Below are 57,671 nucleotides of genomic sequence, written 5' to 3' on the forward strand. Positions count from 1 at the left end.
AAGAAGAGCCTATTTTAATGCAGGAGAAAGCGCCACAGCAGATCGCACAGGATGTGTCGAAGTTTGATTTGGTGCGTATGCCAGAACCTAAGATTACCAAGGCAAATGAAGTAACTGAGGATGTTGCTACACAGGATGAACTGAATAAACCCAATACAATGACTGCACGTATCACGTTGAAAGCGAATGCCGCGGGAACGCATATCGCACGAGGTGAATTTGGCCCCTCTAAGAAGGATGGTAGTATTACAGGCAGTAAAGTAGGAGTAGTGTCAGGGGGAGGTACTGATAACAATGCAAGTACAGTGTTTGAGGCTGTTGAAGTAATGCCACGTCCAGAAGGTGGTATGCCGGCTTTCATGAAATGGGTGTCGGAAAATTATAATTTTCCACAATCAGCTTTGGATCAGGGTGTATCGGGGGTTATCGAAGTATCTTTTGTGGTGGAGCGAGATGGATCTTTGACAGATATTGCGGTAAAACGGGATATGAATTTTGGAACTGGAGAAGCCGCAATTAATTTATTAAAAAAGGCAAAAAAATGGAAAGCTGGTGTTCAGAATGGACGAACTGTGCGGGTGGCTTATACTTTACCTATCCGTTTAAGTGCGGTATCTCAATAAAGCCAATCTTAACTTTATTTAACAGATGCGAATTTAAACTTTTGATGGTCAATAATACTCTTATAGATAAATAGGTTGGAAAGTCAATCTATAAAAATTGAAAGATTGTTGATTTAAAAATAGAGAGATGAAAAAATTGATGTTAAGTTTGGCGTTATCCGGATTAATGTTGACAGGTTTCGCACAGGAGAAAAAGGATCTTAAATCAGATACCAAAGAAATGAACGCTCCATTGCACAAGCATTCAAAGGATAGAAAGCACGATGGCTTAAAAAATAAAAATCCTGAAGAATTAGCTAAGATCAAAACAGATCGTATGGACCAAAAGTTGAAGTTTACAGATCAACAACGTAAAGAGGTGTATGCATTTCATTTGAAACAAGCACAGGATCATAAAAAAATCGCGGCAGAGCGCAAATTATATCGCGAAAAAATGAGAAAACAACGGGCTACTGATCAAGAAAAAATGATGGGTTTATTGACTCCGGAGCAACAAAAGACATTGAAAGATTCTTACGCTGAGAACCATAAAATGCACAAAGAAAATTGGAGAAAACATCGACAAATGCGAAAAGGAGATTTTAAGAAAAACGAGAGTGAAAAAGCCGTTGATGCTGAAGCAAAAACAACATAAGGTTAATAAAAAGAGTAGTTTTCATATTAATAATTGGTGAGTGTTAGTTAAAAAGGGGATCATTGATCCCCTTTTTATTTTTTATTGTGTGCACATACCCGCTGTTCTGTTTCTGAGCAGTTGTTTTAGCGAATAAATCTTCGTGTAATTGAGTTTGTATCAAAAATCTTCGTAACCAAATAGCTTATACCGAAACTTAGAAGGGCAATAGACAGAATTTTTAGGGAAGCGGGCAGGTAATCAATATTCAGAAATGTATCTGTCATCGCCTGTACAATAACAAAATGGCATAAATAGATGCCAAATGTGGCGCCTGCTATATTTTTTATCCACTTTGATTCGCGGATATTTAATTTTTGCACGATAAGAAATATAGCGGCAGTCATCATTGCGACATTGATATTACAGAAATACCAGACGATCTCTAAATTAGCGTAATTTCCTGGATAATGTTTTTGGGTTAGTAGAAAGCCTGAAAAGGTGATGATAAATCCTACTGCAAAAAGTGGAACGGCAATTGAAATAGTTTTAGTTAGTGACCATTGAAAAGGGTATTTTACTAAATAGTATGCTAATATGATATAACCCAGGAAACCTGAGAAATAATAGAATGTGCCAAATTCATTCCAATTACAGACACCCCACAACCCCATCTGTCCGTAATTGCCCGTATAACCTAAAGTTGGAGCGGCCATTTTGATGTAAGGTGCTAGAAGTGTAATTCCCCAAAAGCCGAGAAAATATTGAATATCTTTTTTACTGGCTTGACTCAACCAGCTTCCGATAATTGGAATGATGAGATATAAACCGACCAGCATATACATGTACCATAGAGGCGTTGTATCATAATTGAAGTTGAAGCCTGCCGTGTAGATTTTTGTTAAGGTTGCTTGCACCGTAAAATTATTCATATCTATCAAAGCACTCGAACTACTCTTAATAAAGTTCAGATAGATAAAAAAAGTGAGCGGTAGGACGATTGACCAAAATAATAAAGGAACAAGTATTCGACCTATTCTCTTTTTGTAGAAAGTTGCCACATCGGTTTGTACGGGAAATAGTAATATACCTGAGATCATTGCAAATAATGGTACACAGGCACGAATAATGCTGCCCCAAAATACGCCTTGATGAAATGTGCTGCTATTGTCAAATGTTCCAACAAAGGCATCGCAGCTGTGCGATATTAAGACCATAAAGCAAGCCAAAATGCGGAGAAAGTCTATCCAAGGAAGATACGTTTTTATATTTTTAGAGGTCATTTGCAGCAGGTTTGGAGTGAGGCTAATAAAAAAAGTGGCATTAGTTTGATAAGCTAATGCCACTTTTTTGTTATTCTTTGTTTTTTTGCTGTTCCTTCCATTGTTTGGAAAAGGATTTTTCTGCTAGCTTGGGCAATTCCCTTTGATCTCCCCAAGTTTTCTTAAAAAACTTTCGGAGGAAGAAGTTCTTGAATTTTCCGCCAAAGAAATCAATTAATTTTCGACGTTGGATACCATATGTAAACCAGCTCCAGACTTTTTGTTCTGTTTTAGTTGATAAACCCTGCTCCACAGCGTCTTTTCTGTTGACAAGAAGCATGCGTTGAATGTCGATGCCTACGGGACAAACTTCGGTACATTTGCCACAAAGGGTAGATGCATAACTCAGATGTTTAAATTCCTTCATCCCATTTAAATGTGGAGAGATTAAAGATCCGATTGGTCCTTGATAGGTTGTTTCATACGTATGTCCGCCTATATTTTGATAAATAGGACATACATTTAAGCAGGCACCACAGCGGATACAATATAGGCCCTGACGTTGTTCTTTCTGTGCAAGGAGATTACTACGTCCATTGTCAAGTAGGATAACATACATTTCTTCGGGTCCATCAGACTCGTAAGACTGTTTGGGTCCTGTGAGTAAGGTGTTGTAAACTGTTAAGTTTTGACCTGTACCATGTGTGGATAAAAGTGGCCAAAATACTTCCAGATCTTGTAGTGTGGGAATAATCTTCTCAATGCCCACCACAGCAATATGTGTTTTTGGAAATGTGGAGGTCAGACGTGCATTTCCTTCATTTTCGGTAATCGCTATACTTCCTGTTTCAGCGACTAAGAAATTAGCCCCTGTAATACCGACTTCTGCTGCTAAGTATTTGTCTCTTAATAATTCGCGGGCTTTTAGTGTTAACTGTTCTGCAGATGCATCCAAGGGAGTGTCAAATTTTTCATGAAAAAGCTTAGCGATATCTTCCAAGCTTAAATGCATAGCAGGAGTGACAAAGTGGTAGGGTTTCTGGCCTAGCAGCTGAATAATATATTCTCCGAGATCAGTCTCGATGGCTTCTATGTTTTTGGACTCCAGAAAATGATTTAACTCAATTTCTTCTGTAGCCATAGATTTAGATTTTACAATCGACCGTGTTCTTTTTCGTTCGATGATCTTATAAATCTCCTCCCGCGCTTCATCGGCATCATTAGCCCAAATTACTTTCCCACCACGTGCGGTAAAATTTGCTTCAAATTGTAATAGATATCGATCGAGATTTTCCATTACTTTCCATTTGATCAAATTTGCTTTTATTTTGGAGTTTTCGAGATTTGCAAATTTGCTTTTCCCCTTTTCGAAAGCAATACTGTATTTGTCGATATTGTAATTTATAATATCGCGATGTTTGGTGTCAAATGCTTTCTGTGCACTTTCCTTTAAAAACGTATTTGCCGTACTCTCTGACATCTAATCTGCTGATTTTTCACAAAAAAAGTTGGTCGTTTCCTACCAACTTTTAAATATAGTGTTAATAAATTGTTTCTCGAAAATCGAGCTTGAAATTTATCCTTTTATATTAATATTTAAGCTTAATTCATCCAATTGTTCCTGGTGAATAGTTGATGGAGCATCAATCATGATATCTCTTCCCGAATTGTTTTTTGGAAAGGCAATCACATCACGGATGGAATCTAGACCAGCTAATAGCGATACGAGTCTGTCAAAACCAAACGCTAAACCACCATGTGGAGGAGCTCCATAGGTGAACGCTTCCATCAAGAAACCAAATTGTTTCTGTGCTTCTTCGGGACTAAATCCGAGGTGTTTAAACATGAGTGACTGGAGGTCTCTGTCATGAATACGGATAGATCCACCGCCCACTTCGACACCGTTTAATACAAAGTCATAAGCATTTGCTCTTACTTCACCAGGCTTTGTGTCCAGTAACGGAATATCTTCCGGTTTTGGAGAGGTGAAAGGATGGTGCATTGCATGGTAGCGAGCGTTGTCCTCATCCCATTCCAATAAAGGGAAATCAATAACCCATAACGGAGCAAAGGTGTTTTTGTCGCGAAGACCGAGCTGTGAGGCAACTTCTAGACGCAATTCGTTTAATTGTTTACGAACTTTATCCTTGCCACCCGCCATAATTAATAAGAGGTCCCCGGGTTTCGCGTGGAACTTAGCAGCAATGGCCGTTAGTTGTTCCGGAGTAAAAAATTTATCAACAGAAGATTTTACTGAGCCATCTTCATTCACACGGGCATAAACTAAACCTGTAGCGCCGATTTGAGGACGTTTAATAAAATCTGTTAAGGCATCCAGTTGTTTTCTGGTATAATCCGCGCAATTCTCGGCATTGATACCGACAACCAGCTCCGCAGCATCAAATACAGGGAATCCCTTTTCTTTGGCTACATCATTTAATTCAACAAACTGCATTCCGAAACGGATATCAGGTTTGTCGGATCCATAGAGACGCATGGCATCAGCATAAGTCATACGTGGCACCGCTCCAAGGTCTATGCCTTTGATCGTTTTGAAGATGTGTTTTGCCAATCCTTCAAAAATATTCAGCACATCTTCCTGTTCTACGAAGGACATTTCACAATCGATTTGTGTGAACTCTGGCTGACGGTCAGCACGCAAGTCCTCATCGCGGAAACATTTGACAATTTGAAAATAGCGATCAAATCCTGATACCATCAATAGTTGTTTGAATGTCTGTGGTGACTGAGGCAATGCATAAAATTCACCTGGATTCATGCGGGAAGGAACCACAAAATCTCGTGCTCCCTCCGGAGTAGATTTGATAAGATAAGGTGTTTCCACTTCTAGGAAATTCTGAGAGTCAAGATAACGACGTACTTCCTGCGAAGTTTTATGTCGTAAAATAAGATTCTCACGTACCGGATTACGACGTAAATCCAAATATCTGAATTTCATTCTGATATCATCGCCACCATCCGTTTCATCTTCTATTGTAAAAGGAGGTAATTTCGCTGCATTTAATATTTCAAGATTTGAAACCTTGATTTCGATATCTCCAGTAGAGATTTTAGCATTCTTATTGGAACGTTCAATAACCTCTCCGGTTACCTTTATGACATATTCTCTTCCCAGTTCACGGGCACTAGCACGTAAAGACGCGTCATCATCTGCATTGAACGTTAATTGTGTGATACCATATCGGTCTCTAACATCGATGAAAGTCATACCGCCCAAATCGCGGGATTTTTGAACCCATCCACTTAGGGTAACCGTTTTCCCTAAGTCAGCTAATGTTAATTCTCCACAAGTGTGTGTTCTGTGCATATCTTAATAAAAATAAAATTTATGCAAAATTATTGGTTTTACTCGACAATAACGAATTCTACTGTTCTTATTTGAATGCTGTTCTCCCACTTTCGACCACACTAGAGATTATCTGTTTTTCAGTTCTCCACTTTCTCCCATTTTTCCGGAAAAAGGGAGCAAAATTAAATTTCTAAAGAGGAAATTTTTACAATTCATTTCGGTTTTTTTGAAAAAAAACCGAAAAATATCTGACCGTGTTTTGAAGGTATATTTGATTGAAATACGTCTTTAACTGTTTGTAAATAAGGTTTTATGCTTTATGGTGAAAATGGATGTTATTTTTTCTTGTAGCTATTTTTCGATGTGGAAAACTTTTTTATGTTGTAAAGTGGGGGAAAGTGGGAGAAAGTGTATACTTTTACATTTAAATTAGAATAGGATAATTGACGATATGACTCAGTTGATCGGAGAATTCGAATGCAAGCTAGACGCCAAAGGAAGAATGGTGTTGCCAGCGGCGCTCAAGAGGCAGATGCCTCATGTTGAGCGCGATGGGCTTGTTGTGAATCGCGGTTTTGAGAAGCATTTGGTTTTTTATCCACGTGAGGAGTGGGATTTGATGACAGCTAAACTGGCTAAGTTAAATCAATTTGATCCGAAAGTGCGTGCTTTTGTGCGTGCTTTTACTCGTGGAGCTACAGAGCTGACTTTGGACGCGGCTGGTCGTGTTTTGTTGCCAAAAAGCTTGCTTGAATTTGCAGGAATAACAACAGAATTGGTTTTGGCTTGTCAGTTTAACAAGATAGAAGTTTGGTCTAAAGAGGGATATGATGATTTGATGGGTGACGGAGGTGTGGAAGATATATCGTCTTTAGCGGCAGAGATAATGGGGGATATTAATTTTGGAATATAGTAATATGGAGAATGTGTATCATGTTCCGGTAATGTTGCAAGAATGCATGGATGCTTTGGCGATCAAGCCGAATGGTGTGTATGTGGATGTAACTTTTGGTGGAGGTGGTCACTCTCGTGAAATACTGAAGAGGCTGGGGCCAGAGGGAAAGCTATTTGCTTTTGATCAGGATCCGGATGCTTTGGGAAATGTGATTGATGATCCTCGTTTTACATTGATTCATCAAAATTTCAGGTTTTTAAAGAATAGTCTTCGTCTGCATGGTGTACGTACAGTGGATGGCATTTTAGCTGATTTGGGCGTTTCATCGCATCAGTTTGATGCAGCAGATCGTGGCTTTTCAATCCGATTTGATGCTGATTTGGATATGCGTATGGATCAAGTGGGAGATTTGGATGCAAAAGCCGTGTTGGCAACTTATGCGGAAGAAGATCTTCATCGGATTTTTGGTATGTATGGCGAGATTATGAATGCAAAGTCCTTGGCGAAAACAATTGTAACAGCTCGTTTGGCACAGCCGATACATACGGTTGCTGAATTGAAAGAAGTTATTCAGCGAATGGTTCCAAAGGGAAAAGAACATAAATATCATGCGCAAGTTTTTCAGGCTTTGCGTATTGAGGTTAACCGTGAATTGGAGGCTTTGCAAGAGTTTTTGTTGCAAACTGTTGATGTATTGAAAAGTGAGGGGAGATTGGTGGTGATGTCTTATCATTCCTTAGAAGATCGTTTGGTGAAAAATTTTATGGCCAAAGGGAAATTTAAAGGGGATGTTGAGAAAGATTTTTTTGGAAATGAAATCAAGCCGTTCCATGTGTTGAGCCGTAAAGCGATTACAGCATCGCCGCAGGAATTGGCTGTAAATAATAGATCGCGCAGTGCGAAACTGCGTATTGCTGAAAGGTTGGATTTGTCTTAAAAATGGAGCGAAAAGATGAGCAGGAATACAATAAGACAGAAAGAATTGAGTGAAGAAGTTCAGGAAGAACTACAAGAAACTGTCGAGGAAAAGGCGGAAGAAACAGAAGCGTTTATTAAAACGCTTTTTACCGTTGGAGACCTTTCCTTAAACAAAATATTGGAGTATCTCCCTTTTGGGGCTTTCATCGCCTTTTTGATGCTGTTGTATATCTCTAACCGTCACTTCGCTGAGCGAACTATTCGAGGTATCGATAAAGTAAGCAAAGAAGTAAAAGAATTGGGCTGGGATCATAAGTCGCTATCTGCTGAACTTATGAAAATGTCCACGCAAACGGAGATCGCAAAGCGCGTGGACTCATTGGGTTTGAAAGAACGGGTGGAGCCGCCGATCAAGATTGAAGTTGTAGAGAAAAAAGAAGATAAATAGAGAGAGTTATGAGTATCAGAAACACGATTCTTGTTCGCGTCTATTTTGCCTTTGGACTTATTGTGCTTCTTGCATTTATGGTATTTGGGAAAATGCTGAAGTTGCAATATGTGGATGGGCAACATTGGAAGGCTTTGGCGGATAGTCTTTCTATTCAAGAGCGTGAGGTTGAAGCTGCACGGGGGAATATCTATTCCAACGACGGGAGCTTATTGGCGACTTCTGTTCCTGAGTATGAACTTCGTTTTGATGCTATGGCCATTCCCGAAGAAGAAAATGAATATTTCAATCTCAAAGTTGATTCTCTCGCGATTAAATTGGCTGATTTTTTTAAGGATAAATCATCCCGGCAATATTTGACATTACTAAAACAGGCGCGGAATAAAAAGCAGCGCTATCTACTGATCAAACGAAATGTGTCGCATCAGGATTTAAAGAAAGTGAAGCAATTTCCTTTATTTAAATCTGCTCGTGTTGAAAAGGAACGTTTTCCTAGTGGTTTGATTACCGATAGACAGAATAAGCGGATTTTGCCATTCGTTAATCTGGCGGCAAGAACTATTGGCTATAAAAACGTAAAAGAAAATATCCACGTCGGATTAGAGGGCGCATACGGTGAGTATATCGATGGGAAAAGTGGTAAGAGATTGATGCAACGTATTGCAGGAGGGGTTTGGATCCCTGTCAATAGAGATATTGAGGTTGCACCAGTTGATGGTTCGGACATCATATCTACAATTGATGTGAATATGCAGGATATGGCTCAAAGAGCGCTGGAGAAACAAATGATTGTGAGTAATGCTGATGAAGGATGTGTTGTGATGATGGAAGTGAAAACAGGTGAAGTGCGGGCTGTTGCAAACTTCATGCGGGATAAAGATGGTGTTTATCGTGAGAAGTTCAATCTTGCAATTGCGCAAAGTGCCGATCCGGGTTCAACTTTTAAACTTGCCTCTTATCTAGCATTGATCGATGATAAGAAAATCGATTCAAGTACGACCATTAATATCGGAAATGGTAACTGGCCGATTTACAAGCATACAATCCGCGATTCGCATGCGCCAAAAAAATCTATAGTCTCGGCTAAAAGAGCTTTTGAAGAGTCGTCGAATGTTGGGGTTACAAAATTTGTCTATCAAGCTTATAAAGATAACCCAGATCAGTTTACGTCGAAACTGCATTCTTTTGGATTCGGTAAGACGTTAGATCTACAGATTCCAGGAGAGGGAGTTCCATTGGTGAAAACATCGAAAAGTAAATCTTGGAGTGGATTGTCTCTGGTTCAGATGGCTTATGGTTATGAGATGAAGATTACACCATTACAGACCTTGACATTTTATAACGCTGTTGCAAATAACGGTAAATTGATTGCCCCATTATTTGTCAAAGAGATTAGGCATCTGGGTAATACGATTCAAACCTTTCAAGCAAAGGTAATCAATGAAAAGATCGCTTCGGATCATGCATTGGCAGAGGTAAGGGGAATGATGGAGGGTGTCATGACAGAGGGTACAGGAAGAAGTGTTGCTAGCCCATTGTATACATCGGGAGGTAAGACGGGAACAGCGCAGATGGCTGATGGCTCGAGAGGTTATGGAGCTAGGAGATACCAGTCATCTTTTGCAGGCTATTTCCCAGCTGAAGATCCGAAATATTCGATTATTGTGGTGATCCGAAATCCGAGAAATGGTTATTATGGTGGATCGGTGGCCGGACCTGTTTTTAAAGAGCTTGCGGATATGGTTTATGCTAATGATATGGAGATGCAGGGAAAAAAATCATTTAAGGCAGTTAACGTTGGCGGAAGAATGCCATTGACCTTGCAAGGGTCAAGAGAAGCGAGTAAGAAAGTATATGATAAGTTGGGAATTAATACAGTGAATTGGGATATGGTGGCGAGAGGTGAAGTAGATACATCGAATAGAGGTGTGCCATTTGTGGATTTGAAATATAAAGAAGGAATTGTTCCAAATGTAGTGGGAATGGGATTGATGGATGCTTTGTATGTGATGGAGAATGCGGGATTTAAAACGCATGTATTTGGAAAGGGAAGAGTGGGAGCACAATCTCTGACTGCAGGTCAAAAACTCCCATTTGGAACAGCGATAAATTTAGAACTTAAGTAATGATGGATTTAAAAAAAGTATTGCATGCTATCCCTGTTCAACAGGTGGTGGGAAACCTCGAAGAGGTCGATGTGCACTCTTTGTGCTTTGATTCCAGAAAGGTGGAGCTGGGAAGTTTGTTTATCGCTGTGCGTGGTGTTCAGACAGACGGACATTTATTTATCGATAAAGCAATCACTTCTGGAGCAAGAGCAGTTATTGTTGAAGAACTTCCTGTGGAAACATTAGACTCTGTGGCTTACATTTTAGTGGCAGACTCGGCATATGCCTTAGGAGTCGCTTCTGCCAATTTCTATGGTAATCCATCCGAGCAACTCAAGTTGGTTGGAGTGACAGGAACCAATGGAAAAACAACTGTAGCGACGTTGTTATTCCAGTTGTTTACAGAGCTGGGATATCATGTTGGTTTGCTGTCAACAGTACAGAATCAAATTGGTCCAAAGATAATTCCTGCAACGCACACTACTCCAGATCCAATCCAGTTGAACCAGCTGTTGAGGGATATGGTAGATGATGGCTGTGATTATGCTTTTATGGAAGTCAGTTCACATGCGGTGGTACAAGAGCGTATAGCAGGGCTGGTTTTTGCTGGTGCTATATTTACGAATATTACACACGACCATCTGGATTTTCATAAAACTTTTGATAACTATATTAAAGCAAAGAAGAAGTTCTTTGATGATCTAGATGTACATGCGTTTGCTTTAACAAATGCGGATGATCGAAATGGTCAGATCATGTTGCAAAATACAGTTGCCCATAAAAAAAGCTATGGCTTGCGTTCGGGCGCTGATTTTAAAGCTAAAGTTATCGAAAGCCATTTTGATGGGATGTTGATGAGTATTGATGGGCAGGAAGTATGGGTCAAATTGATAGGTGATTTTAATGCTTATAATCTTTTAGCGGTGTATACGGCAGCAATCCTATTGGAGCAAGAAACAGTAAAGGTATTGACGGCCTTAAGTACATTGAAAGGGGCAGAAGGGCGCTTTGAAACGATGAAATCCACTTCAGGTGTCTTTGGTATTGTGGATTATGCACATACACCTGATGCTGTTGAAAATGTCTTAAAAACCATTAGTTCTTTGAGACGTCCAGAGCAAAAGATCATTACTGTTTTAGGTTGTGGTGGTGACCGTGACAAAACCAAAAGACCTGAGATGGCAGAAGCCGCATTACGCTATAGCGATCGTTTCTTGATTACATCTGATAATCCACGCACAGAGGATCCATATCAGATTATTAAAGATATTGAAGCTGGTGTAGGAGCTGAACAAAAGGCGAAAACACTTTCTATTGCAGATCGTAAAGAAGCGATACGTACAGCGTATCAATTGGCAAACCCTGGAGATATTATCCTGGTCGCCGGAAAAGGACATGAAAAATATCAAGATGTGAATGGTGTAAAGCATCATTTTGATGATAAAGAAATTTTAGAGAATACATTTAACGAAAAATAGAATATGTTGTACCATCTATTTACGTGGCTTAGCGAATATATCCATATACCAGGAGGAGGTTTGTTTCAATACATCTCCTTTAGAACATCTATGGCTGTTATCGCTTCATTAATTATTACCACGGTTTTTGGGGGGAAATTGATCCAGTTCTTGCATAATAAACAAGTTGGGGAGACAATTCGTGATTTAGGGCTAGAAGGTGAAAAAAAGAAAGCTGGTACGCCGACAATGGGGGGGATAATTATCATCGCCGGGATTTTGATTCCTACGTTATTATTTGCCAAGTTGACAAATATCTATGTGATCATTATGATTGTAACGACACTTTGGATGGGGGCAATAGGTTTTCTGGATGATTATATTAAAGTTTTTAGACATAATAAAGAAGGGTTAGCTGGGAAATTTAAGGTGGTTGGCCAAGTCGGATTGGGGGCTATTATTGCCTGCACGATGTATTTTCACCCAGATATTGTGGTACGTAAAGGTGTGGATAAGCCAACTTCAACTAAACCGGTGGAAGTGGTTATTAACGAAGGGACAGGAGAAAAAACATATGCTGAAAATGTAAAATCTTCTAAAACAAATATACCGTTTTATAAGAATAATGAATTTGACTACGCCAAGGTGTTCAAGATGTTTGGCTTGCAAAGTGACTATTTGACTTTTGTAGTCTTTTTAATTGTTGTCATTTTTATCGTTACTGCAGTATCCAACGGTGCTAATATTACCGATGGTATCGATGGTCTGGCCACTAGTACGTCCGCAATAATTGGGGTTACCTTGGCAATTTTGGCTTATGTGTCTGGTAACGTGATTTTTTCAGACTATCTCAATATTATGTATATCCCCAACTCTGGTGAGCTTGTGATTTTTGCAGGAGCATTTGTGGGAGCTTGTGTCGGTTTTCTATGGTATAATACCTATCCTGCACAGGTTTTTATGGGTGATACAGGTAGCTTGGCAATTGGTGGTATCATTGCAGCATTTGCCATTTTGATCCGTAAAGAATTGTTGATTCCAATTTTATGCGGTGTGTTTTTGTTGGAAAATCTCTCCGTGATCCTACAGGTTTCCTATTTCAAATATACCAAAAAGAAATACGGTGAAGGAAGAAGGATATTTTTAATGTCCCCTTTGCATCACCACTTCCAAAAGAAGGGGTACCATGAAGCAAAAATTGTAACACGTTTTGTCATTGTGGGAATAATTTTAGCCATTCTGACAATTGTAACATTAAAAATTAGATAACGATGTCAAATATATCAACAGCATATTACCCTCAATCAGGAAGCTTGGTCGTTTTAGGCGCAGGTGAAAGCGGTGTGGGTACAGCAATCCTGGGAAAGGAAAAGGGCTATGATGTTTTTGTATCGGATAAAGGACTGATAGCAGATCATTATAAGGAGCAATTGAAAACGGAAGGCATTGCTTTCGAAGAGGGGAATCATGATGAATCTCGCATATTGAATGCTGCTCTTGTTGTCAAGAGCCCCGGAATTCCGGAGACAGTGCCCTTGGTGGTCGCCTTAAAGGAAAAAAATATTCCGGTAATTGCCGAAATAGAATTTGCAGCCCAATATACTGCTGCTAAATTAATTTGTATCACAGGATCAAATGGGAAGTCTACGACAACCATGTTGACATACGAAATGCTAAAGCATGGTGGTCTTAATGTTGGTTTGGCTGGTAATATTGGAAAAAGTTTTGCACTTCAGGTCGCGCGTGAAAATTTTGATTGTTACGTATTGGAAATTTCAAGCTTTATGTTGGATGATATGTACCATTTTAGAGCAGATATTGCTGTAATTCTAAATATCACGCCAGATCATTTGGATCGTTACGACCATAAAATGGAGAATTATGTGGATTCCAAATTCAGAATGATTCAAAATCAGACGGAGAAAGATTATTTTATATACTGTTTAGACGATCCTGAGACGATCAAAGGATTGGAGAGACATCATAGTAAGGGGACTTATTTACCTTTTACACAAGAACAGCTTGTTGAATTGGGAGCCTATTTAACTGCCAATAAAACAATGATTATTAATACACCAAATAACGATACATTCACTATGAGAACTGAGGAATTGTCATTGCAGGGGAAGCATAATATTTATAATAGTATGGCTTCTGGATTGATTGCAAAAGTGCAGGAATTGAGAAATCAAGCGATGAAAGAAAGTATGGGATCGTATGTGAATATTCCACATCGTCTTGAACACGTTGCCTGTATTGGTGGTGTAAACTACATCAATGATTCAAAGGCGACGAATGTTAATTCGGTATGGTACGCTTTGGAGAGCTTTTCCACACCGATCGTGTTGTTATTGGGGGGTGTAGATAAAGGAAATGACTATACGATGCTTGCTGATTTGGTGAAAGACAAAGTGCATGCTATAGTTTGTTTAGGAAAAGATACTGCGGCAATTCATAAGGCCTTTGAGCAGGATGTTGAAATTATTGTTAACAGTACATCCATGCAGGATGCTGTTATATTGTCTTCACATTTAGCAAAAAAGGGTGATACGGTGTTATTGTCGCCAGCCTGTGCGAGCTTTGATTGGTTTAAAAACTACGAAGATCGGGGTGATAAATTTAAAGCAGCTGTAATGGAATTATAAATAAATGGTACAACCATAAAGGGAGAAGGATATGCTACAGAACATAATGTCTAAATTAAAAGGTGATCGATGGATATGGATCATTGTGATGATCTTATCGGGATGGTCACTTTTGGCTGTATACAGTTCGGTCGGAACCCTGGCCTATAAAGAAGGAAGGGGGACAGAAATGTATCTGTTGAAACATTTTTCTATCATCGCAGTGGGATTTATTTTGATGTACCTTTCTCACAAATTGGATTATCGCTATTACGCTGGTATATCCAAGATCATGATGGGAATTACAATTCCTCTATTGTTGTTTACCTTGTTGTTTGGAAGTAAGGTCAATGAAGCTAGTCGTTGGTTGACTATTCCGGGTATAGGCTTGACCTTTCAAACTTCGGATTTAGCCAAGCTTTCATTGATTGTTTTTCTTGCACGGATGTTATCGCGTAAACAGGAAGAAATTAAGGATGTTAAAAAGTCCTTTTTGCCAATAATGGGTTCAGTTTGTGGGGTGTTTATTCTCATCGCCTTGGCGAATTTGTCTACAGCACTCATGTTATTTGGTGTTAGTGTGTTGCTGCTGCTAATTGGTCGGATATCGTTTAAACAGATCGCTATTGTTTGCTGTGGCGGAGGAGTGCTATTGATGTTAGTCATCTTTTTTGGTCCACGTAAAACAACATACATTAGTCGGGTGAAATCGTTCTTTAATACCGAAAAAGTTGATAAAACAGTTTCATTCCAGGATGATAAGAACTATCAGGCAAATAACGCAAAGATCGCAATTGCTACTGGTGGACTTTTTGGTAAAGGTCCGGGAAATAGCGTTCAGCGGAATGTATTGCCGCACCCATATTCCGATTTTATTTATGCAATTATTATTGAGGAGTATGGTACAGTTGGTGGGGTGATCCTGCTATTTCTATACTTGGCTTTTATGTATCGATGTATACGTATTGTCACGATGAGTCCCAAAGCATTTGGGACGTTCTTGGCTGCTGGTTTAGGTTTCAGTCTTACCATACAGGCGCTAGCAAACATGGCGGTAGCAGTAGGGCTTGGGCCAGTAACTGGGGTGCCATTACCATTAGTGAGTATGGGAGGAACTTCGATTTTGTTTACAAGTGTAGCCTTAGGAATTATCCTGAGCGTGAGTAGAAATATTGAGGAATTAAAAGGAAAAGAACAGTTGGATGAAAAACCGAAACCCAAAAAAGTGGTTATCGGCTCCATTCCAGCTTAAACAATATATTGAGCATGGCAATTCGAATAATAATAAGTGGGGGTGGTACCGGAGGACATATTTTTCCGGCGATTTCAATTGCTAATGCATTGAAGACGATGGATCCTGCAAATGAAATTTTATTTGTAGGTGCTAATGGTCGGATGGAAATGGATAAGGTACCCGCTGCAGGTTACACTATTGTTGGGCTTGATATTCAGGGAATCAATAGAAAACAGCTTTGGAAGAATATCTTATTACCGTTTAAATTAATGAAGAGTCTTCGTAAGGCAAAAAAGATAATCCGGGACTTTAAACCCGATGTTGCAGTAGGTGTTGGTGGTTTTGCTTCGGGCCCTTTATTGATGATGGCGAATAAATTGGGAATTCCTACAGTTGTTCAGGAGCAGAATTCTTACGCTGGCGTAACAAATAAAAAGGTTGGTGCTAAAGCAGCAAAGATTTGTGTGGCCTATGAGGGAATGGAACAATTTTTTCCAGCTGATAAGGTATTGTTGACAGGGAATCCGATACGAAGAGAGTCTGTTGCGATCGAGGGAAAAAAGGCTGAGGCTTTGGAGTTCTTTGGATTGGATCAACATAAGAAGACAATCTTGGTACTAGGAGGAAGTTTGGGTGCTAGAACATTGAATGAAAGCGTCGTTGCCTATTTGGATGCTCTGCGTAATGAAGAGGTACAGGTGATTTGGCAATGTGGTAGCTTTTATATCGATACCCTTCGGACGGACTTGGAAGGAAAACTTCCAGCGAATGTGAAGATGATGGCATTTCTTCAAAAAATGGATTATGCCTATGCCGCGGCTGATTTGATTATTAGCCGAGCAGGAGCAGGAACGATCTCAGAACTGTGTGTTGTTGGGAAACCCGTTATTCTGGTTCCTTCGCCAAATGTTGCGGAAGATCATCAGACTAAAAATGCAATGGCATTGGTCAATAAGCATGCAGCACTGTTGGTGAAAGATGTAGATGCCGCAAAGACTTTGATTCCAACAGCCTTGGATTTATTCGGGAATCCGGATCAAGTGGCGCAGTTGAGTGAAAATATAAAAATACTTGGTAAGCTGGATGCTGATATTCAGATTGCAGAGCAAGTGTATAAATTGGCAAATAAGAAATAGATAATGCGTATGAATCTAGATGCGATAAAACAAGTTTACTTGATCGGGATTGGCGGAATTGGCATGAGTGGCCTTGCACGCTATTTTAAGCATTTGGGCTGTGAGGTGAATGGATATGACCGTACGGAAACCGAATTGACCAAAACATTGGTCAAAGAGGGTATTTCGGTCACATATCAGGATGATGTGAATTCTATTGATTCTATTTTCCATCAGCCTATAACTGCTACATTGGTGATATTTACACCCGCGATTCCTAAGGATTCTAAGATTAAAGCGTTTTTTGAATCTCAGGGTCATGTATTGTATAAAAGATCACAAGTACTCGGTATCATTAGTGAAAGCAGGTTTACAATTGCGGTAGCTGGAACACATGGTAAAACGACTACCTCAACGATGGTAGCACATTTGTTAAAAGATTCGGGATACGATTGTTCTGCTTTTTTAGGCGGTATCAGCTCTAATTACGATACCAATGTGCTTTATGGAAACAATAATACCGTAGTTGTTGAAGCGGATGAATTTGATCGTTCATTTTTGACACTTCATCCGAATATCGCGATCGTAACTTCTTCGGATGCAGATCATTTGGATATCTATGGTGATAAGAGCCATTTGCTTGAATCTTTCCAGTTGTTTTTGGACAAGGTTGTTGATGGTGGCACACGTATAATAAGGAAAGGACTGGAATTCAAGGGTCAGATTAGTTATTCTGGTCAGGAAGTGGCGGATGCTTATGCGTCTAATGTTCACGTAAGAGAAGGCGAGTTCTTTTTCGACTATCAGGATGCCAATGGAAAAATTGAAGATATTCATTTGGGTATTCCTGGGATTCACAATGTTGAAAATGCTGTTGCAGCAATTACGGTAGCACGTCTGTTGGGAATTTCGACCAAGGCAATTAAGACTGCTTTGACAACATTTAAGGGTGTCAAAAGGCGATTTGAATATATTGTCCGCACACCGGAGGTGGTTTACATTGACGATTATGCACACCATCCTGAAGAGTTACGGGCATTTTTGACTTCAATGCGGAAATTGTATCCAACAAAGAAACTAAATGTTGTATTTCAACCACATTTGTTTACGCGTACCAGAGATTTTGTGGATGGGTTTGCTGAGGTGTTATCTACTGCGGATAATCTACTCTTAATGGAAATATATCCAGCACGGGAACTTCCGATAGAAGGCGTTAACTCAAGTTGGTTGTTGGATAAAATTACAGCGCAGCATAAACAGATTGTTACAGCCGAAGAGGTATTAGATTTTGCACGGAATGAAAAACCGGATTTAATCGTGACAGTAGGAGCAGGGGATATAGATAAATTGGTAAAACCATTACAAGCGATTTTAGAACATGCTTAAAAAATTACGTGACATACAATGGAATCGTGTACTCTACTTTACCTTATTTTTTATTGGGGTTATTGTAGTTGTTGTGATCATGAACATTGTGGGCAAACGTGATGAACAACAGCTTTGTAAGGACGTGAAAATAGTCATCGAAGGTACAGAGGCTTTTATTGATCAAGCAGATATTTCAAAATTGATTGAGCAAAACTATGGAAGTTTTGTAGGGAAGAAGGTCAATGGTATTCCTTTTCAGCGCGTGGAGAAGACACTGAAAAAATTGCCCTATGTATCGAATGCAAGCATTCATGCCGATATGAACGGTACAGTAAAGATTAATATAGATCAGCGCGAAGCGGTCATGCGGATTATCAATAAAAATGGACGTGAGTTCTATGTTGATCCCAAAGGTTTAAAGATACCGACTACATTAAAGTATATCCCGCACATCATGGTTGCAACTGGCAATATAGCTGAAGGATACAACGAGGCATTGGATACAATCTCAACTTCGTTGGTGAAAGATTTGGTGAAGGTGGCAGAGTTTATTGGAAAGGATGAATTGTGGAGTAACCAGGTTGTACAGATTTATGTGAATGCCGACCATGACATAGAACTTGTGCCCCGTGTCGGAACACAACAATTGATTGTTGGATCTGCCGATTCGTTGGAACAAAAGTTTGAATTATTAAAAACATTTTATACGCAGATCATGCCAAAAGTAGGTATCAATGCCTATGGTGTGGTGAATGTAAAATACGGAGGACAGATCATTTGTGAAAAGCGAGGAAATTGGAGCTTTTCAGATGATCAAACGAAAAAAATAGCAAATAATACATTATAGTAATACAGCAACAATACAGGAAATTATGAACTCAAAGGCAGCAGAAATTGAAAGAGAGAACCCAATTATCGTGGGACTCGATATTGGTACTACCAAAATTTGTGTTACGGTTGGGAGACGTAGCTCAGGGAACAAAATCGAATTATTAGGTGTGGGCAAAGCCGACTCTGCTGGTGTGAGCAGGGGAGTGGTTGCCAATATCCAAAAGACTGTGGGAAGTATTTTGGAGGCGGTAGAAATTGCCGAAGCACAATCTAATGTTGATATTAAGGTTGTCAATGTGGGGATCGCTGGTCAGCACATTAAGAGCATCCAACACCGTGGAATATTTACCAAAACAGATGGTGATGATGAAATCATTCGAAGAGATATCGAACGGTTGATTTCGGATATGTATAAACTGGTACTGCCTCCAGGAGAAGAAATTATACATGTTTTACCTCAAGAGTTTACGGTAGATAATGAACCGGGTATCCGCGAACCTATCGGCATGGCTGGACGTCGTATAGAAGCAAATTTCCATATTATTTCGGGAAGAGTTACCGATATCAAAAATATTAAAAAATGTATTGATAATTCCAACCTGGAAGTTGCTGAACTGATCCTTGAGCCTTTGGCATCTTCAGAAGCTGTATTGGATGAAGATGAAAAAAATGCTGGTGTTGTATTAGTTGATATTGGTGGTGGAACGACAGATGTTGCAATCTTCCATGAAGGAATTATTCGTCATACCGCTGTAATCCCATTGGGCGGTAATATTGTGACTGAAGATATTCGCCAAGGTTGTTCTGTATTGCGTTCGCAGGCGGAATTGCTGAAAACTCGATTTGGATCTGCTCTTGCAGATGAAAATAAAGAAAATGAGGTAATTTGTGTGCCGGGATTGAAAGGTCGTGAACCGAAAGAAATTTCGGTGAAAAACTTAGCTTATATTATTCAAGCTAGAATGGAAGAGATTATCGAGCACGTGTATTACGAGATCAAATCTTCTGGTTATGAAAATAAACTGATAGGTGGTATCGTTATCACAGGAGGTGGAGCTCAATTGAAGCATTTGGTACAACTCGTTGAGTACATTACCGGAATAGATTGTCGTGTCGGTTTTCCCAACGAGTATCTTTCGAAGAATGAGGTATTACCGAAACCACTATTTGAAGAATTGAAAAGCCCATTATACGCAACAAGTATTGGCTTGTTGATCAAAGGGATTCAATCGCATGAAGAAGAGGAGGATAGTCGTAGAGAAGTGCATGCTCCTGCTAAAAAAGTGCAGGCGACCACAACCACGAAAGAAGTTTCGGAACAACAGCAAAAAGAGCAAGGATTGTTGTCATGGTTCAAACGATTTATTAAGGATGGTAACGAAATTGATGACGCAAGTTTTTTAGATAAAAAGTAAGTTTTCCACAATGGTTGAAGTTTTCCACAATTTCACAAATGTGGAAAACTTTTGTTGAAATTATATTATTATTACATTACATATAGTGGGTTTGGTTCATTTTGATATCGTGTTCATTATAAGTTAAATAGGGATAAGTTATGTCAATACAGTTTGAAATGTTAAAAGAGCAATCTTCAATAATCAAGGTTATTGGGGTTGGTGGTGGTGGCGGCAATGCCGTAAACCACATGTATAAACAAGGAATTAGTGGGGTAGATTTTATCGTGTGTAATACTGATGCGCAGGCATTGGAGTTAAGCCCGATCCCAAATAAAGTTCAATTGGGAATAAGTCTAACCGAAGGTATGGGTGCTGGAGCAGATCCTGATGTAGGTGAAAATTCCGCTATCGAAAGTATTGAAGATATCAAACGCATGTTGGGCACCAATACCAAAATGTTGTTTATTACTGCTGGTATGGGTGGTGGTACAGGTACTGGAGCAAGCCCCGTTTTGGCTAAGGCCGCTAAGGAATTGGGGATTCTTACTGTTGCAATCATTACCACACCATTTACGTTCGAAGGTAAACGTCGTCGCTCACAAGCGGAAGAGGGACTTTCGGAATTACGTAAATATGTAGACTCTTATCTTGTTATCTCCAATGATCGCTTGCGCGAAATCTTTGGAAATCTAACGATGACAGCAGCTTTCGCAAAAGCTGATGATATATTGACGACGGCAGCAAAAGGTATCGCCGAAATTATCACTATCCCTGGTTATGTAAACGTCGATTTTAAAGATGTTCGTACGGTTATGAACGATAGTGGTGTAGCGATTATGGGTAATGCGATTGCCGAAGGCGAAGATCGTGCATTACGTGCAGTCGAAGGTGCTTTGGCTTCTCCATTGTTGAAAGACAATGAGATCGAAGGGGCTCGTTATATTTTATTGAATATTACTTCTGGAACAAAAGAGGTAACTATGGATGAAGTTGCAATCATCACAGATTATATTCAAGAAAAAGCAGGCTTGTCTGCCGATTTGATCTGGGGTAATTGTATTGACGAAAACTTTGAAGATGAATTGTCAGTAACAATTATCGCAACAGGTTTTCAGACTTCGGAAGAACGTGATAAAGAGCGCGAAAATACAAAAGTATCTATGCCCTTGACACCTGAACCGGTAAATTCTTTTGTTAAACCTGTTTCTCAGGTGGCTCCAAAGGAAGCGCCAGTTGCCAATAGTTTTGTCACTCCGGTTCAACGTGTGGATACACCAGCTCCTTCAACAAATACACCAACGCCGAATAATCTGCAGTCTGACTTATTTACTTCTCCTAAAAATGTTGTGCAACAACAGCAAGTAGTGATTGAAGAACCACAGGTAATACGTCATGATTTGGGGTTTGATGGCGCTTATGAAGAGGAAACTCCATTTGCTGAAAGTGATTTTCAATTGAAAACTTCACCTTCTGTTTTTCAGTTTCAAATGCCGACAGTATTTGATTCATATGCTGCTCCATCATCATCAGACTATGATGAAAGACCTACGTTTTCTTCTAGCACAACCAATGAGCAGATCGAAGTGCCTCAGGTCGAAGAAGAGCAGGTTTCGTTTGAGGATCAATTGGTACGTACAAAAGAGCGTATCCTGCGCTTGAAAGAACTAAGCATGAAATTGAAATCTTCGAATGGTCTTCATGAGTTGGAAAATGAGCCAGCTTACAAAAGAAAGCAAATGTCATTGGAGGATACACCACATTCTTCGCAGTCACAAGTCTCTCGCTTTACATTGTCATTTGAGGATGGAAATACCGAGATTCGACCAAATAATTCATTTTTACACGACAATGTAGATTAATCGAATTGACATAAAATACTAAAAAAGCCATCCAATCGGATGGCTTTTTTAGTATCTTTAAATACCGATATAATACAATTATACAAGCTATGACTAAAAAATTAAATAACCCTGTATGGGTGATGAGTTCTGCCTTTGATAAATTGTCACTACCAGAATTGATTCAAACAACAAAAAGAATTGGCGCCGGTGGAATTGACCTTTGTGTTTTTAGAAAAGATGGCACGCGTGAGGACCATACAGCTACACATTTGGACTATGAGGGATTTACACCAGTAAAAGCTAAAGAGACGCTAGAATTGTTTAATCAGGCCGATTTAAAGCTTTCGCTTGGAGCCTTTGAGAATATGATTGGAGGAGATCCCGAACAGCGTGTGAAAAACCAGAATCACCTATTAAAATTGATCCGGATTGCCCATTTGCTGGGTGGTGATGAGAATAATGTCAAAGTTGGTACTTTCGTCGGTTATAATCACGAATTGGGAAATCAGCTAGATGGATTTCAGAAAAACCTGGATGAATATAAACGCGTATTTGCACCAATTGTTAATTACGCTGAGAGTCTTGGGGTAACAATACTATATGAAAACTGTCCTATGGAGGGCTGGCGTTCTTCAAGGTATAGTTCTACCTACAACAACTTGCCTGCCGTCTTGGCAGCACGTAAATTGATGTATGCAATGGTGCCTAGTAAAGCACATGGTGAAATTTACGATCCTTCACATGATGTTTGGCAAAATACAAACCCAATTGACGTCATTCGTAATACTGATATCAGTAGATTGCAGCGTATACATGTGAAAACTACGCGAAATCTGCAAACAACTGCTCGTGTAGACTGGGGTGGAATGTATCCCATGCAACATGTCGATGCTGAACTAGCAAAAAAAGCAAATGTGAGTATTCCGGGGCATGACTGGGATAGACATCACTATGAAGCGATGCTTCCGGGATTTGGTGGATCAGATAGCATGGATTGGCGTGGTTTTGTTGATCTACTTCAGGAACGTGGATTCAAAGGGCCATTTGAAATTGAAAATGAGGCAAAAAATTCAAAAGATACGGGTGATTTCTCAGCAACAGTACAGGGATTTACGACTTGTCTTAATTTCTTAGCTCCTATGTTATGGGATTTGGAAGCTGAGGTTGGTTACGCTTATAAAAAATCTGAACCTTTAAAAGATATCAATGCAAAAGATATTCCGGTTATTACGATGGATGATCTAATCTAAAAAAAATACACTCCAACAACATTCTAATTGTTGGAGTGTATTCTGAAAAGTTCAATTAGCTCAGGAATATTGGAAACATTTAATTTCTCAAATATTCTGCTTTTATAGGTGCTTACAGTTGATGGGCTCAGCTCAAGTAGACCCGATACCTCAATGATTCCTAGACCTTTGATCAGTTGTTTTGCCACATCTACCTCTCTGTTTGACAAGCGTGCCAATGGATTTAATTTCGTGAGTTCGGATTTACTCTGAGTCAATTTTTGGACATATAAATCCTGTACATTGCTCGACATATACTTACCTCTTTCTTGGATAGCTAATATAGCGTGACTCAATTCTGCCATCGCGGTAGTTTTATTGAGATAGCCTACTGCTCCAGCTTCAATATAGCGTAAAGCATATAATGATTCATCATAAGATGAGAAAATTAGAATTTTTATAGTAGGTTGAATCTGTAGGATTTCTTCAACAACTCTAATATTATTTCCTCCTGGCATATTGATGTCCAGTAATAATAGATCGAAATCTTCCAGTTTTATCTTTTCTAGTACCTCGTCGAAATTTTCGGCTTGAAATATTTCCGCTTTTTTAAGGGTCTCCTTAATAATAACGGAAGCTCCGAGTCGTACAATACCGTGGTCGTCTGCAATAAGAATCTTCTTCATAGATACTTTATATTATTCTGGGCTTTAATTACCGTACGAAATTTAAAGTACTATCAATATACAATATATCTTGATATTTTGCCCTAGTTAACGAGCAAATATAGCAAATTAAGTTAATAAAAAACTTGAGCATATCGTTTTAGGTCATAATTTTAAAAATAGGATTTAAGATAGAAAAATATACGACAATAAAGACTCGCGATAAAAAAGTGGTTTATTTTAATTAGATTTATGTGACAATTACTAGTTTTGGTAAAATTTTAAAAGATTAAATGGTTTTAATATGGGATTTTTAAAAGAATTTAAAGAGTTCGCAATGCGCGGAAGCGTTGTTGATTTGGCTGTCGGTGTTGTTATCGGTGGGGCATTTGGTAAAATTGTTACCTCATTGGTTGACGATATTATCATGCCGCCCATAGGTTATTTAACAGGTGGCGTAGATTTTTCATCCAAGAAAATTATACTTAAAGTTGCGGACGAGGCCACAAAGCAAGCTGAAGTTTCTATTAACTATGGGAATTTTATCAATGTGATCATCCAGTTTATAATTGTTGCATTATGTATTTTTACTGTTATTAAAGCATTAAATTCGTTAAAACGCAAAGAGGAGGCTGCTCCTGCCGCTCCAGCTGCACCAACAAAAGAAGAAACATTGTTGACAGAGATCAGAGATATTCTGAAAACTAAATAATTTCAAATTTTATTTGATTTCGAATAAAACAGAGGAGTACCACTTCTCTGTTTTTTATTCTTGTGCAATTTGTAAATTGGTTTTTTAGGCTGTCAATGAATAAATTAGAGATGACTTTTTACTTAAAGTCTAAATGTTCTCAATATTGTTTGTTTTTGTCTAAAATAAACTTTACTTTTGCATTCCTCTTGGGGAGTTTTGTATTAATTGAAGTAAGAACAAATTAGCATAATAGCGTCATGAAAAGAACATTTCAGCCATCGCAAAGAAAAAGAAGAAACAAACACGGTTTTAGAGAGCGCATGAGCTCTGCAAACGGTAGAAGAGTATTAGCTTCACGTAGAGCTAAAGGTAGAAAACGTCTTACAGTGTCTGACGAATACCGTCACAAAGGTTAATCTTTGACAAGGATCGGTGGCCGCTTATAAGAGCTTTTTCTGATAAGATTAAGTCATCGTATGAGAAATACATTTACAAAAGAAGAACGGTTATGTGCGAAAAGGCGTATTGATACGCTTTTTAAAAGCGGTTCTTCTTTTGTTTTGTACCCTTTTAGAATTGTTTTTGTATTCGAAAAAAACAGTGAGACTGAAAATTCACCCCCCTGTCAGTCTATTATATCCGTTTCCAAACGTAGGTTCAAAAGAGCAGTAGATCGCAATACGATAAAGCGTATGATGCGTGAAGGCTATCGTCTCCAGAAATCGAATGATTTGATTCCTTTTTTGTTGAAACATAATGTAACTTTGTATTTAGCTATTCAGTACGTGGGCAAACAAATCTTAGCATATGATGTGTTCCATACCGCGATGAATAAAATGCTGAAAAAATTACAGGATGAATGTGCTGATGCTTATTTGGAAAAAGGGAATTAAACCTTTCTTTAGTTTTATTTTCTTAACTATTATTCGTTTCTATCAATTGTTTATTTCACCATTTTTGGGCGCCAATTGTCGGTATACACCTACTTGTTCTCAATATGGCAAGGAGGCTATTCTAAAATATGGGCCTTTTAAAGGTGGGTGGATGGCTTTGAAGCGAATTGGACGTTGTAATCCTTGGGGCGGCCATGGCCATGATCCTGTACCTTGATCTCAATATAAACGATGAATAATTTAATTTTACAAATTGATACCTCAACCACCGTTTGTTCGGTTGCCTTAAGTGAAAATGGACAGACATTGGCTGTGATAGATCTTGATGAACCTAATGCGCATGCTGCTAAACTGACTGTTTTGATTGAGCAAATTTTGTCTGAAACAGAGCATTCTATGAAAGAACTGGCCGCGATAGCGGTGAGCATGGGACCGGGATCTTATACAGGGCTGCGTATTGGGGTGTCCACAGCAAAAGGTCTTTGTTATGGTTTAGATATACCTATGATTGCGATCAATACGCTTGAAGCATTGTTTTTTGGATATCAAGAGCAATTTGGACTGCAAGAAAACGAAGCTTTTATACCAATGTTGGATGCACGTCGCATGGAAGTATATTCTGCAATTTATGACCATAAGCGTGACCTTGTAAAACCTACTTCGGCAGAAATAATTGACGCTGATTATTATGAAGAACTGTTGACTACATACAATCGTGTTAATCTATTTGGCTCAGGTGCTGATAAATTTGATATATTGTTTGATACTAACGAACGGGTGAATGTGCAGTTGGGGTTTAAAGATTCGGCTGCATTTTTATCACAATTGGCGTTTGATAAATTTCAAAATAAAGAATTCGAGGATGTAGCCTATTTTGAGCCTTTCTATCTGAAAGACTTTGTGGTAATGACAAAGAAAAAGGTTGGCTTATAGCCAACCTTTTCTTTTGAACCATAAGTAAATGGCCATCGAAATAGCAACCATGATTGCCATAGCAATGGGGTAACCATAATACCATTCCAGTTCTGGCATATTTTTAAAATTCATTCCATATACTCCAGCCACAAATGTAATCGGCATAAAAAAGACTGAGAAAATCGTCAAAATACGCATGATTTCGTTCGTGTGATTTGATGATATATTAAAGAATACATTCAATAATTGCGCAACATTCTCAGATAAGTTTTCATACAATGTCGAGGTGCGTATCTGAAGATCTTTTAAGTCTCGCGTGTATACGTCTTTTTTGGAGGACGAATGAAAATGTTCGATGACCTCCTTATACAAGAAAATAACCTTTCTGGCGACATCTATTTGCCGTTTGATGAAATATAGATTTTTCAGTACAGGCTGTTGCTTCATGCGTTTCAGAAAGATCAGTTCTTCGTAAGAATCAATGCGTGTGGATAATTGTTCCAATGTCTTGCTAAAAGTGAAAACCGCAGCTGTAGTAATAAATACAGCCAGTTTTCGGCTATTTTTTGTCTTTACGCTCGTAAATTCAATGTTTTTGAGCTTCTCTAAAAATTCAATACGACGTTTGTGTACAGTGATTACAAAATCACTTCCATAGAAGATTGTTAGGCGATCTGTTACTTCACCGATACTGTCCGAATTCTCTTTGAAATTATCAGACATGACCCGGAGAATAACAAACGTGTAGTTTTCAAATTCTTCAATTTTAGGGAGATGATCCGGTTCCTTGGAATCCTTAATGGAGGCATCATTTAGATTATATCTTTCCTTGATGAACGCAAAATCTTCTGAGGTAGGCTCGGAGATATCAATCCATTCGTAATTTGCGATTTCTTTTTCAACAATCGTTTTGATCATAAATCTAATTTATACAAAGACAAGATACTAAACAATTTTGTTTGTTGCCAATACTTGCAGAAAGGGGGGCTTTTTAATCAGTAGGCTCGGAAGCTTAATAAATCAAAAAAGCCATCAAATGTTATGATGGCTTTCCTGATATTTATCTTAGTCTTCTTATTTGTTGGAAGATTTGTATTCGTCATTTAACTGTTTGATTACTTCATTGGTGATTTCCAGAGAAGGATCAGCATATAATACAGTAGGATTAGATTTAGAATAAGTCAGTACAAGTTTATAACCGTTATCTGAAGCATGTTTTTTCAAAAACTCAGTGATTTTATTGTACACGTTGTTGAATTCTTCTGACTCATCTTTGGCGAGGGATGAAGAAGCCGTCTGATCTAATCTTGCCAACTCATCTTGTTTACGCGCTAATTTTTGTTCGGTAGCTTGTCTATCTGCAGCAGACATTGTAGCGGCATTTTTTTGATAGTCAGCAACCTCACGTTGAAACGCAGCACTTTTAGCTTGAAGATCAGCTTGCGCTTTTTTTACTTTGTTTTCAAGCTTTGATTTGATGTCTTTAAAATATTGATATTTTTCCGAAAGTGAATCAGAATTTAAATAAACGATTTTATCCTTGTTGCTGCCTTGACTCTCTTTGCTTACAGCGTTTGAATCATTTTTGGAGGGTTCATTTTGCGTTTTCGCACCTTGATTACATGATACGATTGTTCCAGCCAATAAAAGACCAAAGGAAACTTTCGATACAATTGAAAATATAGTGTTCATTTTTTTATTATTTGCGAATTAATACTGAAACAAACCTAACATAAAAAAATCGAAATTCTAATTTTTAACCATAAAAAAGTAAAATTATCGACCATTTGATTGTTTGGGATTATCCGTTTAATACTTCACCGCAGACTTGATAAATCGGTCAAAATTTCGTATTTTTGAATATTACATTTAACAGTTTTTCAATGAGCGAAGAAAAGAAAAATGCATCCACCTACTCGGCCGATAATATTCAGGTATTAGAGGGTTTAGAGGCGGTTCGTAAGCGTCCATCCATGTATATTGGTGATACCGGTGTAAAAGGATTACACCACTTGGTATACGAGGTTGTAGACAATTCAATCGACGAAGCTGTAGCAGGGTACTGTACAGATATCTTTGTTACTATCCATAAAGACAATTCAATTTCTGTTCGGGATAACGGTCGTGGTATCCCTACCGGAATCAACAAAAAAGAGAATAAATCAGCGTTGGAACTCGTTATGACGGTATTACATGCTGGTGGTAAGTTTGACAAAGATACATACAAAGTATCTGGGGGTCTACATGGTGTGGGGGTATCTTGTGTGAACGCATTGTCTACACTTTTGAAAGCTGAGGTACACCGCGATGGAAAAGTATACCAACAAGAGTATCAAATCGGTAAACCTTTATACGATGTAAAAGAAGTTGGTGTCTCTGATAAGACAGGTACAATTGTAACATTCCATCCGGATGCAACAATATTCACACAGACCACAGTATATAATTACGATACTTTGGCCAATCGACTTCGTGAGCTTGCATTCTTGAATAAAGGAGTAAGCCTGACTTTGGATGACGAGCGTGAAACTAACGAAGACGGTTCAGAAAAGAAAGAAACTTTCCATTCTGAAGGTGGTTTGAAAGAATTTGTCAAATTCTTGGACGGTACACGTCAAGCATTGATTCCTGAGCCAATCTATGTAGAGGGAATTAAACAAGGTATTCCTGTGGAGTTGGCTTTACAATATAACGATACTTATTCTGAGAATGTCCATTCTTATGTAAATAATATCAACACGATCGAGGGTGGTTCACACGTAGCGGGTTTCCGCAGAGGTTTGACACGTACCTTGAAAGCATATGCTGATAAATCAGGTTTGCTTAAAAACTTAAAAGTCGAAATTACTGGTGATGATTTCCGTGAGGGATTGACTGCTGTCATTTCGGTGAAGGTTGCTGAGCCTCAATTTGAAGGACAAACAAAAACCAAGTTAGGTAACTCCGAGGTAATGGGAGCTGTAGATGTGGCTGTTGGTGAGATTTTAGGTGTTTACCTTGAAGAAAACCCACGTGAAGCGAAATCTATTGTTCAAAAGGTTGTTATCGCAGCCCAAGCGCGTGCAGCAGCACGTAAAGCTCGTGACTTGGTACAACGCAAAACTGTAATGGGCGGTTCCGGGCTTCCAGGTAAATTGGCCGATTGTCAAGATAATGACCCTACCAAATGTGAGATTTATTTTGTCGAGGGGGATTCTGCGGGCGGTACAGCTAAGTCTGGCCGTGACCGGAAGCACCAAGCCATTATGCCATTACGAGGTAAGATCCTGAACGTTGAAAAAGCAATGGAACATAAGATCTATGAAAATGAAGAGATCAAAAATATGTTTACTGCTTTAGGTGTAAGCGTTGGTACCGCTGAAGATGCCAAAGCGTTGAATATTGATAAATTACGCTACCACCGTATCATTATCATGACCGATGCCGATGTGGATGGTTCCCACATTACGACTTTGATTCTGACATTCTATTTTAGATATATGAAAGAATTGATCGAAAGAGGATATGTGTACATTGCTACTCCTCCTTTGTACCTTGTGAAAAAGGGTAAAGAACATGAGTATGCATGGAATGAGGACCAACGTATTAATGCTATTCAACGCCTAAAAGGAACAGGTAAAGAAGATAGTGTACATGTACAGCGTTATAAAGGTCTAGGTGAGATGAATGCGGAGCAATTATGGGATACAACAATGAACCCTGAAACACGTACATTGCGTCAAGTAACTATTGAAAACGCAGCCGAATGTGACCGTATTTTCTCGATGTTAATGGGAGATGAAGTTGCACCTCGTCGTGAATTTATTGAGAAAAATGCACGCTACGCAAAAATTGATATCTAATAACAATTTTATAGCTAAAAAAGAAGGTCTGATGAAAAATTTCATCAGACCTTTTTTTATTCTATTTTATTTTCTAACTTAATACAGAGGAATCATTTTTCTGCCGGGGATAAGTGCTTCTTCAACCAACGGATAGCCAATATTTAATAGAACCTATTATGAAATATTGTAGCAAAATTTTGCTCTTTATAGGTTATTTTATTGGGATAACCTGTATGGCGCAAACAAATGAAAAAATCAACCTTGAAGAGCTATTTGAAAGTTTATCGGAGGAACTACCCGAAGACATCGATTTAAGTGAACTAAGTGAAAAATGGACCTACTATTTAAAAAATCAGATTGATCTGAATAAGACTGATGGGACAGAACTAATCGAATTACAATTTATAGATCCTTTATTGTTGCAGCGGTTGATTGAGCATCGTCAGGTTTCTGGCAACTTTATCAATGTCCTGGAGATCCAGTCCATTGAGGGATTTAATACACGGATTGTGAGCTTATTGTTGCCTTTCGTTAAAGTCGGAGAGGCTAGTCCATTTGCGGGAAGCAAATTCAATGATGTATCACACGAATTTATGTTGCGATACGGACGGACCTTAGAGAAAACAAAAGGATACCAAATTATAGATACCACAAGATCTCGGTATCTGGGAGACCCCAACCGATATGCCATCCGATATCGGGCAAATCTAAAAGATAAAATTCGCTTAGCGATAAATATGGAAAAGGATGCTGGCGAGCCATTTTTTAAGGATAAGCAAAAACTGGGATTTGATTTTTATGGAGTAAGTCTATTCGTTAAGTCTATTGGTCCAGTTCGCAACCTTGTCTTTGGAGATTATGCATTGCAATTTGGTCAGGGACTTAGCATGTGGAATGGTTTGAGCTTTGGTAAGGGGGGGCTCGTACAAAATACCGCCAGACAGGGAATCGGGGTGAAGCAATATACGTCATTAAATGAGGTTAATTTTATGCGTGGAATTACTGGAACCTTACAGCTGCAGCGATTTGAGATCACACCATATTTTTCATATCAGAACATCGACGCCAATGTAGCCGATGATATAGAATCTAGGGTAATTAAGACGATTGCGAAATCAGGATTACACCGAACAGCAACTGAGCAACGCTATAGAAATGCTGCACATCAAATGACCTATGGAATGAATGTTTTATGGCGATACAATCGTTTCAAAATAGGAGTTAATTTCAATCAATCTCAATTGGATGCGATTAAGCTCAAAGGGACGGGCAAAAGACAGCAGTATGATTTCGAAGGCGATGTGCTGCAAAATATAAGTCTGTATACCAATTATACGTTCCGAAATGCTCATCTATTTGGAGAATACGCCAGTAGCCTAGATGGTGGCTCGGCTATGCTATTGGGGTCAATCGTCAGCTTACACCCACGACTATCTACTGTTGTTCTTGCTCGGAATTATAGGAAAAATTACCATACTCTTTATGGGCAGGGTTTTGGTGAATCGAGTAACACCTCAAATGAAGAGGGAATTTATGCAGGACTAACCTATCAATTGGCAAGAAAGTTAGTTTGGTCCAGTTATATTGATTTATTTAGCTTCCCAGAAGCTAAATTTCAAGCTGATACCGGATCTGTAGGTGCGGACTTTTTTAGTCAGCTCAGTTATATATGGTACAAGAAAGGACAACTTGCTTTAAGGTATAGAAATCGATTAAAACAGACAAACTATATAGGAGAGGGGCAAACTGAATCAGGACTGATAAATAGCTCAAAGCAACAGGTACGTATAGAGTTTCAATATAAATTGAATCGTATCTGGACTATTCGTTCCCGAGCTGAGGCTAATCTGTTCCAGAAAGAATATGAGGATAATAGTCTTGGCTATCTATTTTATCAGGATGTTTTCTGGAAGCCTGATGTCGGAAAGATTCAATTAAATACACGGATAGCCTATTTTCAAGCCGATACTTATGACAATCGGATCTATGCTTATGAGAACGATGTCTTATATGCTTCAGGATTTGGAATGTATAATATGAAAGGTTGGCGAGCATATTTGAACTTAAGATATAGAATAAACCATAATCTCGATATATGGACAAAGTATGGTATTTACTATTACCCCGATAAAGACACAATAGGTGCAGGATTGGATGAGATCAGCGGTAACAGAAAGTCCGAGATCAAGGTACAATTGAGATGGCAATTATGATGCAACTGAGTTTTTATCAAAAGCTGGAACGAATTCCTATACTAAAGATTGCTTTGGTTTACACTATTGGTCTCTTTGTCGCTCCAATGCTGAAGCTCTCGTTGACATGGTTTCAATACCTGCAACATAGCTTGGTTTTGTTAACAGGAATAACGCTTTGTTGCTATATACTCAAAGGAAGATTGTCTAAACATAGCTATCTTATCGGATATTATATGCTAGTCCTGTTATTTAGCGTATGGCAATTTTGGCGTAACGACCCGCTTTATACTGAAAATCATTTTTCGCATTTTCATCTGGATAGCTATGTTTTAGATATTATCGAGGAACCTAAAGCTAAGTCCGGTGTCATTCGGTTTTCAGCTGAGGTAGTGGGTGGTTATAGCCAAGGAAGTTTTATAGCAACTACAGGCAAAATCATGGTCGCCTTAAAATCTATCGCGAAAAGCCGGTTTCAATACGCCGATCGGATTTGGTTAAAGGGTCAAATGGTGAGTGTGCCACCGCCATTGAATCCACTCGAGTTTGACTATAAAGAACACTTGGAAAGAGCTGATATCTATCATCAAATTTTCTTACGAACGGATAGCCATACCATAATCGAAAAAGGAGCTTCCCAATCCGCTGATATTACTGGTATAGCTCTAGAAATACGGGGATATTTTTTAAAAAAACTGCGGAATTATTTTGAGAAAGAGGAACACTTCTCTATTGTAGCTGCTTTGATATATGGTTTTCGTAATAATCTTGATGAAGATACCATAAGGACATTTACAAATACGGGAACGATACATGTATTGAGCGTTTCTGGAATGCATGTGGCAGTGCTTTTCGGTTTTTTATCACTCGTGTTTAGATATATTCCCTGGCCGTTAATGTTGAACTGGGTGCCTGTTGTAATAACATTTTCCATTATTTGGTTATATGCTTTTATTACGGGCTTAGATCCACCTATTGTTCGTGCTGCGATTATGATAAGCTTTGTTTTATCCGCACAGTATTTTAAACGAAATAGTTCGACTTTAAATGCGTTGGTGGCTGCCGCAACAGTTATTTTGCTCTTGTCTCCTAGAGCGATTACGAATGTGGGCTTTCAGCTCTCATTTTTGGCGGTTTTAGGCATGATATTATTTTTGCCAATTTTTGAAAAAATGATTGCTGCAAAAAATCCGGTACTGCGTTTTTTTAGGGATACTATTGGCATCTCTATTGCCGCACAAATTTTGACAACACCACTTACGCTCTATTATTTCGGACAATTTCCTACTTATTTTTTACTGGCTAATCTACTAGTTGACTTCCCTTCAACATTAGTAATGTATCTGGGTTTTGTGATGACGATCAATCCTATTGATTGGTTAAATGAGATCTTGGGAAATCTCTTGGAAAATTTAATCAGATTTATGCTTTATTGTCTGAATTCCATTGATCGTTTGGCCTTTTCAACTATCAATATCAATATCATTGATAACGTTCTTCTTTTCCTTTCGTATGCCGCTATTTTTTCGTTTTTATATGCCTATCAATGGAAAGACAAAAAATATCATTATTTGGGACTCCTTTGTGTTATAGGGATGCTCATCATAGACATCCACAATCAGGTTATAAATAAAAATACAGAGCGATTTCGGGTTTATAACACAAGAAATGAGCTGACCATAGCTTATTTTAGGAATAGACATGCTGTTATTTACAGCACTTTTGATTCGTTAAATAATAAAGCCCTGCAATATGCTTGTGGTCGGGAAATCCGGGTATTGGCCACCAAAGATAATGTTCAATTTATTCCATTAAATAGTAAAGCTACAAGGAATAATTATTTAATAGAGTTACCAATAGGAAAAGTAGTCGTTATGGAGCATTTTAAAGATACGCTACCACAAGCAGATCTATTGGTTATTAGGAAGAATGCTGTTCATAAACTATCTACTGTAGTGCGTATAATTTCACCCAAGCAGGTTATCCTTGATGGCTCCAATTCCCTTAAGAAATCGTTCCAAGCCCAGGTCATACTGGACAGTTTAAGGATAAAGAGTTATATCATAAAAGATAATTTTGCGTATGTTTGGGATAAGGAGAGCTTATGATTTTAGATAGCATATCAATCTTAAGACAATATTGGGGTTTTGAATCATTTCGACCATTGCAGGAAGAAATTATTCAGTCAGTTATTTCTGGTAAAGATACACTAGCTTTATTACCTACAGGAGGGGGGAAATCCATTTGTTTTCAGGTGCCCGCATTGATGATGGAGGGAATCTGCATCGTGGTAACACCGTTGATTGCGCTGATGAAAGATCAGGTAGAACACTTGAGGAAAAACGGTATCCAGGCAGTCGCTATTTATTCAGGAATGAAAAAGAGGGAAGTGGATATTACCTTGGATAATTGTGTCTATGGAAAAATAAAGTTTCTTTACTTATCTCCTGAGCGATTGTATAATGATCTTGTCAGGGAGCGGATCAGATTTATGAACGTCAATCTGTTCGCTATCGATGAGGCGCATTGTATTTCTCAATGGGGCTATGATTTTAGACCGCCATATCTGGAGTTATCGAAACTGAAGGAGCTTCATCCTAAAGTACCATTTTTAGCACTGACCGCAACCGCGACTGAACGGGTGATTGTCGATATACAGAAGAAACTCAATTTTCCGCAGGAGAATGTATTTGTCAAAAGTTTTCTTCGAGATAACTTAGCTTATATGGCTATTGAGGAAGAAGACAAAATGGGGCGGATGGTACGTATTATTCATAAACTGGGTGGATCAGGTATCGTGTATGTTCGAAATCGGAGAGAGACGCAGGAAATAGCACGTATTTTAATCAACAATGGGATATCATCAGACTACTATCATGCAGGACTGCCTGGACAAGAGCGTGATCAGAAGCAGAATGGCTGGATGACTAATGCTGTTCGTGTTATCGTTGCCACAAATGCTTTTGGTATGGGAATCGATAAACCTGATGTTCGTTTTGTAATTCACCTTGATCTGCCTGATTCGCTGGAAGCTTATTACCAGGAAGCTGGTAGGGCTGGACGTGATGGTAAAAAAGCTTATCCAGTTATCCTTTATCAAAAGAATGATGAAAAAAAACTCGTTGATACATTGGAGGCCAGTTTTCCGGATGTCCCTTTCATTCAACAGACTTATCATTATTTGTGTAATCATTTCCAGATTCCCTATGGAGCGGGCGAAGGTCTTACGATAGATTTTGATGTGGTTACGTTTGCCAAAAAATATCAATTGCCTTTGGTACCGGTCATGAATGCACTGAAATTTTTGGAACGCGATGGTTGGTTGACATTGTCAGAAGCGGTAACGATACCCTCACGTTTCAAATTTGAAATTGATAGCACAGAATTATATAAGGTTCAAGTGCAATATGTGAAATATGATAAATTGATTAAGGCAATTTTACGTACCTATGGTGGAGTTTTTGAGAATTATATACTAATTAATGAATATGAATTTGCAAACAAGCTTGGAGTTCAATACGGTCGGGTGGTGGAGCTTTTAAAATCACTGGAAGCATTGGAAATTGCAAGTTATCTCCCTTCTACGGATGCACCACAGTTGACATTTTTGCAAAATCGTGTGGACTACAAACACCTGTACATCGATCATATCTTTATTCGCGACCGCCATCAGGTCAAAGGGGAACAGGTCAATGGAATGATAGATTATATCGAAAAATCCCATTGCCGCAGCCAGTCCTTACTGCTTTATTTTGGCGAAAAGAATGCGGGTTTTTGTCAGGTATGTGATCTATGTTTAATGCGTATACACAAAGAAAGCCAGCGAACTAAAATTAAGGAAGAGATAAAAAACAGCTTGTTGTTGGCACCTAAAAGTCTTCATGATCTGATTGACAGTTTGACCCTCGGAACTGAAAAAAGAAGAATAGAGATTGTCCGTGACCTACTGGATGCCGAAGTAATTCGTTTGGAGGACAAGCTCTATTCCTGGAATACTTTATTTTGATTATTTTTCTATTGGGAGGTTAAGTTCTTCTCTGCCCCATTCAGACCAGGAACCATCGTATACACGTATGTTTGTATGCCCTGAAATATACGATGCAAAGGCAAGGATAGAAGCTGTTACCCCCGAACCACAGGAAAATATGTATTCATTTTCTGTTGTTTTAAATTGATCGAATTGCTGCCTAAGGTCGTCAACTTGTTTATAATAAATACCATCAAGCAATTCTTCGAAAGGTAGGTTTTTCGAATGGGGAATATGTCCGCCATTAAGGCCTTTACGGGGTTCCGCAACTAAGCCGGTAAATCTTCCTTTACTTCTAGCATCGAAAATACTTACTTCTGGCGCCTTATAATGTGCTAAGATATACTCTTTGTCAGCGTAAAGGTTTTTTTGAAAATGTGCCTTATGATTTCCCGTTTTGTGCTGCTGCTTATAATTGTCTGTTAGTTCAAATTTGTTTTTTTTCCAGGCAGGAACTCCTCCATTTAAAATATAGACCTGATCAAATCCCATTACCTTAAACATCCACCAAGCACGTGGACTGGAATAAACCCCCCATCTATCATATAAAACAATGATGCTATTCTGATCAATTCCCAATGCTTGCGCTTCTGTCTCAAACAGCTGTTCAGAGACCAAGGTATGGGGCAATTTAGCAGCATGGTCTGAAAATTTCCCCTCGATATCAAAAAATAGTGAATTTGGCAGTAATTCTAATTTTGAATCTTTTAAGGATTGACCGACCTTATCGATGGTACAGTCTAGTAGGATCACATTTTCATCTCTTGTCAATGTATCCTGAAGTTCGGATGGACTAATTAAGGCTGATTTGAATGACATAACAATTGTTCTTATGTATACAAAATTACAAAGCAGACCGTTAAAAACAAAGAGGCTGTTCTTTTGGAACAGCCTCTTTTTATGGATTGAAAATGCTAATTACTTAGCGTTTTTGTCATTTTCCATTTGCTCTTTCAATTGAGCTAACACGTCTAAGTCGCCTAAAGTAGATTTTTCAACAGAATCTTTTACTTTTTTAACAGCTGAAGATTCAGCTTTAGCGTCTTTTTTACGGTTGCTAGACTCTTCTTTGCGAGCTTCTTCTTTCTCTTCTTCCCAGATACGAGAGTGAGAAATTACCAAACGTTTGTTCTCTTTGTTGAACTCGATGATTTTGAATGAAGTTACTTCATCAACTTTCAATGAAGAACCGTCTTCTTTAACAGAGTGTTTAGAAGGACAGAAACCTTCAACACCGTATTGTAGAGCGACGATATCACCTTTGTCACCAACTTTGATCACAGTACCTTCGTGGATAGAACCTTCAGTGAAGATTGTCTCGAAAGTATCCCAAGGATTTTCTTCCAATTGTTTGTGACCTAAAGATAACTTACGGTTTTCTTCATCTAATTCTAATACAACTACGTCTAATGTTTCACCAACTTTAGTGAATTCGTTAGGGTGGTTGATTTTTTTAGACCAAGATAAATCAGAGATGTGGATCAAACCGTCGATACCTTCTTCTAGCTCAACAAACACACCGAAGTTAGTCATGTTTTTAACAACAGCTGTTTGTTTAGAACCTACTGGATAACGCTCAGTGATGTTTTTCCAAGGATCTGGAGTCAATTGTTTGATACCTAAACTCATTTTACGCTCATCACGATCTAAAGTTAAGATTTGAGCTTCGATCTCGTCACCAACTTTTAAGAACTCTTGTGGAGAACGTAAGTTTTGAGACCAAGACATTTCAGAAACGTGGATCAAACCTTCAACACCTGGGATGATTTCTAAGAAAGCACCGTAATCAGCAACTGTTACGATTTTACCTTTAACTTTAGAACCAACTTCTAATGCTGTATTTAAAGATTCCCAAGGGTGCTCAGATAATTGTTTCAAGCCTAAAGCGATACGTTTTTTCTCATCATCAAAGTCTAATACAACAACGTTGATTGTTTGATCTAAAGATAAAACTTCTTTTGGATGCTCGATACGACCCCAAGAGATATCTGTGATATGCAACAAACCGTCAACACCACCTAAGTCGATGAATACACCGAAGTCAGTGATATTTTTAACAGTTCCTTCTAATACTTGACCTTTTTCTAATTTAGCAACGATCTCAGATTTTTGGTTTTCTAAGTCGTTCTCAATTAATACTTTGTGTGATACGACAACGTTTTTGAATTCGTGGTTGATTTTAACAACTTTGAATTCCATTGTTTTACCTACGTATATATCGTAGTCACGGATAGGTTTGATATCAATTTGAGATCCAGGTAAGAAAGCTTCAACACCTTTGATGTCAACGATAAGACCACCTTTAGTACGGCTCTTAACGAAACCAGTAATGATTGCATCATTTTCCAATGCCTCATTGATAGCTTCCCAAGATTTTTGAGTTTTAGCACGTTTGCGAGAAAGTACTAATTGACCGTTAGCATCTTCTTGAGATTCAACGAATACGTCAACTTTGTCACCAATTTTTAACTCTGGTAAGTCACGGAATTCGGATAAAGAAACTAAACCGTCAGATTTGAAACCAACATTTAAGACAACGTCTTTATTGTTGATAGAAACGACAGTACCTTCAATAATTTCACCTTGGTTAACTTGGTTGAAAGTATCTGCGTATTGTGCTTCAAGTTTAGCGCGTTCAGCTTCGCTATAATTTCCGAAACCTTTATCATTTGCATCCCAGTCAAATTCACCTTCTGGTGTGATCCAAGTGTTTGATTTGATTTCGTCGATTAAGTTTGAATCAGCTTCTGATTCAATTTTTTCAGTGTCTTTCACTACTTTAGTGTCAGCACCTTGTAGCTCTGCGTTTTTCGCTGCTAATTCTTTTTCTGCTTCTTGTTTTTTTGCCATTAATTAATTTTCTCCTTTTTCCTACGTTGTAGGAGTTGCAAAGGTACAAAAAAACTTTTAATGCAAAATTTTATTTTTCTTATTTTATTGAAAGACTTTCAGTTATCCCTTAGTTATAGGTTTCTGTCGAACAACTGGGTCTGAAGGGGCTCAGGACATGATCTTTCATTGGGCAGAATAGGAGGGGGTTAGGCCTTACAGTATTCTTTTTGACTGTTCGTTGTGTCTTGTAGTGCTATTCGTTATCTTTTTTAAATGAGTTGAAGATCCGCGGCTTGGCAATCACAATAGTTTGCTTGGACAATGCTATTGCGGCATTTAACTCATAGCCCAATAATAATATCAGGGTATTGAGGTAGATCCAGAGCATAATGACGATTAACGTTCCGATCGAACCATATAATTTATTATATGCACCAAAATGATTAATATAGAATGTGAAAATCGAGAAAGTCAAAATCGCTAATATAGTGGCCATGGAGGCCCCAGGGCTAAACAGCTTCCACTTGTTCGATGTAGATGGGCCAAACTTATAGATACAGCTCACCGTAAAGAAATAAATCGCGAAAATAATAATCCATCGTGCGAGTTTTAACAAAGTCGCCCACATACTGGATTTAATACCTGTAGTTTCTTTTAGATAATCAATCGTAACACCAGCAATGGTAAATACAGTCATCCCGACGGTGAGAGCAAAAATAATCAGAAAGGCTAATGTTAGCGCAATGAGCCTTTTTCTTATCCAAGGTCTTTTCTCGGTCATTAAGGAAGCTTTATTGAAAGCATTCATTAATGAGGCCATGCCATTGGTCGCAAAATATGCTGCGAAAAGAAAACCGAAGGAAAGGAGACCACCATTCTGGTTTTTAATAATATCCTCGAGGGTGGTTTCAACTACAAGGAATGCATTTTTAGGAATGACAACCGCTAAAAAATCCAGTAATTGTTCCTGAAAGTTGTTGATTGGGATATACGGAATTAATGTAAATAGAAAGATGATGCCAGGAAATATGGCCAACAAAAAACTATATGATAATGAAGAGGCCTTACTGACGATTGAATCTCTGGCGAGCTCCTGGAAGAAAAACACCGCTACAGTATAAAGGGGAAGTGAACCAAATCCTGGTAACACAACCCGTTTGCTCCATTCGATTAATCTAAAATAAGGTTCAAAATTTAATAGCCATTGGTGGAATTTCCCCATATCAATTAAAATATTTACTCATCTTATCCTGAAAGATCTGTGGAGGCATACAAGGTTTGTTCTTTTCCATATTGACAAATACCAATGTTGTCTCACCTTGATTGAGTAACTCGCCACTTTCGTTAAAAAGCTCATATTCAAAAATAATACGGACCGCAGGTTTCTTACGAATAGTTACCCGGATCGTTATCAGATCATCATACTTACCCGGTTTGAGATATTTTGTTTTCAACTCCGTGACAGGGAGCATAACGCCCATTTCTTCCAGCTCTTTATAAGATATCCCTGTACTTCTCAGCATTTCAGTTCTCGCTATTTCGTAAAAAGCAGCGTAATTACCATAATAGACATAACCCATTTGGTCTGTTTCTGCGTAGCGGACACGAATCTGATGGTCAAATACAAACATTATTTCTTGATATTTCTGGCATCTAACGCTTGTTGGAATTTTCGCGCATTTACCAGGTGTTCTACTTCTGTTTTTGCAAAATTATGGTAACCTGAGAAATCATCCTTTGCACACATATAGATATAATCATGTTGCTTAAAATTCAGAACCGCATCAATAGCAGCGATACTCGGGATAGAAATAGGCCCCGGAGGCAAGCCTCTATAGATGTAGGTATTGTAAGGGTTGTCCATTCTTAAATGTTTATTTAAGACCCTTCTGATCGTAAAATCATTGTTAGCAAAGATTACTGTTGGATCGGCTTGTAAGAGCATGCCTTTTTTTAGACGATTTAAATATAAGCCAGCGATCATGGGCATTTCGTCTTGGTGCAAAGCCTCTCCTTTAACGATAGACGCCAATGTACTAACTTGTTGTGGAGTTAGGTTAAGTGCTTTTGCCTTAGCAATGCGATCTGTATTCCAGAATTTTTTCCACTCATCATCAAAACGAGCAATAACCTTTTCTGGACTCGTATTCCAGTAAATTTCGTACGTATTTGGAATGAAAATTGAAATCAGGTTCTCTTTGGTAAATCCAAACTTTTGCGCTGTAGTTTCATCATTCAATACTGCAATAAATTGTGCTGAATCAGCCTCAAAGCTTTTGCCCAATAATGCAGCCATATTTTCTTTTAGCCTTACATTGGCAAATCTAAATTTCACAGGTTCCTGATAACCGCCCATCAAATTGCCTATCAATCGTCGATTGTTCATTCCGGGAGTTAATAAATAACGACCTGGTTTTACACTTTGTTCGTATTTTTTATACTGAGCAGCACGCTCGAATGAAGCGATATCATCTAAAAGACTAGAGTCTTGAATCGATTTGAGGACATCTTCATACTTTGCACCCTCATGGATGTAAAGGTATTTTTTCTCTCCAGAAACGTTTGAGGCAAAGAAAGCCTTATAAAATGTCCATGCAAAATACCCCCCGACAAGGATGACGATTAATGCAATAATTTTTAACCAACTTGGTATTCCTTTTTTATTTTCCATCAGAATTACTTTTTTATATCTGTGATAAAACCTTCACGGACATAGAACACAGATGATTCATGGCTTATGAAGGTTTCATGATCGCTTTAGAAGCCTAGACTATTTGCTTTATTTTCCTTTTTTTGTCCCGCTGTAGGCGCTGTATTTGAAGACTTGGCGGGAGGGGTATTTGTTGTCGTTTTTGTCGTAGTAGTGGGCTTCGTTGCAACGGGCTTCGCGGCAGGTGGGTTCGACTGAGTCGGAGTTACCTGTGGTTTGGGTACAGTTGTAGACCCCGGTGTACCTGTTGTCGGTGAAGGCGCTGTCAACGAAAGTGTCACGTCTATTTTGGCGCCTAAGCTCGTTAATCCCTTTTCTACCCCTGGAGATTGCACACTGATCACCGCTGTTGTTGTGTCGGTTACGTTGGGGTCGTAGGTTACTGTCCCCAAGCCAAGTCCGGCACCAGAAAGGGCAAATTTAGCTTCGTTCAAAGGCAGCCCGATCAGATTGGGAATTTCAACTTCATTCGCCCCAAGACCATTGCCGAGGACAAGATCTATCCGTGAACCTTTTGGAATCATTCGGCCATTTCGAATGGACTGACCCGCAAATTGGGCATCCAGAACAATATCTCTAGCAATATCAGCAACATAAGAAGTGTCACCTATTTTAAGATTATGATTTTTCAAGATAGCTGTTGCTTCAATCAAAGTCTTATCTTTAATATTTGGAAAGGAGACTTCTGGAGCCACTTGGGTGATAATGGTCAGATAAATTGTTCGACCAGATTTCACGTGAAATCCTTGCTCGGGATCCTGTTCGATCACCAAGCCCGGTTTGGCATCCATCTGATAAACAGAGTCAATTTGATATTCTAATCCAGCATCTTCCAGGGCTTGGATGGCTGCGTTGATATGGAGTCCCTTTATTTTCGGAACTGCGATAGATTCATCATGTTTAGTATATATTTTCAGCCCCACATATACCGCAAGAAATAGGCAGACTATCGCAATGAATGCGGCAATGAGATTTTTTCTGAACGTGGGTGTCTGAAGATATTGTACGACTTTGGACATTACTGTATTTGATAAAAATGAATTCTGCATAGAACCGCAATATTGAAGCCAATTTTGCAGAATGGTTAAATAAAATTATTCCTCACAAAATTATTCGTTTTTCCGTGTATAGCAAATTATATTTGCTATTCGAATCGCTAAAATTTATGAAAGCAAAAATAGCATTAATAACTGGAGGTTATACAGGGGAGGCCGAAGTTTCTTTTAAAAGTTCTGCCTTTGTCAATTCTCAACTCGATCATGACAAATACGATGTGTACCTGATTACCATATCAAAAGACGCATGGTTTTATACAGATAAAGATGGTCGGCAGTATCCGGTTCTGCGCGAAAGCTTTACCTTACCATTAAATGGAGAGACAATAAGTTTTGACTTAGCCTTTATTATGGTTCATGGTGTGCCTGGGGAGGATGGAAGGCTACAGAGCTACTTTGATTTGCTGGATATTCCTTATACTTCATGCGATGCATTGACGTCAGCTTTGACGATGAACAAGGGTTACACAAAGGCAATATTAAGTGATATTCCTGAATTGCATCTGGCCAAATCTGTTTTATTGTTTGAATCGCAACGAGCGGAAGCAATAAGCACTGTAGAAAGTAACCTTTCCCTTCCATATTTTGTGAAGCCTAACGCTGGCGGAAGTAGTATCGGAATGACAAAGGTGAAAGAATCAGCTCAACTGCAGGAAGCTATTGACAAAGCATTCGATGCCGAGAATACGGGGAAGCAAGTGATCGTTGAGGAATTTGTGACTGGACGTGAGTTTTCCGAAGGAATTTTCCGTAATGCGAAAGGCGAATTGGTGGTGTTGCCTGCAACAGAGGTTCGTACGACACGTGAATTTTTTGATTTTGAAGCGAAATATATCCCTGGCTTGACCGAAGAAATTACACCGGCAGACCTGACGACAGAGCAGCAAGAACGTGCTGCCCGTATTCTGAGGGAAATTTATGTTAGGTTAAATTGTAAAGGCATGGTGCGTGTGGACTTCTTCCTGGAAAACGGTACAGATAAGTTTTACTTTATCGAGATCAATACAATTCCTGGGCAGACAGCACAGAGTTTTATCCCGCAGCAGGTGCGCGCCTTTGGCATGAAAGAAGGTGAGTTCTATGGTGAATTGATCGAAAGCGCTTTATTATCCGCTAAATAAAATAGATCAATTCTCACACAAAGGGGGCTTCCAATTTTTTGAAAGCCCCCTTTGTTATTTTCTGAAATCAAACTTGGATAAATCGGGTTTGATTTTTTTTGTTCTCTTTAATTCCTCCTGATAGATAAGCTGTCCGATGTTTTTCAGAAATGGATAGGTGACCGTCTCGTATTCATAAATACCGTCATTGTAAATGCCGTTTTCATTAGACTGGACAACGACGGCAAGAAGAAACTCTACTCCATGTTCAAAATCTACAATATAGGCATTATCAATATTATATCCATAGGAGTCACCATACTTATTGAAAATACGGATATTAGGGTTTAGCTTTGCATTTTTTTCGCGTCCATAGAAAAGTAATTTGCTATATGTTGGCCAAAATTCTGTCGTATCATATTTTGGGAAATCCGATTCAAATGGATAACGTGACATATAATCATAGAGTAGTGTATAATCCTCTTTTTGTAAATTAAACCTGTCTTTGCTTTTGAATGCTTCTGGAAAAAGTAATTTCTTCAAGATCAGCTGTTGATCCGCTAGCGCATAAACGTTTAGTCCTTCAAAACTCCATGGTTCGTGGATGAGTTCATCTTTATCATTCATGTAACCCTTTCCTTGAAGCGTATTGGCTAACTTGATATCATAGTCTTTGGGGTCAAATTGTGCTTGTTGCTGATAGATAATATGGTCACCATTATAGAAGGTGAAAGGATTAGTATGCTTCGCCCAGATTCCTTTGTCACCTATAGCAAGGCGGTTGACAATTCGGCTGTATTTGGTGCCACATTTTTTGAGTTTTGCATTTAGCTCAGCACGGCCAATAAATTCGAACAGCCTGTTTTGGGCATCATTGTCACTGGTCAATAATATTTTTTTTACATACTGAGCAATTGACGGAAGACCATTAACCGCAGATTCATCCACGGATACTTTAGTTTGTTTTTCAAAAGCAGAGTCAATGCGTAGGGGTGTATCTTTTGTAAGGCCTTTAATATGTAGTTCATTGATTTTTTCCAGAGCCAAAATCGCAGTCGGCAGTTTTACGGTGCTTGCTGGATAGAAATACCAATTGGGATTCAGTCGATAACTATAAGACCTGAAGTGTGGGATATTGGATTTATCACGATCAATTTGGGTGTACAAAATCTGCACTTCATTCCTCATCGGATGATTTAATATTTGTTGGAATAGATCAGGGCGACTCTGAAGTAATTTTTCCAAGTATACGGTATCTATCTTTTGAGCATAAGTCTTGGACATCAGCATAATGAAAACAAGAGATAAATATTTTAACATTCCAATAGTTATTTTCTTGTATACACTTCAAAGGTGTAGTCGAATGCATGCTTATCATCTGCCTGATGTGATTCTGAAGAAATCAGTTCCCATTCTTCCGATGATAGTTCAGGAAAAAACGCATCTCCCTGAATCGTTGTGTGTACACGTGTCAAAAGGATCTTGTTTGCCAATAGTAAAGCCTGTTGATAGATGTTTGCTCCACCGATGATAAATACCTCACGTTCGTCACGGCAATATAAAAGAGCCTCTTGGATACTGTTGGCAACATCAATATCCTCTCCTTGAAAATTAGCATTACGCGTGATGACGATATTTCTTCGATCCGGCAATGCCTTGCCTATGGCCTCAAAGGTTTTTCTACCCATCAGGACAGAGTGCTCAATGGTACTTCTTTTAAAATATTTAAAATCATTTGGTAAATGCCAAGGCATCTGGTTATTGATGCCGATCGCATTGTTTTCCGAGGCAGCTACGATTAATGTGATCGTTGGGTTACTCATTTTTGTGTCGTGTAGATTAGTCGTGTTGTGTAAAGTGATGTTGTGTAAAAGAGGGCTTCTTAACGGTTTTCCTAAACTGCAACTGGCGCCTTGATATGAGCATGTGATTCATAATTCAGCAATTCGAAATCTTCGAATTTGAAATCAAAAATATCTTTCACCTCTGGGTTTATCTTCATTTGTGGCAATGGCTTTGGATCACGGCTCAACTGTAGTTCCGTTTGTTCAAAGTGATTGCTATAGATATGTGCATCGCCCAATGTATGGATAAATTCAGCAGCTTCCATATCACAGACTTGTGCCACCATCATCGTCAAAAGGGCATAAGAGGCAATATTGAAAGGCACACCTAAAAATATGTCGGCGCTACGTTGATAAAGCTGACAGGACAATTGAGGCTTCATAATTCCCTTCTCAGGCTGTGCTGGTGCTACATAAAATTGAAAGAAAGCATGACAAGGAGGTAAGGCCATGTTTTCGATTTCAGCAACATTCCATGCCGATACAATAATGCGACGGGAATCCGGTGAATTTTTCAGCTGGTTGATAACCTGTGTGATCTGATCGATATGACGACCATCGGGTGTCGGCCAAGAGCGCCATTGTGAACCATAGACTGGACCTAGGTTCCCTTGTTCGTCAGCCCATTCGTCCCAGATACTGACCCCATTCTCTTTTAAATACTGAATATTGGTTTCACCTTTCAAAAACCAGATCAATTCATGAAGAATCGATCGCAAGTGCAATTTCTTTGTTGTTACTAGCGGGAATCCTTCCTGAAGGTTGAAACGCATCTGATATCCAAAGACACTTTTGGTACCTGTCCCGGTACGATCCGTTTTTACAACACCATTCGTATATACGTGTCTGAGTAAATCTAAATATTGTTTCATCTGTAAGTTTTATTTATTAAATGCTTAATATCCGAGGTCTGTATCTGTATGTTCTACTGCTTACTATTATAGGTGTGTGATTTTAACTGGAGCCGCCGGATTTATGCTGTTCAGCTACAATTTCGCTTGCTAGAAGCATCTAGCTTAGATTAAAATTTACACGCCCTTCTATATCCAAATTGCATTAAAACCATAACCAGTGGATGCTGTATCTGTCTTTAGCTATAAAATTTAAATCTTCTAGCGCATCCAACCTTTCAAGATAGTCAAAACTAAGGAAAATCCTTATAACGAGAAAGTCAAAACTTAAAATGATAAGAGGGGTTACTGAAAAAAAATGTAATTTTGCAAAATATTATGGAGAATAAAAAAGTAGCTTTTTATACACTTGGATGTAAACTGAACTATTCGGAGACATCATCCATAGGACGTTTATTTAAGGATGCGGGCTATGATACCACAGCGTTCAATAGCCGTGCGGACGTCTATGTAATCAATACATGTTCTGTAACGGACAATGCTGACAAGAAGTGTAGAAAAGTGGTCAAAGAAGCTTTAAAGCACTCTCCGAATGCCTATATTACCATTGTTGGTTGTTATGCCCAACTAAAACCTAGGGAAATCGCCGAGATTCCTGGTGTAGATATGGTATTGGGAGCTGCTGAGAAATTTAATATCATTGAACATATCAATGACTTGACCAAACAAGAAAAAACGATTGTTTATAATGGCCCGATTGATGAAACCAATCAATTTGTGTCCGCTTATTCCATCGGCGACCGTACGCGTACCTTTTTAAAAGTACAGGATGGATGTGACTATTCATGTACTTTCTGTACAATCCCTTTGGCACGTGGTGGAAGCCGCTCAGGAAAGATTGAAGAGATTGTCAAGCAAGCGGAAGAAATCGCTGCTTCAGGTGTAAAAGAAATTGTACTGACAGGGGTTAATATTGGTGATTTTGGTATTCGGGACGGGAAACGGGAAGATCGCTTCCTGGATTTGGTAAAAGCACTGGATGAGGTTGATGGTATTGATAGAATACGTATATCTTCAATTGAACCTAACTTATTATCCAATGACATCATCGAATTTGTTGCACAATCTAAACGATTTGTTCCACATTTTCACATGCCATTACAGTCAGGAAGCAACAAGATTTTGGGGCTGATGCGCCGAAGATATAAACGGGAGTTGTATACAGAACGTGTGGAATTTATCAAGTCATTAATGCCGAACTGTTGTATAGGTGTTGACGTGATTGTTGGATTTCCTGGAGAAACACGTGAGGACTTTATAGATACCTATAATTTTCTGAACGATATGGATATTTCCTATTTGCACGTTTTTACTTATTCGGAACGTGAAAATACGATTGCAGCCCAAATGGAAGGAGCTGTACCGGGGGCACAACGTAGTGATAGAAGTAAGATGTTACATATTCTTTCAGAGAAGAAACGTCGCGCTTTTTATGAATCACAACTTGGAGCTCAGGGAGATGTCCTTTTCGAAGCAGATGAAAAAGATGGTTATATGCATGGTTTCTCCAAAAATTATGTTAAGGTGAGGACTTTGTATGATCCGTTATTGGTGAACGAGGTTGTACCTGTCAAATTTATGGAAGTAACAGATACTTGTGAAGTAGAAGTCGAGGAGGTTCCTGAAACATTAGCACATTAATTTTTTAAGACTATACATTAACAAAAAGGGCAATCTTCTAGAAGATTGCCCTTTTTGTTAAGGAAAAGTTCCATTCCAAGATCTTTCGATCATGGGTGATTTTCTATTCAATATGATGGTATAGCATATCAGAGATCATGTTTTGAAATGTACGTTTTTGATTAGTGCGTACTGCTTTTTGCTGCATTTAACAAGATCACTGTCCCTAAAATCAAAAGAACACCGATCCATTGTACAAACGAAACAGATTCATGTAATATAAAATAAGACATACAGGTAGCTACAGGTAATTCTGCAGAACTTAATATTCCACCTAAAGAGAAGCCTGTTTTTGGTAAACCATAAGCGAATAGCAATGGTGGAATGACGGTGCCAAATAAAGATAGGATCAGTCCAAAATGCATAAAATTAGCATCAAATTGACCATTAAATAAATAGTTCGGTGGAAATAACGTGAAAATCAAAATACAGGAACCAGTTACCATGATTGCACTTTTTTGTATTGGATGGTAATCATTGCCCACACGGCCATTCACGATCATAAAAACCGAATAAGCGGTAGCGGCCAAGAACCCAAAAAATAGACCAGTTAAGTTGAGATCCTCTAATCCTTTCTCAATGAGCCCTGTTGCCAATAATGTTGCAATCAATACGATACCAATACCAATCAAGTTGTTTTTTGATGGTTTTGTTTTGAAAAAGATAAATTCAATGACCACGCCGATCCATATATACTGCATCAGTAGGACAATAGCAAGAGATGCCGGCACCAGCTGTACACATTTATAGTATAAGACACTCACGAGCCCTGTTGATGTACCACTGATCAATATTTTGACCCAAGATGATTTTTTAGTTGAAGATTGAAAGGATTTTCCAGAAAATAGTTTGATCACGATAAAGATAAGCCAAAGCATAAGCATGCCAAATAATACCTGAATCCCTGTTACCTCTCCTAAAGTAAGCCCCTGACCATATGCTTTTTTTACAAACGTTGATAGTATCCCAAAACTACTCGCACCTAAAAAGACGGCTAATGCACCTTTTAATTTTTCCATTCTCAAATAAACTAGGCGGCAAAGTTACGATTTCTGGACAATTCTTTTTCCGATCCTACGTTCTTGGTAGGGAAAAAGAATAAATCCGCAGCTATTCAGGATAGTTGAACTAAAAGCTTCAATGAAGATCAATCAATCCTAATTACTCAGTGCATGGAAATAATCCTTTATGAGGAATAGCTTATAAATAAAATAAGAAGAATGAATAAATTGTTTGTTATGAAGGGGGTAAATAGGTTGTATATCAGGGGCAATTTATTTAAGTTTGTCTTACAGGAAAGTAAATCGAACATAATGATTGCTAAATCTTATTTTATCTTCTTTTTAAGCGCACTACTATTCTTGAGCAGTTGTTCAACGAAAAAAAAAGTACTTACCTCTGGTTCCCGTTCCTCTAGTGGTTCGGTGTTGACAGATGCAAGTTCAGCGCGAGGAAAAACATTTTCTGGATCTCGTCTTGATAATTATGCCTCATTACTGAATGTAAATACGAAGAAGCTAAACCCACAGCTCTATTCATTTATCGACGACTGGATGGGAATACCGCATCGAATGGGGGGACAGACCAAAAAGGGAGTGGATTGTTCGGGTTTTGTTAATCTGTTATATATCGAAGTCTACAAAGGTAATCTTCCGCGGACATCACGAGATATGGAAGGAGTTGTGAAAAGAAAGAAGCCTGAGAAATTGGAAGAAGGTGATTTGGTGTTTTTTTCTTTCGGTAAAAATGGAATTGACCATGTGGGTGTATACTTACACAACAATAAATTTGTTCATGTCTCAACACGCAAAGGGGTTATTATATCAGATCTGACGGATAGCTGGTACGCCAAAACTTTCGTTGATGCAGGTTCTCCAAAGATCTAACAAGGTGAAATCCATGTAGGTTTTATGTCATATCTTGATATAAACTTTTATACCCTATATAAATCCTTATTTTTGTCAAAATTTTATAGAAATGACAATAAAGAGTAAGAAGATTTTTTTAGGCCTTTGTATTATTGTGCCATTTTTAATGTATTGTGTTTATTATTATAGCAATATGATTAAAAACGCACCATTCCGTTTTGCTGATTTTGAATCAATTGAATTCAAATATGGCGAACCGAATCATATGGTCAATGAATATAATTCAAAAACGCGTATCTATAAATATTTGGACAAACAAGATTCTTTAATTACGGATACTGTAAAGTTCACAAAAGATGATCTATTATATTTGCATCGCAAAGCAATGGAATTAGGGTTTTGGAATTTGGATACAGATATGACAGGTCCAGAATGGAAAAAGGACTCCATAAATTCTAAAGTACCTCGTTTTTATCTGGAATATAATTACAAAGATAAATCGAAACGTGTGACTTTGGATGCAGACTTTGCGGGTAACCCGCGGATGCATGATGCCGCCAAATCGATGATAGACGAAGTAAATCGTATGTTGGCGACTGCCCAAGCAAGATAATAACAATATGTATATTTGTTGAGAGAAGGAGAGATCAAGCATTTGGTTTCTCCTTCTTTTTTTAGCTCTTTTTCCGTTTTAATGGGGAGCTTATTCGATTCCGCTTTGTCTTGATTGAGTTAACCCATTAACCTACCGCCACTAATTGAAAGATCAGATTGATGAACGAATTCGGAGGTACAACAAAAACGGTGTTTTTAGAGGAAATGGACTTGGAGATTCTTATAATAATTAAATGAGATCCTTTATCGATAAACCAAATTGTTCAAATAATTTCGTGCCATTATAATCCTAAAATTTGAATGCAATGATGTTGGAAAACCTTATATCAAGTGGAGGGCAAATTCATAATAAACAGTAAACTAACAGGGATTTGATACGGACCTTATTCGGACTTCATTCGGATAAACACGTATAAAGCCCGATTTAAATCCCTACTATATAATAACTAATTAAGTATTATTTGTTAAGTTGCTCATTCTTTGATAGGGGTTTATATTTACGAATCCTTTATATTCAATTGATATTGTCTTAATGCTAATAAAGTACTTTAGCGGCAAAAATAACGTTCGATATGAAAACATTTATGGCATTGGCGATTTCTTTAGCGCTGACCCAGACAGTACAAGCACAAGAATTTGCAAAGGGAAAAGTTTTTCTAGATGTAAACAGAAACGGAAAATTAGATAAGAATGAGAAAGGGATAGCATCGGTTTCGGTCAGCAACGGTCGCGAAGTTGTTGCTACAGATAAAGATGGTAACTATCAATTACCAGTTGGAAATGATAATATCATTTTTGTCGTCAAACCTTCAGGATATGCAGTACCCGTAGATGAAAATAACCATCCAAAATTCTATTATATACACAAAGTCAATGGTAGCCCAACATCAAAATATCCGGGTGTTACTGCAACGGGTAAAATCCCCACCAACGTGAACTTCGCTTTATATCAACAAGAAGAGCAAGCTAATTTTTCCGCCTTTGTCTTTGGTGACCCACAAGCATATACTGAGGAAGAATTGGGATTTTTTAAGGATGGCATCATTAATGAAATCGCAGACAAATCTGTCGCGAAATTCGGAATCAGCCTAGGAGATTTGGTGGGTGATGATTTGTGTCTTCAGCCAAAATACAAGTCGGTAATTTCTACGATGGGACTACCTTGGTATAATGTCATGGGGAATCACGATATGAATTATGATGCCAAAATCGACAGCCTTTCTGATGAGTCTTTTGAGCGTACTTTTGGCCCTAATAATTACTCTTTTAACTATGGGAATGCACACTTTATTGTATTGGACAATATTATCTATCCCAATCCACGTACCGGAAAAGGTTATTTAGGTGGTTTTCGGAAAGATCAATTGGATTTTGTTGAGAATGACCTAAAGCAAGTAGCTAAAGACAAATTGATTGTCCTTTCGTTCCATATCCCATTATATCATGAAAACTCTAATGTGTTTCGCAATGAAGACAGACAGCGTCTTTTTGATATTTTAGCTCCCTTTAAGCACACCCTCTCGCTGTCGGCACATACACATTTTCAACGTCAATATTTTTATGGACAGAAAGATGGCTGGAAACAGGAACATGCGCACCACGAATATAATGTCGGAACCACATCAGGGGATTGGTATTCGGGTGAGCTAAATGACAAAGGAATTCCGGTCTCTACCATGCGGGACGGTACGCCAAAGGGTTATGCCGTTTTGAAAATTGAAGGTAATCAATACAGTTTCGATTACAAAGTGGTAGGCAAGCCAGCAAGCTATCAGATCGATATTTATGGCGCTGCTGTAGTACCAGAAAAGTATACGAAAAGATACCCGATTTATGCAAACTTCTTCATTGGTAGGGAAGGTGATAAAGTGGCTTATAGAATTAACCAAGGAGATTGGAAAGAGATGGAATATGTTAATGAGAGTGATCCCGCTTTCTTAAAGTCGCTAGCGAAATACGATACCGCCGAAAAACTGATGACAACTCGCCGCCCATCCAATCCAGAAAAATCCAGCCATCTGTGGGTAACGAATTTGCCGAAACTTAAAACAGGAAAATATCAGATCGAAATTAGGGCAATAGATATGTTCAACAGAGAACATTTCGCGACGAAAAGTATTGAGGTAGAATAATTGAGTATTTACTATTTCAGGAAAAGGCAATCTTCGGATTGCCTTTTCTTTTGAAACACAGCAGTATTCCTATTGCGATAGGGGTAAGAAATTAATCGGAGAACAATGCTAACAGGTTTGATTCACAATCTTATGGGATTGGTTCAGTTGACGAGCCAACATTTATTTTAAGCTCATTGAAGTATAATTTATTGATAAAAGACGCGAATTAAATGATTTAAATAACTATTTGTCGAATTGTTTTAAGTTTAAAGTTAGCTTAAGATGGACTTAACATAGCAGTCCTATATTTGTGTAGAGTAATTTTTGATTCATAAAGAGTTAGGGTTAATGTGTAGATCTGTTGTGAAACACGTCTAAAAATTTAGTTTGTTTTTAAAGTGAAAAGGTAATCTCCCCGGATTACCTTTCACTGTTTTTATGGATTACACTTGTTATTGGCACTAATTCAATATACTGATTTTTTGTGCTCTTATAAATTGTCTAAAATCATCCGAAGCAGGATTTTCAAATATTTCGAGGTCAAAATATTTTGTGGCGGCAAACAGATGGTCAAAAACATCGGATACAATGCCTTCATAATATTCCCAGCGTATATCATTGACAAAAAAGTAAAGTTCGATTGGTACCCCATGTTCGGTCGACGCCAACTGCCGTACCATTAAGGGCATGGTTTTATGGATATGGGGATTCTGACGGAGGTAAGTAAGTGCATAGGCACGAAACATACCCAGATTGGTCATTTTCCTACCGTTAATTGGATTGGAAGGATCAATCTGATGAATGCTGTTAAATTCATCTATTGTTCTTGCACGGTCTTCGATATAGGGGCGGAGAATCTGTATATTCTTTAGTCCTTCGATCTCTTCATTATCTAAAAACCGGATCGTGGAAATTTTAATATTTATAGCTCTTTTTAGGCGCCTTCCTCCAGATTGCTGCATGCCCCTATAATTCTTAAAGGAATCCGATAATAAGGTATGTGTTGGGATTGTTGTGATGGTCTTGTCGAAGTTTTGCACTTTAACATTATTGAGATTGATTTCCTTTACGGTTCCGTCGGCTCCGTATTTAGGCATTTCTATCCAGTCGCCTACACGTATTGAATCATTGGCTGAGACCTGTATACTGGCGACAAAACCTAGGATGGTATCTTTGAAGACCAGCATCAGGATCGCTGAGGCAGCACCTAGTGATAAAAGAAATGACCATGGAGAACTGCCTGTTAAGATCGAAAAACAGATGGTACCACCAATAAAGAGCATGATGATCTGGCAGACTTGTAAATAGCTTTCTAATGGTTTGTCCGCAAAGGATTTTTTTGTTCTTAATATATCCCGAATACTTTTTAATAAGGAATGTACGATAAGCAAACTGACAACCGTAGTGGCAATCGCCAACAATTTGTTGATGTTTTCTTTCCAGTTTGGGAAACCCATGAAAATAACGGGTATGATATATTGTGCGACCAATATGGGGACAAAATGGGCAACCAGTTTTAACGTTTTATTCCGAATCAATAAGTCATCAAATCTGTTGGTGCTTTTTCGGATCGCTTTGATCGTTAATAATAAGAGTGTTTTTTTGCTGAAATAATCAACAATGATCAAAAATAAGACAACCAACAACAATAAAATAATTGAGTTGATAAAATGGTTGGTTTGGTTATCCAAACCAAGATTTTTAATCCATTGAAAAGTCCAGTTATAAATTTGGGATTGAGAATCCTTCAACAATTCTGTTGCTGTGTTTTGCATCCTGCAAATATACAAAAAGCCGCATTTGCGGCTTTTTGTTATTTTTAATTTTGCGATTCACGCTCATGTTTATGTCTAAAGAATACTGCGAAGAGAACTGCTATAATCAGCGTGTAGATGGCAAAGGCAAGCCAGATATCATGCCAATCCTTGAGCATGAGACTATTGTTCAGCGTCCCGTCAGGTAATAAAGAGATACTTTTTTCCTTCAGAAAATTAAGGAAATGCGTATCATTGATATTGGTATCCAGATATTGGGCAAGATCTTGTCCATTTTGAAAGCTTTTGGTGAAATAATGGTCGATAATCCACCCTGAAGCGAAACTGCCAAATACAGCACCAAACCCATTTGTCATCATCATAAATAAACCTTGGGCAGAACTACGAATTCTAGAAGTCGTAGATGTTTCTACAAATAAAGAACCCGAAATATTGAAGAAGTCAAATGCCATTCCATAGACGATACAAGAAAGTACAATCATCCATAAGCCACCTGCCGGATCCCCGAACGAGAATAGTCCAAAACGTAATACCCAAGCAAACATAGATATCAACATGACTTTCTTAATACCAAATCTTTTTAGGAAAAATGGGATTGCCAGAATAAAAAGTGTCTCTGATATCTGCGAAATCGACATGATGATCGTTGAGTATTTCACAACAAAAGATTCCGCAAACTTCGGGTAGAATTTAAATTCGTCCAGAAATACATCTCCATAGGCATTAGTTAATTGCAATGCAGCGCCTAAGAACATGGAAAATATAAAGAAGAGAGCCATCTTATAGTTTCCAAATAATTTAAAAGCTTCTAATCCTAATAGTTGTGTCCAAGACGCATTTTCCTGTTGTAATTTTTTGGGAGGACATTTTGGTAATGTAAAGGCATATAAGCTCAAGGCTAGGGCCGCTGTTCCGGCAATATAAAATTGATATGCTGTAGCTTTATTGCCTGTTAGATTTGTAATCCACATCGCTACAATAAATCCGATGGTACCGAAAACTCGGATAGGGGGAAATGCTTTGACCAGATCGTAGTTGTTTTCATTCAACGCCGTGTAAGCAATAGAGTTGGACAGTGCCAATGTAGGCATGTAGAAACACATCGCCGCGAGCATCGCATAAAAAAAGGTGTTGGGATCATTTACCTGCGGTAGATAAAAAAGAACAGCAGCATAACATAAATGAAGAATAAAATATAGTCTTTCAGCATTTATCCAGCGGTCTGCAATGATCCCCATTAGTGTTGGCATAAATAGCGAAGCTATTCCCATTGTCGCGAAGATAGCGCCGAACTGTGTGCCATCCCATTGCTTTGTGCCAAACCAATAGTTCGCTATTGTAATCAACCATGCTCCCCAGACAAAAAACTGAAAGAAGCTCATAATGGTCAATCTTAATTTAATAGACATAAAACGATATTATTTAGAGTTTTTGTTTCGCTTTAGAGAGAGGAGTTATTTTCTTTTGGAAATTTCATCCCTAATCAACGCTGCTTGCTCGTAATTCTCTTCCGTTAATGCTTGGTTGAGTGCTTGCTCCAATTGTTCGTCTGTCAACGAAGAAAAAGGGTTGTTAGGGGATTTGGAAGGAGTCTTTTCTTCGACCTCAACCATATTGGGATCCTGTACTTTGTTGGCTTTGTCCAGGTTTTCCAAAAATGCGAATTCATGTCCCTCAATAATGATTCCCGCAGATGACATGATAAATTCGTAGGCGTAAATAGGTGCTTCAAATCGTACAGCTAGCGCAACGGCATCGGAGGTTCGTGCATCAATTTCAACCATTTTGTTGCCGTCAGAACAAATAATCTTCGCATAAAAAATACCCTCAATCAGGTTATAGATGAGTACCTCAACGAGTTTAATACCAAAAGATTCCGCGAAAGATTGAAATAGGTCATGTGTAAGGGGGCGGCTTGGAATCATTTTTTCTATCCGAATAGCAATAGCTTGAGCTTCATGGCTACCAATAATGATGGGCAATCTTCTGTTGCCCTCCACTTCTCCCAATACTAGGGCATAAGCCCCAGACTGTGTTTGACTATAGGATAAACCAACGATATCTAATCTGATTTTCTTCATTTTAATTCCAAAGCGGTCTACAAACTTAGATAAATTTGCTTTTATATGCAATTATAATTACGTTCTGTATGAAACAAATTTATCGATTTCTCCTTAGCAATTAAGACCTTTTTGAATGAGGAGGATGCAATTATTTAAAGGCAAAACGAAAACTCCCCATTCACTTTTTTATGAATGGGGAGGAAATATGGTATAAAAAGCTTAGCTACCTTTGTAAGCTTTTAATGCTTGTGTCAATTTGGGTACAATATCAAAGGCATCACCAACGATACCATAATCCGCAACTTTGAAGAACGGTGCTTCAGGATCCTTGTTGATGACAACAATAGTTTTCGATGAGCTGACTCCAGCCAAGTGTTGAATGGCCCCTGAGATACCAATTGCGATATAGAGATTAGGACTCACAACAATACCCGTTTGGCCAACGTGTTCCGAATGGGGACGCCATCCTGCATCAGAAACAGGTTTTGAACATGCTGTAGCGGCACCAAGGACATCTGCTAACTCTTCGATCATTCCCCAGTTTTCAGGGCCCTTTAGTCCACGGCCTGCGGAGACAACGATTTCTGCCTCAGGCAATGAAACTTTATCTGTCGCGCGTAC

At 38.5% G+C, this 57,671-nt stretch carries 50 protein-coding genes (2 of these 50 only partly in view); 30 read left to right on the forward strand and 20 right to left on the reverse strand.

What is annotated here, in order from left to right:
• Both OGI71_RS25010 and OGI71_RS25015 read left to right on the forward strand, forming a co-directional pair.
• Positions 1–623, forward strand: partial view of an energy transducer TonB gene (locus tag OGI71_RS25010; RefSeq protein WP_282252822.1) — the 3' portion only. It extends 286 nt beyond the left edge of the window; 623 of the gene's 909 nt are visible here — the last part of the coding sequence; its start codon lies beyond the left edge, outside the window; the stop codon is at positions 621–623.
• Between the two features lie 127 nt (positions 624–750).
• Complete coding sequence (locus OGI71_RS25015) at positions 751–1,257, forward strand: hypothetical protein (RefSeq protein WP_282252824.1); 507 nt, start codon at positions 751–753, stop codon at positions 1,255–1,257.
• Positions 1,258–1,382: 125 nt separating this feature from the next.
• Here the strand turns inward: OGI71_RS25015 and OGI71_RS25020 are convergent, their stop codons facing one another.
• The 3 genes from OGI71_RS25020 to aspS all read right to left on the reverse strand — a co-directional run bounded on the left by OGI71_RS25020 (position 1,383) and on the right by aspS (position 5,826).
• Positions 1,383–2,519 carry an acyltransferase family protein gene (locus OGI71_RS25020; protein WP_282252826.1) on the reverse strand — a complete coding sequence of 379 codons (1,137 nt, stop codon included), beginning with the start codon at positions 2,517–2,519 and terminating at the stop codon, positions 1,383–1,385.
• Positions 2,520–2,589: 70 nt separating this feature from the next.
• Positions 2,590–3,978, reverse strand: coding sequence for a LutB/LldF family L-lactate oxidation iron-sulfur protein (locus OGI71_RS25025; RefSeq protein ID WP_282252828.1), 1,389 nt, complete (start codon positions 3,976–3,978; stop codon positions 2,590–2,592).
• A gap of 96 nt (positions 3,979–4,074) precedes the next feature.
• Entirely contained in the window at positions 4,075–5,826 is a 1,752-nt protein-coding gene (gene aspS / locus OGI71_RS25030) for an aspartate--tRNA ligase (protein ID WP_282252830.1), read from the reverse strand.
• A 433-nt stretch (positions 5,827–6,259) separates the two neighbouring features.
• Between aspS and mraZ the strand changes: the two genes are divergently transcribed.
• The 14 genes from mraZ (at position 6,260) to OGI71_RS25100 (ending at position 23,294) form a co-directional block, all read left to right on the forward strand.
• Positions 6,260–6,721 carry a division/cell wall cluster transcriptional repressor MraZ gene (gene mraZ / locus OGI71_RS25035; RefSeq protein ID WP_282252832.1) on the forward strand — a complete coding sequence of 154 codons (462 nt, stop codon included), beginning with the start codon at positions 6,260–6,262 and terminating at the stop codon, positions 6,719–6,721.
• A 4-nt stretch (positions 6,722–6,725) separates the two neighbouring features.
• Complete coding sequence (rsmH, locus tag OGI71_RS25040) at positions 6,726–7,640, forward strand: 16S rRNA (cytosine(1402)-N(4))-methyltransferase RsmH (RefSeq protein ID WP_282252834.1); 915 nt, start codon at positions 6,726–6,728, stop codon at positions 7,638–7,640.
• A 15-nt stretch (positions 7,641–7,655) separates the two neighbouring features.
• Positions 7,656–8,069, forward strand: coding sequence for an FtsL-like putative cell division protein (locus OGI71_RS25045; protein WP_120259578.1), 414 nt, complete (start codon positions 7,656–7,658; stop codon positions 8,067–8,069).
• 8 nt (positions 8,070–8,077) lie between these two features.
• Entirely contained in the window at positions 8,078–10,195 is a 2,118-nt protein-coding gene (locus OGI71_RS25050; protein ID WP_282252835.1) for a penicillin-binding protein, read from the forward strand.
• Positions 10,195–11,655, forward strand: coding sequence for a UDP-N-acetylmuramoyl-L-alanyl-D-glutamate--2,6-diaminopimelate ligase (locus tag OGI71_RS25055; RefSeq protein ID WP_282252836.1), 1,461 nt, complete (start codon positions 10,195–10,197; stop codon positions 11,653–11,655). The genes OGI71_RS25050 and OGI71_RS25055 overlap by 1 nt, the downstream gene beginning before the upstream one ends.
• Before the next feature lie 3 nt (positions 11,656–11,658).
• Positions 11,659–12,903 (forward strand): phospho-N-acetylmuramoyl-pentapeptide-transferase, encoded by a 1,245-nt coding sequence (gene mraY, locus OGI71_RS25060; RefSeq protein WP_259187015.1) that lies wholly within the window; start codon positions 11,659–11,661, stop codon positions 12,901–12,903.
• 2 nt (positions 12,904–12,905) lie between these two features.
• On the forward strand, positions 12,906–14,279 hold the full coding sequence (gene murD, locus OGI71_RS25065; protein ID WP_282252838.1) for a UDP-N-acetylmuramoyl-L-alanine--D-glutamate ligase: 1,374 nt from the start codon (positions 12,906–12,908) through the stop codon (positions 14,277–14,279).
• A 31-nt stretch (positions 14,280–14,310) separates the two neighbouring features.
• On the forward strand, positions 14,311–15,510 hold the full coding sequence (locus tag OGI71_RS25070) for an FtsW/RodA/SpoVE family cell cycle protein (RefSeq protein ID WP_223580602.1): 1,200 nt from the start codon (positions 14,311–14,313) through the stop codon (positions 15,508–15,510).
• Positions 15,511–15,524: 14 nt separating this feature from the next.
• Positions 15,525–16,628, forward strand: coding sequence for an undecaprenyldiphospho-muramoylpentapeptide beta-N-acetylglucosaminyltransferase (gene murG, locus OGI71_RS25075; RefSeq protein WP_282252839.1), 1,104 nt, complete (start codon positions 15,525–15,527; stop codon positions 16,626–16,628).
• 9 nt (positions 16,629–16,637) lie between these two features.
• Complete coding sequence (murC, locus tag OGI71_RS25080) at positions 16,638–17,993, forward strand: UDP-N-acetylmuramate--L-alanine ligase (protein ID WP_282256165.1); 1,356 nt, start codon at positions 16,638–16,640, stop codon at positions 17,991–17,993.
• Positions 17,986–18,822, forward strand: coding sequence for an FtsQ-type POTRA domain-containing protein (locus OGI71_RS25085; protein ID WP_223580599.1), 837 nt, complete (start codon positions 17,986–17,988; stop codon positions 18,820–18,822). The genes murC and OGI71_RS25085 overlap by 8 nt, the downstream gene beginning before the upstream one ends.
• 25 nt (positions 18,823–18,847) lie before the next feature.
• Positions 18,848–20,221, forward strand: a complete 1,374-nt coding sequence (gene ftsA / locus OGI71_RS25090; RefSeq protein ID WP_223580597.1) for a cell division protein FtsA — start codon at positions 18,848–18,850, stop codon at positions 20,219–20,221.
• 140 nt (positions 20,222–20,361) lie between these two features.
• On the forward strand, positions 20,362–22,062 hold the full coding sequence (gene ftsZ / locus OGI71_RS25095; RefSeq protein WP_282252842.1) for a cell division protein FtsZ: 1,701 nt from the start codon (positions 20,362–20,364) through the stop codon (positions 22,060–22,062).
• An 89-nt stretch (positions 22,063–22,151) separates the two neighbouring features.
• Positions 22,152–23,294 (forward strand): sugar phosphate isomerase/epimerase, encoded by a 1,143-nt coding sequence (locus OGI71_RS25100; protein WP_282252843.1) that lies wholly within the window; start codon positions 22,152–22,154, stop codon positions 23,292–23,294.
• A gap of 23 nt (positions 23,295–23,317) precedes the next feature.
• Here OGI71_RS25100 and OGI71_RS25105 read toward each other — a convergent pair whose 3' ends face one another.
• Positions 23,318–23,959 (reverse strand): response regulator transcription factor, encoded by a 642-nt coding sequence (locus tag OGI71_RS25105; RefSeq protein WP_120259589.1) that lies wholly within the window; start codon positions 23,957–23,959, stop codon positions 23,318–23,320.
• Between the two features lie 283 nt (positions 23,960–24,242).
• Here OGI71_RS25105 and mscL point away from each other — a divergent pair, with 283 nt between their 5' ends.
• The 5 genes from mscL to tsaB all read left to right on the forward strand — a co-directional run bounded on the left by mscL (position 24,243) and on the right by tsaB (position 26,458).
• On the forward strand, positions 24,243–24,650 hold the full coding sequence (gene mscL, locus OGI71_RS25110) for a large-conductance mechanosensitive channel protein MscL (RefSeq protein WP_282252844.1): 408 nt from the start codon (positions 24,243–24,245) through the stop codon (positions 24,648–24,650).
• Positions 24,651–24,889: 239 nt separating this feature from the next.
• A complete protein-coding gene (gene rpmH, locus OGI71_RS25115) occupies positions 24,890–25,048 on the forward strand; it encodes a 50S ribosomal protein L34 (protein ID WP_075991291.1) in 159 nt (52 codons plus the stop codon).
• Between the two features lie 60 nt (positions 25,049–25,108).
• Positions 25,109–25,525, forward strand: coding sequence for a ribonuclease P protein component (locus OGI71_RS25120; RefSeq protein WP_282252854.1), 417 nt, complete (start codon positions 25,109–25,111; stop codon positions 25,523–25,525).
• Positions 25,488–25,742 carry a membrane protein insertion efficiency factor YidD gene (gene yidD, locus OGI71_RS25125; protein ID WP_282252855.1) on the forward strand — a complete coding sequence of 85 codons (255 nt, stop codon included), beginning with the start codon at positions 25,488–25,490 and terminating at the stop codon, positions 25,740–25,742. Before OGI71_RS25120 ends, yidD begins: the two co-directional genes overlap by 38 nt.
• A gap of 14 nt (positions 25,743–25,756) precedes the next feature.
• Complete coding sequence (gene tsaB / locus OGI71_RS25130) at positions 25,757–26,458, forward strand: tRNA (adenosine(37)-N6)-threonylcarbamoyltransferase complex dimerization subunit type 1 TsaB (protein ID WP_282252857.1); 702 nt, start codon at positions 25,757–25,759, stop codon at positions 26,456–26,458.
• Here tsaB and OGI71_RS25135 read toward each other — a convergent pair.
• Together OGI71_RS25135 and OGI71_RS25140 are read right to left on the reverse strand one after the other, a co-directional pair.
• Positions 26,453–27,358 carry a CorA family divalent cation transporter gene (locus OGI71_RS25135; protein ID WP_282252858.1) on the reverse strand — a complete coding sequence of 302 codons (906 nt, stop codon included), beginning with the start codon at positions 27,356–27,358 and terminating at the stop codon, positions 26,453–26,455. The two genes, tsaB and OGI71_RS25135, sit on opposite strands and share 6 nt — an antisense overlap.
• A 156-nt stretch (positions 27,359–27,514) precedes the next feature.
• A complete protein-coding gene (locus OGI71_RS25140; RefSeq protein ID WP_282252859.1) occupies positions 27,515–28,132 on the reverse strand; it encodes an OmpH family outer membrane protein in 618 nt (205 codons plus the stop codon).
• A gap of 191 nt (positions 28,133–28,323) precedes the next feature.
• Between OGI71_RS25140 and gyrB the strand changes: the two genes are divergently transcribed.
• The 4 genes from gyrB (at position 28,324) to OGI71_RS25160 (ending at position 36,462) form a co-directional block, all read left to right on the forward strand.
• Positions 28,324–30,282 carry a DNA topoisomerase (ATP-hydrolyzing) subunit B gene (gene gyrB, locus OGI71_RS25145; protein ID WP_282252860.1) on the forward strand — a complete coding sequence of 653 codons (1,959 nt, stop codon included), beginning with the start codon at positions 28,324–28,326 and terminating at the stop codon, positions 30,280–30,282.
• Between the two features lie 158 nt (positions 30,283–30,440).
• Entirely contained in the window at positions 30,441–32,477 is a 2,037-nt protein-coding gene (locus OGI71_RS25150; protein ID WP_282252862.1) for a hypothetical protein, read from the forward strand.
• Positions 32,474–34,564 carry a ComEC/Rec2 family competence protein gene (locus tag OGI71_RS25155; protein ID WP_282252863.1) on the forward strand — a complete coding sequence of 697 codons (2,091 nt, stop codon included), beginning with the start codon at positions 32,474–32,476 and terminating at the stop codon, positions 34,562–34,564. The genes OGI71_RS25150 and OGI71_RS25155 overlap by 4 nt, the downstream gene beginning before the upstream one ends.
• Positions 34,561–36,462, forward strand: a complete 1,902-nt coding sequence (locus OGI71_RS25160) for an ATP-dependent DNA helicase RecQ (protein WP_282252864.1) — start codon at positions 34,561–34,563, stop codon at positions 36,460–36,462. The genes OGI71_RS25155 and OGI71_RS25160 overlap by 4 nt, the downstream gene beginning before the upstream one ends.
• Here OGI71_RS25160 and OGI71_RS25165 read toward each other — a convergent pair whose 3' ends face one another.
• The 6 genes from OGI71_RS25165 to OGI71_RS25190 form a co-directional block, all read right to left on the reverse strand.
• A complete protein-coding gene (locus OGI71_RS25165; protein WP_282252865.1) occupies positions 36,463–37,302 on the reverse strand; it encodes a sulfurtransferase in 840 nt (279 codons plus the stop codon). It abuts the gene before it with no gap.
• A 99-nt stretch (positions 37,303–37,401) separates the two neighbouring features.
• Entirely contained in the window at positions 37,402–39,333 is a 1,932-nt protein-coding gene (gene rpsA / locus OGI71_RS25170) for a 30S ribosomal protein S1 (RefSeq protein ID WP_282252866.1), read from the reverse strand.
• 235 nt (positions 39,334–39,568) lie between these two features.
• Complete coding sequence (locus tag OGI71_RS25175) at positions 39,569–40,537, reverse strand: YihY/virulence factor BrkB family protein (RefSeq protein ID WP_223580568.1); 969 nt, start codon at positions 40,535–40,537, stop codon at positions 39,569–39,571.
• 1 nt (position 40,538) lies between these two features.
• Positions 40,539–40,946, reverse strand: coding sequence for a thioesterase family protein (locus tag OGI71_RS25180; protein WP_223580566.1), 408 nt, complete (start codon positions 40,944–40,946; stop codon positions 40,539–40,541).
• Positions 40,946–41,986, reverse strand: coding sequence for an endolytic transglycosylase MltG (mltG, locus tag OGI71_RS25185; protein ID WP_282252867.1), 1,041 nt, complete (start codon positions 41,984–41,986; stop codon positions 40,946–40,948). Before mltG ends, OGI71_RS25180 begins: the two co-directional genes overlap by 1 nt.
• A gap of 86 nt (positions 41,987–42,072) precedes the next feature.
• The gene (locus OGI71_RS25190) at positions 42,073–43,074 is read right to left on the reverse strand and encodes a PASTA domain-containing protein (protein WP_282252868.1); all 1,002 of its coding nucleotides are present in this window, start codon (positions 43,072–43,074) and stop codon (positions 42,073–42,075) included.
• Positions 43,075–43,190: 116 nt separating this feature from the next.
• Here OGI71_RS25190 and OGI71_RS25195 point away from each other — a divergent pair, with 116 nt between their 5' ends.
• Entirely contained in the window at positions 43,191–44,201 is a 1,011-nt protein-coding gene (locus OGI71_RS25195; RefSeq protein ID WP_282252869.1) for a D-alanine--D-alanine ligase, read from the forward strand.
• Between the two features lie 54 nt (positions 44,202–44,255).
• On the opposite strand, the gene OGI71_RS25200 is transcribed toward OGI71_RS25195, so the two are convergent.
• The 3 genes from OGI71_RS25200 to OGI71_RS25210 form a co-directional block, all read right to left on the reverse strand.
• On the reverse strand, positions 44,256–45,500 hold the full coding sequence (locus OGI71_RS25200; protein ID WP_282252871.1) for a serine hydrolase: 1,245 nt from the start codon (positions 45,498–45,500) through the stop codon (positions 44,256–44,258).
• 8 nt (positions 45,501–45,508) lie between these two features.
• The gene (locus tag OGI71_RS25205) at positions 45,509–46,003 is read right to left on the reverse strand and encodes a dihydrofolate reductase (protein WP_282252873.1); all 495 of its coding nucleotides are present in this window, start codon (positions 46,001–46,003) and stop codon (positions 45,509–45,511) included.
• A 71-nt stretch (positions 46,004–46,074) separates the two neighbouring features.
• Positions 46,075–46,896, reverse strand: a complete 822-nt coding sequence (locus tag OGI71_RS25210) for a thymidylate synthase (RefSeq protein WP_120259609.1) — start codon at positions 46,894–46,896, stop codon at positions 46,075–46,077.
• A 357-nt stretch (positions 46,897–47,253) separates the two neighbouring features.
• On the opposite strand from OGI71_RS25210, the gene mtaB reads away from it, so the two are divergent.
• On the forward strand, positions 47,254–48,576 hold the full coding sequence (gene mtaB, locus OGI71_RS25215; protein ID WP_282252878.1) for a tRNA (N(6)-L-threonylcarbamoyladenosine(37)-C(2))-methylthiotransferase MtaB: 1,323 nt from the start codon (positions 47,254–47,256) through the stop codon (positions 48,574–48,576).
• Between the two features lie 161 nt (positions 48,577–48,737).
• Here the strand turns inward: mtaB and OGI71_RS25220 are convergent, their stop codons facing one another.
• Positions 48,738–49,634: an EamA family transporter gene (locus OGI71_RS25220; protein ID WP_282252880.1), complete on the reverse strand. Its 897-nt coding sequence runs from the start codon at positions 49,632–49,634 to the stop codon at positions 48,738–48,740.
• Positions 49,635–49,835: 201 nt separating this feature from the next.
• Here OGI71_RS25220 and OGI71_RS25225 point away from each other — a divergent pair, with 201 nt between their 5' ends.
• The 3 genes from OGI71_RS25225 (at position 49,836) to OGI71_RS25235 (ending at position 53,230) form a co-directional block, all read left to right on the forward strand.
• Positions 49,836–50,501: an NlpC/P60 family protein gene (locus tag OGI71_RS25225; RefSeq protein WP_282252882.1), complete on the forward strand. Its 666-nt coding sequence runs from the start codon at positions 49,836–49,838 to the stop codon at positions 50,499–50,501.
• Positions 50,502–50,676: 175 nt separating this feature from the next.
• Complete coding sequence (locus OGI71_RS25230) at positions 50,677–51,096, forward strand: hypothetical protein (protein WP_077438663.1); 420 nt, start codon at positions 50,677–50,679, stop codon at positions 51,094–51,096.
• 574 nt (positions 51,097–51,670) lie between these two features.
• Positions 51,671–53,230 (forward strand): calcineurin-like phosphoesterase family protein, encoded by a 1,560-nt coding sequence (locus OGI71_RS25235; RefSeq protein ID WP_282252884.1) that lies wholly within the window; start codon positions 51,671–51,673, stop codon positions 53,228–53,230.
• Positions 53,231–53,673: 443 nt separating this feature from the next.
• Here OGI71_RS25235 and OGI71_RS25240 read toward each other — a convergent pair whose 3' ends face one another.
• The 4 genes from OGI71_RS25240 to OGI71_RS25255 form a co-directional block, all read right to left on the reverse strand.
• Positions 53,674–54,987, reverse strand: a complete 1,314-nt coding sequence (locus OGI71_RS25240) for a mechanosensitive ion channel domain-containing protein (protein WP_282252885.1) — start codon at positions 54,985–54,987, stop codon at positions 53,674–53,676.
• A gap of 44 nt (positions 54,988–55,031) precedes the next feature.
• Complete coding sequence (locus OGI71_RS25245) at positions 55,032–56,396, reverse strand: nucleoside permease (RefSeq protein ID WP_282252887.1); 1,365 nt, start codon at positions 56,394–56,396, stop codon at positions 55,032–55,034.
• 45 nt (positions 56,397–56,441) lie between these two features.
• Positions 56,442–57,068, reverse strand: a complete 627-nt coding sequence (locus OGI71_RS25250) for a bifunctional nuclease family protein (protein ID WP_282252889.1) — start codon at positions 57,066–57,068, stop codon at positions 56,442–56,444.
• A 201-nt stretch (positions 57,069–57,269) separates the two neighbouring features.
• Positions 57,270–57,671, reverse strand: partial view of an electron transfer flavoprotein subunit alpha/FixB family protein gene (locus OGI71_RS25255; RefSeq protein WP_282252890.1) — the 3' portion only. 573 nt of this gene lie beyond the right edge of the window; the window shows 402 of its 975 coding nt (coding positions 574–975); its start codon lies off the right edge, out of view; it ends in the stop codon at positions 57,270–57,272.

This window comes from Sphingobacterium sp. ML3W (assembly GCF_029542085.1).
Classification (GTDB): domain Bacteria; phylum Bacteroidota; class Bacteroidia; order Sphingobacteriales; family Sphingobacteriaceae; genus Sphingobacterium.

Coding starts and splice junctions, on each gene's coding strand:
- OGI71_RS25015 (WP_282252824.1), top strand. CDS start 751: ATGAAAAAATTGATGTTAAGTTTGGCGTTATCCGGATTAATGTTGACA.
- OGI71_RS25020 (WP_282252826.1), bottom strand. CDS start 2,519: ATGACCTCTAAAAATATAAAAACGTATCTTCCTTGGATAGACTTTCTC.
- OGI71_RS25025 (WP_282252828.1), bottom strand. CDS start 3,978: ATGTCAGAGAGTACGGCAAATACGTTTTTAAAGGAAAGTGCACAGAAA.
- aspS (WP_282252830.1), bottom strand. CDS start 5,826: ATGCACAGAACACACACTTGTGGAGAATTAACATTAGCTGACTTAGGG.
- mraZ (WP_282252832.1), top strand. CDS start 6,260: ATGACTCAGTTGATCGGAGAATTCGAATGCAAGCTAGACGCCAAAGGA.
- rsmH (WP_282252834.1), top strand. CDS start 6,726: ATGGAGAATGTGTATCATGTTCCGGTAATGTTGCAAGAATGCATGGAT.
- OGI71_RS25045 (WP_120259578.1), top strand. CDS start 7,656: ATGAGCAGGAATACAATAAGACAGAAAGAATTGAGTGAAGAAGTTCAG.
- OGI71_RS25050 (WP_282252835.1), top strand. CDS start 8,078: ATGAGTATCAGAAACACGATTCTTGTTCGCGTCTATTTTGCCTTTGGA.
- OGI71_RS25055 (WP_282252836.1), top strand. CDS start 10,195: ATGATGGATTTAAAAAAAGTATTGCATGCTATCCCTGTTCAACAGGTG.
- mraY (WP_259187015.1), top strand. CDS start 11,659: ATGTTGTACCATCTATTTACGTGGCTTAGCGAATATATCCATATACCA.
- murD (WP_282252838.1), top strand. CDS start 12,906: ATGTCAAATATATCAACAGCATATTACCCTCAATCAGGAAGCTTGGTC.
- OGI71_RS25070 (WP_223580602.1), top strand. CDS start 14,311: ATGCTACAGAACATAATGTCTAAATTAAAAGGTGATCGATGGATATGG.
- murG (WP_282252839.1), top strand. CDS start 15,525: ATGGCAATTCGAATAATAATAAGTGGGGGTGGTACCGGAGGACATATT.
- murC (WP_282256165.1), top strand. CDS start 16,638: ATGAATCTAGATGCGATAAAACAAGTTTACTTGATCGGGATTGGCGGA.
- OGI71_RS25085 (WP_223580599.1), top strand. CDS start 17,986: ATGCTTAAAAAATTACGTGACATACAATGGAATCGTGTACTCTACTTT.
- ftsA (WP_223580597.1), top strand. CDS start 18,848: ATGAACTCAAAGGCAGCAGAAATTGAAAGAGAGAACCCAATTATCGTG.
- ftsZ (WP_282252842.1), top strand. CDS start 20,362: ATGTCAATACAGTTTGAAATGTTAAAAGAGCAATCTTCAATAATCAAG.
- OGI71_RS25100 (WP_282252843.1), top strand. CDS start 22,152: ATGACTAAAAAATTAAATAACCCTGTATGGGTGATGAGTTCTGCCTTT.
- OGI71_RS25105 (WP_120259589.1), bottom strand. CDS start 23,959: ATGAAGAAGATTCTTATTGCAGACGACCACGGTATTGTACGACTCGGA.
- mscL (WP_282252844.1), top strand. CDS start 24,243: ATGGGATTTTTAAAAGAATTTAAAGAGTTCGCAATGCGCGGAAGCGTT.
- rpmH (WP_075991291.1), top strand. CDS start 24,890: ATGAAAAGAACATTTCAGCCATCGCAAAGAAAAAGAAGAAACAAACAC.
- OGI71_RS25120 (WP_282252854.1), top strand. CDS start 25,109: ATGAGAAATACATTTACAAAAGAAGAACGGTTATGTGCGAAAAGGCGT.
- yidD (WP_282252855.1), top strand. CDS start 25,488: ATGAATGTGCTGATGCTTATTTGGAAAAAGGGAATTAAACCTTTCTTT.
- tsaB (WP_282252857.1), top strand. CDS start 25,757: ATGAATAATTTAATTTTACAAATTGATACCTCAACCACCGTTTGTTCG.
- OGI71_RS25135 (WP_282252858.1), bottom strand. CDS start 27,358: ATGATCAAAACGATTGTTGAAAAAGAAATCGCAAATTACGAATGGATT.
- OGI71_RS25140 (WP_282252859.1), bottom strand. CDS start 28,132: ATGAACACTATATTTTCAATTGTATCGAAAGTTTCCTTTGGTCTTTTA.
- gyrB (WP_282252860.1), top strand. CDS start 28,324: ATGAGCGAAGAAAAGAAAAATGCATCCACCTACTCGGCCGATAATATT.
- OGI71_RS25150 (WP_282252862.1), top strand. CDS start 30,441: ATGAAATATTGTAGCAAAATTTTGCTCTTTATAGGTTATTTTATTGGG.
- OGI71_RS25155 (WP_282252863.1), top strand. CDS start 32,474: ATGATGCAACTGAGTTTTTATCAAAAGCTGGAACGAATTCCTATACTA.
- OGI71_RS25160 (WP_282252864.1), top strand. CDS start 34,561: ATGATTTTAGATAGCATATCAATCTTAAGACAATATTGGGGTTTTGAA.
- OGI71_RS25165 (WP_282252865.1), bottom strand. CDS start 37,302: ATGTCATTCAAATCAGCCTTAATTAGTCCATCCGAACTTCAGGATACA.
- rpsA (WP_282252866.1), bottom strand. CDS start 39,333: ATGGCAAAAAAACAAGAAGCAGAAAAAGAATTAGCAGCGAAAAACGCA.
- OGI71_RS25175 (WP_223580568.1), bottom strand. CDS start 40,537: ATGGGGAAATTCCACCAATGGCTATTAAATTTTGAACCTTATTTTAGA.
- OGI71_RS25180 (WP_223580566.1), bottom strand. CDS start 40,946: ATGTTTGTATTTGACCATCAGATTCGTGTCCGCTACGCAGAAACAGAC.
- mltG (WP_282252867.1), bottom strand. CDS start 41,986: ATGGAAAATAAAAAAGGAATACCAAGTTGGTTAAAAATTATTGCATTA.
- OGI71_RS25190 (WP_282252868.1), bottom strand. CDS start 43,074: ATGCAGAATTCATTTTTATCAAATACAGTAATGTCCAAAGTCGTACAA.
- OGI71_RS25195 (WP_282252869.1), top strand. CDS start 43,191: ATGAAAGCAAAAATAGCATTAATAACTGGAGGTTATACAGGGGAGGCC.
- OGI71_RS25200 (WP_282252871.1), bottom strand. CDS start 45,500: ATGTTAAAATATTTATCTCTTGTTTTCATTATGCTGATGTCCAAGACT.
- OGI71_RS25205 (WP_282252873.1), bottom strand. CDS start 46,003: ATGAGTAACCCAACGATCACATTAATCGTAGCTGCCTCGGAAAACAAT.
- OGI71_RS25210 (WP_120259609.1), bottom strand. CDS start 46,896: ATGAAACAATATTTAGATTTACTCAGACACGTATATACGAATGGTGTT.
- mtaB (WP_282252878.1), top strand. CDS start 47,254: ATGGAGAATAAAAAAGTAGCTTTTTATACACTTGGATGTAAACTGAAC.
- OGI71_RS25220 (WP_282252880.1), bottom strand. CDS start 49,634: ATGGAAAAATTAAAAGGTGCATTAGCCGTCTTTTTAGGTGCGAGTAGT.
- OGI71_RS25225 (WP_282252882.1), top strand. CDS start 49,836: ATGAATAAATTGTTTGTTATGAAGGGGGTAAATAGGTTGTATATCAGG.
- OGI71_RS25230 (WP_077438663.1), top strand. CDS start 50,677: ATGATTAAAAACGCACCATTCCGTTTTGCTGATTTTGAATCAATTGAA.
- OGI71_RS25235 (WP_282252884.1), top strand. CDS start 51,671: ATGAAAACATTTATGGCATTGGCGATTTCTTTAGCGCTGACCCAGACA.
- OGI71_RS25240 (WP_282252885.1), bottom strand. CDS start 54,987: ATGCAAAACACAGCAACAGAATTGTTGAAGGATTCTCAATCCCAAATT.
- OGI71_RS25245 (WP_282252887.1), bottom strand. CDS start 56,396: ATGTCTATTAAATTAAGATTGACCATTATGAGCTTCTTTCAGTTTTTT.
- OGI71_RS25250 (WP_282252889.1), bottom strand. CDS start 57,068: ATGAAGAAAATCAGATTAGATATCGTTGGTTTATCCTATAGTCAAACA.